This is a genomic window from Delftia sp. HK171, from assembly GCF_001886655.1.
GTDB lineage: Bacteria > Pseudomonadota > Gammaproteobacteria > Burkholderiales > Burkholderiaceae_C > Comamonas > Comamonas acidovorans.
In genome coordinates this window covers 1084970-1140247 of sequence record NZ_CP018101.1, presented here as the reverse complement: position 1 = coordinate 1140247, position 55278 = coordinate 1084970, and the positions used below count along the sequence as shown (strand labels likewise).

General features: G+C 68.6%; 52 protein-coding genes and 1 pseudogene (2 of these 53 only partly in view). 24 read left to right on the top strand and 29 right to left on the bottom strand.

Features of this window, described 5'->3' with window-relative positions; translation table 11 throughout:
- Positions 1 to 80, bottom strand: the beginning of a protein-coding gene (recG, locus tag BO996_RS05195) for an ATP-dependent DNA helicase RecG (RefSeq protein WP_071954194.1). It extends 2155 nt beyond the left edge of the window; only the first 80 of its 2235 coding nucleotides appear in the window; its start codon is at positions 78 to 80; its stop codon lies beyond the left edge, outside the window.
- A gap of 194 nt (positions 81 to 274) precedes the next feature.
- On the opposite strand from recG, the gene BO996_RS05190 reads away from it, so the two are divergent.
- Both BO996_RS05190 and queA read left to right on the top strand, forming a co-directional pair.
- Positions 275 to 1534, top strand: coding sequence for an HD-GYP domain-containing protein (locus tag BO996_RS05190; protein WP_013804466.1), 1260 nt, complete (start codon positions 275 to 277; stop codon positions 1532 to 1534).
- Between the two features lie 98 nt (positions 1535 to 1632).
- A complete protein-coding gene (gene queA / locus BO996_RS05185; protein WP_034389929.1) occupies positions 1633 to 2733 on the top strand; it encodes a tRNA preQ1(34) S-adenosylmethionine ribosyltransferase-isomerase QueA in 1101 nt (366 codons plus the stop codon).
- Positions 2734 to 2915: 182 nt separating this feature from the next.
- Here the strand turns inward: queA and BO996_RS05180 are convergent, their stop codons facing one another.
- The 9 genes from BO996_RS05180 to hpf all read right to left on the bottom strand — a co-directional run bounded on the left by BO996_RS05180 (position 2916) and on the right by hpf (position 12904).
- A complete protein-coding gene (locus tag BO996_RS05180) occupies positions 2916 to 3674 on the bottom strand; it encodes an iron ABC transporter ATP-binding protein (RefSeq protein ID WP_034389926.1) in 759 nt (252 codons plus the stop codon).
- Positions 3671 to 4669 (bottom strand): iron chelate uptake ABC transporter family permease subunit, encoded by a 999-nt coding sequence (locus tag BO996_RS05175; RefSeq protein ID WP_071954193.1) that lies wholly within the window; start codon positions 4667 to 4669, stop codon positions 3671 to 3673. Before BO996_RS05175 ends, BO996_RS05180 begins: the two co-directional genes overlap by 4 nt.
- The gene (locus BO996_RS05170) at positions 4666 to 5649 is read right to left on the bottom strand and encodes an ABC transporter permease (protein WP_071957029.1); all 984 of its coding nucleotides are present in this window, start codon (positions 5647 to 5649) and stop codon (positions 4666 to 4668) included. The genes BO996_RS05175 and BO996_RS05170 overlap by 4 nt, the downstream gene beginning before the upstream one ends.
- A 46-nt stretch (positions 5650 to 5695) precedes the next feature.
- Positions 5696 to 6706 carry a siderophore ABC transporter substrate-binding protein gene (locus BO996_RS05165; protein WP_071954192.1) on the bottom strand — a complete coding sequence of 337 codons (1011 nt, stop codon included), beginning with the start codon at positions 6704 to 6706 and terminating at the stop codon, positions 5696 to 5698.
- A gap of 14 nt (positions 6707 to 6720) precedes the next feature.
- Positions 6721 to 8496, bottom strand: a complete 1776-nt coding sequence (locus BO996_RS05160) for an enterochelin esterase domain-containing protein (protein ID WP_071954191.1) — start codon at positions 8494 to 8496, stop codon at positions 6721 to 6723.
- 4 nt (positions 8497 to 8500) lie between these two features.
- On the bottom strand, positions 8501 to 10678 hold the full coding sequence (locus tag BO996_RS05155; RefSeq protein ID WP_071954190.1) for a TonB-dependent receptor: 2178 nt from the start codon (positions 10676 to 10678) through the stop codon (positions 8501 to 8503).
- A 240-nt stretch (positions 10679 to 10918) separates the two neighbouring features.
- The gene (gene hprK, locus BO996_RS05150; RefSeq protein WP_012202934.1) at positions 10919 to 11875 is read right to left on the bottom strand and encodes an HPr(Ser) kinase/phosphatase; all 957 of its coding nucleotides are present in this window, start codon (positions 11873 to 11875) and stop codon (positions 10919 to 10921) included.
- Between the two features lie 40 nt (positions 11876 to 11915).
- The gene (locus tag BO996_RS05145; protein WP_013804474.1) at positions 11916 to 12389 is read right to left on the bottom strand and encodes a PTS sugar transporter subunit IIA; all 474 of its coding nucleotides are present in this window, start codon (positions 12387 to 12389) and stop codon (positions 11916 to 11918) included.
- A gap of 155 nt (positions 12390 to 12544) precedes the next feature.
- A complete protein-coding gene (hpf, locus tag BO996_RS05140; RefSeq protein WP_071954189.1) occupies positions 12545 to 12904 on the bottom strand; it encodes a ribosome hibernation-promoting factor, HPF/YfiA family in 360 nt (119 codons plus the stop codon).
- A 364-nt stretch (positions 12905 to 13268) separates the two neighbouring features.
- On the opposite strand from hpf, the gene BO996_RS05135 reads away from it, so the two are divergent.
- Entirely contained in the window at positions 13269 to 14192 is a 924-nt protein-coding gene (locus BO996_RS05135) for a phosphoribosylaminoimidazolesuccinocarboxamide synthase (RefSeq protein ID WP_012202931.1), read from the top strand.
- Between the two features lie 158 nt (positions 14193 to 14350).
- The gene (locus BO996_RS05130; RefSeq protein ID WP_012202930.1) at positions 14351 to 14935 is read left to right on the top strand and encodes a DJ-1/PfpI family protein; all 585 of its coding nucleotides are present in this window, start codon (positions 14351 to 14353) and stop codon (positions 14933 to 14935) included.
- Positions 14936 to 14964: 29 nt separating this feature from the next.
- Here BO996_RS05130 and BO996_RS05125 read toward each other — a convergent pair whose 3' ends face one another.
- Entirely contained in the window at positions 14965 to 15825 is an 861-nt protein-coding gene (locus tag BO996_RS05125; RefSeq protein ID WP_012202929.1) for a DMT family transporter, read from the bottom strand.
- Between the two features lie 94 nt (positions 15826 to 15919).
- Here BO996_RS05125 and BO996_RS05120 point away from each other — a divergent pair, with 94 nt between their 5' ends.
- From BO996_RS05120 to BO996_RS05110, 3 genes are all read left to right on the top strand, one after another.
- Positions 15920 to 16810: a LysR family transcriptional regulator gene (locus BO996_RS05120; protein WP_071954188.1), complete on the top strand. Its 891-nt coding sequence runs from the start codon at positions 15920 to 15922 to the stop codon at positions 16808 to 16810.
- An 86-nt stretch (positions 16811 to 16896) separates the two neighbouring features.
- The gene (locus BO996_RS05115; RefSeq protein WP_071954187.1) at positions 16897 to 18597 is read left to right on the top strand and encodes a molecular chaperone HscC; all 1701 of its coding nucleotides are present in this window, start codon (positions 16897 to 16899) and stop codon (positions 18595 to 18597) included.
- Positions 18540 to 20555 (top strand): J domain-containing protein, encoded by a 2016-nt coding sequence (locus tag BO996_RS05110; RefSeq protein ID WP_442856946.1) that lies wholly within the window; start codon positions 18540 to 18542, stop codon positions 20553 to 20555. The genes BO996_RS05115 and BO996_RS05110 overlap by 58 nt, the downstream gene beginning before the upstream one ends.
- A 9-nt stretch (positions 20556 to 20564) precedes the next feature.
- Here BO996_RS05110 and BO996_RS05105 read toward each other — a convergent pair whose 3' ends face one another.
- The gene (locus tag BO996_RS05105) at positions 20565 to 21500 is read right to left on the bottom strand and encodes a LysR substrate-binding domain-containing protein (RefSeq protein WP_071954185.1); all 936 of its coding nucleotides are present in this window, start codon (positions 21498 to 21500) and stop codon (positions 20565 to 20567) included.
- A gap of 96 nt (positions 21501 to 21596) precedes the next feature.
- Between BO996_RS05105 and BO996_RS05100 the strand changes: the two genes are divergently transcribed.
- Complete coding sequence (locus BO996_RS05100) at positions 21597 to 22403, top strand: aminotransferase class IV family protein (protein WP_071957028.1); 807 nt, start codon at positions 21597 to 21599, stop codon at positions 22401 to 22403.
- Positions 22404 to 22467: 64 nt separating this feature from the next.
- On the opposite strand, the gene trxA is transcribed toward BO996_RS05100, so the two are convergent.
- Positions 22468 to 23424, bottom strand: coding sequence for a thioredoxin (gene trxA, locus BO996_RS05095; protein WP_012202925.1), 957 nt, complete (start codon positions 23422 to 23424; stop codon positions 22468 to 22470).
- Positions 23425 to 23765: 341 nt separating this feature from the next.
- On the opposite strand from trxA, the pseudogene BO996_RS30025 reads away from it, so the two are divergent.
- The 6 genes and pseudogenes from BO996_RS30025 to BO996_RS05070 form a co-directional block, all read left to right on the top strand.
- A pseudogene (locus BO996_RS30025) lies at positions 23766 to 24119 on the top strand (ATP-binding cassette domain-containing protein); the annotation flags it as partial.
- Positions 24120 to 24686: an AAA family ATPase gene (locus tag BO996_RS30020; protein WP_442856964.1), complete on the top strand. Its 567-nt coding sequence runs from the start codon at positions 24120 to 24122 to the stop codon at positions 24684 to 24686.
- Positions 24683 to 26071 carry a hypothetical protein gene (locus tag BO996_RS05085; RefSeq protein ID WP_071954183.1) on the top strand — a complete coding sequence of 463 codons (1389 nt, stop codon included), beginning with the start codon at positions 24683 to 24685 and terminating at the stop codon, positions 26069 to 26071. Before BO996_RS30020 ends, BO996_RS05085 begins: the two co-directional genes overlap by 4 nt.
- A gap of 83 nt (positions 26072 to 26154) precedes the next feature.
- A complete protein-coding gene (gene purE, locus BO996_RS05080; RefSeq protein WP_012202922.1) occupies positions 26155 to 26652 on the top strand; it encodes a 5-(carboxyamino)imidazole ribonucleotide mutase in 498 nt (165 codons plus the stop codon).
- On the top strand, positions 26649 to 27812 hold the full coding sequence (locus BO996_RS05075) for a 5-(carboxyamino)imidazole ribonucleotide synthase (protein WP_071954182.1): 1164 nt from the start codon (positions 26649 to 26651) through the stop codon (positions 27810 to 27812). Before purE ends, BO996_RS05075 begins: the two co-directional genes overlap by 4 nt.
- Positions 27813 to 27823: 11 nt before the next feature.
- On the top strand, positions 27824 to 28822 hold the full coding sequence (locus tag BO996_RS05070) for an L-threonylcarbamoyladenylate synthase (RefSeq protein WP_071954181.1): 999 nt from the start codon (positions 27824 to 27826) through the stop codon (positions 28820 to 28822).
- A gap of 15 nt (positions 28823 to 28837) precedes the next feature.
- Here the strand turns inward: BO996_RS05070 and BO996_RS05065 are convergent, their stop codons facing one another.
- Positions 28838 to 29734: a MurR/RpiR family transcriptional regulator gene (locus BO996_RS05065; protein WP_071954180.1), complete on the bottom strand. Its 897-nt coding sequence runs from the start codon at positions 29732 to 29734 to the stop codon at positions 28838 to 28840.
- A gap of 100 nt (positions 29735 to 29834) precedes the next feature.
- Here BO996_RS05065 and BO996_RS05060 point away from each other — a divergent pair, with 100 nt between their 5' ends.
- From BO996_RS05060 to BO996_RS05045, 4 genes are read left to right on the top strand one after another with little or no spacing between them, the layout of a single operon-like run.
- Positions 29835 to 31808: a bifunctional 5-dehydro-2-deoxygluconokinase/5-dehydro-2-deoxyphosphogluconate aldolase gene (locus tag BO996_RS05060; RefSeq protein WP_071954179.1), complete on the top strand. Its 1974-nt coding sequence runs from the start codon at positions 29835 to 29837 to the stop codon at positions 31806 to 31808.
- Positions 31805 to 32608 carry a 5-deoxy-glucuronate isomerase gene (iolB, locus tag BO996_RS05055; protein ID WP_071954178.1) on the top strand — a complete coding sequence of 268 codons (804 nt, stop codon included), beginning with the start codon at positions 31805 to 31807 and terminating at the stop codon, positions 32606 to 32608. The genes BO996_RS05060 and iolB overlap by 4 nt, the downstream gene beginning before the upstream one ends.
- Positions 32609 to 32652: 44 nt before the next feature.
- Positions 32653 to 33672: a Bug family tripartite tricarboxylate transporter substrate binding protein gene (locus BO996_RS05050; RefSeq protein ID WP_012202915.1), complete on the top strand. Its 1020-nt coding sequence runs from the start codon at positions 32653 to 32655 to the stop codon at positions 33670 to 33672.
- 42 nt (positions 33673 to 33714) lie between these two features.
- Positions 33715 to 34695, top strand: coding sequence for a Bug family tripartite tricarboxylate transporter substrate binding protein (locus BO996_RS05045; protein WP_071954177.1), 981 nt, complete (start codon positions 33715 to 33717; stop codon positions 34693 to 34695).
- A 10-nt stretch (positions 34696 to 34705) separates the two neighbouring features.
- On the opposite strand, the gene BO996_RS05040 is transcribed toward BO996_RS05045, so the two are convergent.
- Positions 34706 to 35668: a LysR family transcriptional regulator gene (locus BO996_RS05040; protein WP_071957027.1), complete on the bottom strand. Its 963-nt coding sequence runs from the start codon at positions 35666 to 35668 to the stop codon at positions 34706 to 34708.
- An 82-nt stretch (positions 35669 to 35750) separates the two neighbouring features.
- Between BO996_RS05040 and BO996_RS05035 the strand changes: the two genes are divergently transcribed.
- Positions 35751 to 37289, top strand: a complete 1539-nt coding sequence (locus BO996_RS05035) for a CoA-acylating methylmalonate-semialdehyde dehydrogenase (protein WP_034389893.1) — start codon at positions 35751 to 35753, stop codon at positions 37287 to 37289.
- Positions 37290 to 37353: 64 nt separating this feature from the next.
- Here the strand turns inward: BO996_RS05035 and BO996_RS05030 are convergent, their stop codons facing one another.
- The 3 genes from BO996_RS05030 to dacB form a co-directional block, all read right to left on the bottom strand.
- Positions 37354 to 38025, bottom strand: coding sequence for an OmpW/AlkL family protein (locus BO996_RS05030; protein ID WP_013804492.1), 672 nt, complete (start codon positions 38023 to 38025; stop codon positions 37354 to 37356).
- Between the two features lie 31 nt (positions 38026 to 38056).
- The gene (locus tag BO996_RS05025) at positions 38057 to 39190 is read right to left on the bottom strand and encodes an SGNH/GDSL hydrolase family protein (protein ID WP_071954176.1); all 1134 of its coding nucleotides are present in this window, start codon (positions 39188 to 39190) and stop codon (positions 38057 to 38059) included.
- Positions 39191 to 39442: 252 nt separating this feature from the next.
- Entirely contained in the window at positions 39443 to 40978 is a 1536-nt protein-coding gene (gene dacB, locus BO996_RS05020; RefSeq protein ID WP_071954175.1) for a D-alanyl-D-alanine carboxypeptidase/D-alanyl-D-alanine endopeptidase, read from the bottom strand.
- 102 nt (positions 40979 to 41080) lie between these two features.
- On the opposite strand from dacB, the gene tsaB reads away from it, so the two are divergent.
- From tsaB to corA, 4 genes are all read left to right on the top strand, one after another.
- Positions 41081 to 41821, top strand: coding sequence for a tRNA (adenosine(37)-N6)-threonylcarbamoyltransferase complex dimerization subunit type 1 TsaB (gene tsaB, locus BO996_RS05015; RefSeq protein WP_013804495.1), 741 nt, complete (start codon positions 41081 to 41083; stop codon positions 41819 to 41821).
- Positions 41818 to 42342 (top strand): ribosomal protein S18-alanine N-acetyltransferase, encoded by a 525-nt coding sequence (gene rimI / locus BO996_RS05010; RefSeq protein ID WP_013804496.1) that lies wholly within the window; start codon positions 41818 to 41820, stop codon positions 42340 to 42342. The genes tsaB and rimI overlap by 4 nt, the downstream gene beginning before the upstream one ends.
- Positions 42333 to 43280 carry a uracil-DNA glycosylase family protein gene (locus BO996_RS05005; protein ID WP_071954174.1) on the top strand — a complete coding sequence of 316 codons (948 nt, stop codon included), beginning with the start codon at positions 42333 to 42335 and terminating at the stop codon, positions 43278 to 43280. Before rimI ends, BO996_RS05005 begins: the two co-directional genes overlap by 10 nt.
- Before the next feature lie 173 nt (positions 43281 to 43453).
- Entirely contained in the window at positions 43454 to 44440 is a 987-nt protein-coding gene (gene corA / locus BO996_RS05000; protein ID WP_013804498.1) for a magnesium/cobalt transporter CorA, read from the top strand.
- Between the two features lie 34 nt (positions 44441 to 44474).
- Here corA and BO996_RS04995 read toward each other — a convergent pair whose 3' ends face one another.
- The 3 genes from BO996_RS04995 to BO996_RS04985 are packed head-to-tail and all read right to left on the bottom strand — an operon-like array spanning position 44475 to position 46705.
- The gene (locus tag BO996_RS04995) at positions 44475 to 44870 is read right to left on the bottom strand and encodes a RidA family protein (RefSeq protein WP_012202904.1); all 396 of its coding nucleotides are present in this window, start codon (positions 44868 to 44870) and stop codon (positions 44475 to 44477) included.
- Positions 44860 to 46002, bottom strand: coding sequence for a DSD1 family PLP-dependent enzyme (locus BO996_RS04990; protein ID WP_071954173.1), 1143 nt, complete (start codon positions 46000 to 46002; stop codon positions 44860 to 44862). Before BO996_RS04990 ends, BO996_RS04995 begins: the two co-directional genes overlap by 11 nt.
- Before the next feature lie 28 nt (positions 46003 to 46030).
- Positions 46031 to 46705, bottom strand: coding sequence for an HAD family hydrolase (locus tag BO996_RS04985; RefSeq protein WP_071954172.1), 675 nt, complete (start codon positions 46703 to 46705; stop codon positions 46031 to 46033).
- 72 nt (positions 46706 to 46777) lie between these two features.
- On the opposite strand from BO996_RS04985, the gene BO996_RS04980 reads away from it, so the two are divergent.
- Positions 46778 to 47686 carry a LysR family transcriptional regulator gene (locus BO996_RS04980; RefSeq protein ID WP_071954171.1) on the top strand — a complete coding sequence of 303 codons (909 nt, stop codon included), beginning with the start codon at positions 46778 to 46780 and terminating at the stop codon, positions 47684 to 47686.
- A 6-nt stretch (positions 47687 to 47692) separates the two neighbouring features.
- Here the strand turns inward: BO996_RS04980 and BO996_RS04975 are convergent, their stop codons facing one another.
- From BO996_RS04975 to BO996_RS04940, 8 genes are all read right to left on the bottom strand, one after another.
- A complete protein-coding gene (locus BO996_RS04975; protein WP_071954170.1) occupies positions 47693 to 48988 on the bottom strand; it encodes an MFS transporter in 1296 nt (431 codons plus the stop codon).
- 29 nt (positions 48989 to 49017) lie between these two features.
- A complete protein-coding gene (locus tag BO996_RS04970) occupies positions 49018 to 50085 on the bottom strand; it encodes a porin (RefSeq protein ID WP_013804504.1) in 1068 nt (355 codons plus the stop codon).
- 77 nt (positions 50086 to 50162) lie between these two features.
- Complete coding sequence (locus BO996_RS04965; RefSeq protein ID WP_071954169.1) at positions 50163 to 51122, bottom strand: PDR/VanB family oxidoreductase; 960 nt, start codon at positions 51120 to 51122, stop codon at positions 50163 to 50165.
- Positions 51119 to 52144, bottom strand: coding sequence for an aromatic ring-hydroxylating oxygenase subunit alpha (locus BO996_RS04960; RefSeq protein WP_012202896.1), 1026 nt, complete (start codon positions 52142 to 52144; stop codon positions 51119 to 51121). Before BO996_RS04960 ends, BO996_RS04965 begins: the two co-directional genes overlap by 4 nt.
- A 24-nt stretch (positions 52145 to 52168) precedes the next feature.
- Positions 52169 to 52390 carry a recombinase-like helix-turn-helix domain-containing protein gene (locus tag BO996_RS04955; protein ID WP_012202895.1) on the bottom strand — a complete coding sequence of 74 codons (222 nt, stop codon included), beginning with the start codon at positions 52388 to 52390 and terminating at the stop codon, positions 52169 to 52171.
- A 183-nt stretch (positions 52391 to 52573) separates the two neighbouring features.
- Positions 52574 to 53551 carry a Bug family tripartite tricarboxylate transporter substrate binding protein gene (locus BO996_RS04950; protein WP_013804505.1) on the bottom strand — a complete coding sequence of 326 codons (978 nt, stop codon included), beginning with the start codon at positions 53549 to 53551 and terminating at the stop codon, positions 52574 to 52576.
- Between the two features lie 51 nt (positions 53552 to 53602).
- Entirely contained in the window at positions 53603 to 54565 is a 963-nt protein-coding gene (locus BO996_RS04945) for a VOC family protein (RefSeq protein ID WP_071954168.1), read from the bottom strand.
- Positions 54566 to 54576: 11 nt separating this feature from the next.
- Positions 54577 to 55278 carry the final stretch of an aldehyde dehydrogenase gene (locus tag BO996_RS04940; RefSeq protein ID WP_071954167.1) on the bottom strand. Its footprint extends 774 nt past the window's final position, so the window shows 702 of its 1476 coding nt (coding positions 775-1476); its start codon lies off the right edge, out of view; the stop codon is at positions 54577 to 54579.

Genomic DNA, 55278 nt, shown 5'->3' with positions numbered 1-55278 from the left:
CCCTTGCCGGCACGCGCGGCCTTGCCGCCGGGGGCGTCGCGCCCCAGATCTGGGAAGGCAGAGGAGACGTTCAAGGGCATGGGCTATCCTGTTTCAGAGCATGCGTATGGGCATGGGCGGGCATGCAGCATAGTGTATGAATATACAGGTGTAGGCAACACGCCACGTTCATGCCGGATGCCCTTGCCCAAAGCACCCTTGAGGCCCCGGGTCTCTGGGGAAGCCGCTACCATGCACGCTGACGTTACGTAGTGTTACCCCGCCACCGAATGCCATGTTGAAGCGTATCAATGTCCAGCATGTCACTCTGGGCATGTTCCTGCACGAGTTCTGCGGCTCCTGGATGGAGCATCCTTTTTGGCGAACCCGTTTCCTGCTCCGCTCCGAGGCCGACCTCCAGCGCCTGCGCTCCACCTCCATCCAGGAGGTCTGGATCGACGTGCGCAAGGGCCTGGACGTGGGTGTCCAGGTGCCTTGCCTGCGCTTTGACCCGCAGGACGAGCTTCGCCACCAGATCCCGGACAGCGCCCGCCCTGTCTCCGAGCAGAGCACGGCCCCCATTTCCACCGCCACCGAGCTGCGCCGCGCCGCGCAGACCTGCGTGCAGGCCAAGCAATTGCTCAGCCGCCTGTTCAGCGACGCACGGCTTGGCCGGCCCGTGGACGCCACGGCCGCCGGGCAGCTGGTGGACGATGTGACGGCCTCCGTGGCGCGCAATCCCCACGCCCTGATCGGCCTGGCACGGCTGAAGACGGCCGACGACTACACCTACATGCACAGCCTGGCCGTGTGCGCGCTGATGGTGGCGCTGGCCAAGCGCATGGGCCTGGACGACCACAGCCTGCGCAAGGCCGGCATGGCCGGTCTCATGCACGACCTGGGCAAGACCGCGATCCCGGTCGCCGTGCTCAACAAGCCCGGGCCGCTGGACGATGCGGAATGGGCGCTGATGCGTGCCCACCCACGCCATGGCGAGCAGCTGCTGCGCCCGCTGGGCCTGGACGACGAGGTCATCGATGCCTGCCTGCACCACCACGAAAAGGTGGACGGCAGCGGCTACCCCGACGGACTGCAGCAGGGCGACATCGGCCTGCTGGCGCGCATGACGGCGATCTGCGATGTCTACGACGCCATCACCTCGGACCGGCCCTACAAGAAGGGCTGGCCGCCCTCGGAGGCGCTGCGGCGCATGGCCGAGTGGAGCCCCCGCCATTTCGACAAGCGGCTGTTCGAGCAGTTCGTGCAGACCGTGGGCATCTATCCGCTGGGCTCGCTGGTGCGCCTGCATTCGCAGCGCCTGGCCGTCGTGGTCGATGCCTCGCCGGGCAGCCTGCTGGCGCCGCGCGTCAAGGTGTTCTATTCGCTGCGCCAGGCCTGCCGCATCACGCCCGAGATCGAGGACCTGTCCGAGAGCCAGGGCAACGACCGCATCATCGCGCGCGAGGACCCGGTGAACTGGGACTTCCCGGATCTGGAGACGCTGTGGCTGGAGTTCGAGCGCCAGCCCCAGACGCAGGCCCAGATGGCCAAGTGACCGCCGCGAAATTCCGGGGATGACCCCAGGGTTTGCGACAATGGCGGACTTCCGTTCAACGAACTTGGAACGGGCCATGTCCGGCCCTCAAGCACTGCATGTCCTCCCTGTCCCGTGTGTTTTCGCTCAGCGATTTCGACTTCGAGCTTCCTGAGAACCTGATCGCCCAGCATCCTGCCGCCCAGCGCAGCGCCTCGCGCCTGCTCGACGGCCGCGACGATGCCACCCCGCCCACCGACCGCATCTTCCACGAGCTGCCCGACCTGCTGCAGCCCGGCGACCTGCTGGTGTTCAACGACACGCGCGTGCTCAAGGCGCGCATCTTCGGCGAGAAGGCCAGCGGCGGCCGGCTGGAGCTGCTGGTCGAGCGCGTGCTCGAAGGCAACGATGTCGTGGCCCACATGCGCGTCAGCAAGAAGCCCCTGCCCGGCTCGCGCATCCACCTGTGCGGCGGCAAGAACCGCGGCGGCTTCGACGCCGTGCTGCGCGGCCGCTGGCCCGACGAGAACGGCCCGCTGTTCCACCTGAGCTTCGAAGGCCCGCGCGGCGAGACGCCGCACGAGCTGATGGAGCGCTTCGGCCACCTGCCGCTGCCGCCCTATATCGAGCGCCACCAGGACACCGGCAACGACCCCGACGCCGCCGAAGACAGCGAGCGCTACCAGACCGTCTTCGCGGCCCGCCCCGGCGCCGTGGCCGCGCCCACGGCCGCCCTGCACTTTGACGACGCCGTGCTGGCCCGCCTGGCCGAGCGCGGCATAGAGCGCGCCAGCGTCACGCTGCACGTGGGCGCCGGCACCTTCCAGCCCGTGAAGACCGAGAACCTGGCCGACCACCAGATGCACAGCGAGTGGTACGAGATCCCGCTGGCCACGCTGGCTGCGCTGGAACGCTGCCGCCAGCGCGGCGGCCGCGTCGTCGCCGTGGGCACGACCACGGTGCGCACGCTGGAGTCCTGGGCCCAGACAGGCCAGTTCTCAGGCGACACGCGCATCTTCATCACGCCCGGCTTCGAGTACCAGGTGGTCGATCTGCTGATCACCAACTTCCACCTGCCCAAGAGCACGCTGATGATGCTGGTCAGTGCCTTCGCGGGCTACGAGCAGGTGATGGCGCTGTACCGCCATGCGATTGCGCAGGAGTACCGCTTCTTCAGCTATGGCGATTCCATGCTGTTGAAGAAGAAAAGCACCCCCTGAGCGGCTTACGCCGCTTCCCCCCGTTGCACGGCGCCTCTCTACCCGCTTCGCGAGGGAGGGGGGCATACGGGCAGCCGGCGACACCCTCGCGGCGGGGCGGCGCGGCCGGCTTAGGCCCTTGCTTGGTGTCCCTCGCCTCAGGCCGCGCCAGGTTCAAGCGCCAAGCCCGAAACGCCGCATGTTCAACCAAAGTAATGGCAGAGCCTGCGGCCCTTGACCTCGTGCACGCTGACGGGGATGCCGTAGAGGGTGCTAAGGACCTCGTCCTGCACCACCTCGGCCGGCGTGCCCGCCACGGCCAGGCGGCCGTCCTTGAGCGCGATGATGTGGTCGGCGTAGCACGAGGCGAAGTTGATGTCGTGCAGCACCATGACCACGGTCTTGCCGCGTTCGGTGACGGCACGGCGCAGCAGGCCCATCATGCTGACGGCGTGGGCCATGTCCAGGTTGTTCAGCGGCTCGTCCAGCAGGATGAAGGGCGTGTCCTGGCACAGCACCATGGCGATGTAGGCGCGCTGGCGCTGGCCGCCTGACAGTTCGTCGAGAAATCGCTCGGCCAGCGGCGTGAGCTGCAGGTACTCCAGCGCCTCGTCCACATGGCGCAGGTCTTCGGGGCCCAGCCGGCCCTTGCTGTGCGGAAAGCGGCCAAAGCCCACCAGGTCGCGCACCGTCAGGCGCAGCGTGCTCTGGTTGTCCTGGCGCAGGATGGCCATGATGCGCGCCAGCGCCTCGGTGGGCGTGGTGGCCACGTCGAGGCCGGCCACCCGCACCTTGCCCGCCGTGATGGGCATGAGGCGGCTGACCAGGGACAGCAGCGTGGACTTGCCCGCCCCGTTGGGCCCGATGATGGCCGTCAGCGCCCGCTCGGGCACATCGAAATTGAGCTCCTGCAGCACTGCCGTGCCGCCATGGCGCTTGAGCAGATCACGCACCTCGATCATTGGGTCCCCTTGCGCATGAGCAGCACGATGAAGACGATTCCACCCAGGAACTCCACCACGATGCTCAGCACGGTATTGAATTGAAAAAGCTGCTCCAGCAGCACCTGCCCGCCCATGAGCAGCACGCAGCCCCAGAGCACGGCCGCAGGCAGCACCCAGGCATGGCGGCGCGTGCCCATGGCGTGATAGGCCATGTTGCTGACCAGCAGGCCGAAGAAGATCACCGGGCCGACCAGGGCCGTGGACACGGCCACCATGCAGGCCACCACGGCGAGCAGCCGCAGCACGCGGCCCTCGTAGTCCAGGCCCAGGCTGACGGCGGCATCGCGCCCCAGCGAGATCACGTCCAGCACGCGGCGCTGGCGCCAGATCCAGGCGCTGCCCAGGGCAATCAGCAGCAGCGACGGCAGCAGCAGCTGCAGGTTCACCGCGTTGAAGTTGGCGAACATGCGGTCCTGCAGCGCCGTGAACTCATTGGGATCGAGCACGCGCATGGCCAGCCCGGCCAGGCTGCGAAAGAAGATGCCGCCCACCATGCCCACCAGCAGCATCAGGTGCAGGCTGCTGGCATGGCCCACGAACAGCCAGCGCATCAGCAGCACGCTGAAGCCCATCATCAGCACGATGTTGAGCGCATAGCGCCCGACCTCGCCCATGGCGGACACACCCGCCGCGCCCAGCATCAGCACCATGGACGCCTGCACGAACAGGTACAGCGCATCCAGCCCCATGACGGAAGGCGTGAGGATGGTGTTGTGCGACACGGTCTGGAACACCACGGTGGACAGGCCGATGGCACAGGCCACCAGCGCCATGGTCAGCACCTTGGCGCCCCGGTGCTCCAGCACGAAGGCCCAGTCGGTCTTGACGCCCACGGTCATGAAGGCCAGCAGGCACAGCAGGGCCAGCGCGCCCAGCAGCGCCAGGCGCGCGCCATGGCCCCAGCTGCGCGCTGCAAGCTCATCGGAAGCAACGGATTGCGGCAGGCTGCTCATGCACGGTCCTTGCGGCGGCGCAGGATCAGCGCCAGGAACAGGGCACTGCCCAGCACGCCCAGCACGGTGCCCACGGGGATTTCGTAGGGAGCGATCAGCAGCCGCCCGACCAGGTCGCACAGCACGGTCAGGCCCGCGCCGATCAGCGCCACCCACAGCACGCTGCGGCGCACGTTGTCGCCCAGGACCAGGCGCACCAAATTGGGCACGATCAAGCCCACAAAGGGCAGGCTGCCGGCCGTGACCACCACGGCCGAAGTAGCCACGGCCACCACCACCAGCCCCTGCCACACCAGGCGCCGGTAGTTCAGGCCCAGGTTGGTGGCAAAGCTCTCGCCCAGGCCCGCCACGGTGAAGCGGTCGGCCGCCAGGCAGGCCAGGGCCGTGACGCCCAGCGACAGCCACAGCAACTCGTAGCGGCCTTGGACCACCAGCGAGAAATCGCCGTTGGACCAGGACTTGAGCGCCTGCATCATGTCGAACTGCAGCGCCAGAAAGCTGGCGGCTGCCTCCAGCACGCCGGCCAGCACCAGGCCGACCAGGGGCACCATCCACGACGAGCGCAGCCGGATGCGCGAGAGCACGGCCAGAAACAGCGCCGTGCCCAGCAGTGCCGCCACGGCCGAAATCCCCATCTTGGCCATCACCGGCCAATGCGGCACCCAGAGGAACGCGGCCAGCATGCCCAGGCTGGCCGACTCCACCGTGCCCACGGTGGAAGGCTCCACGAAATGGTTGCGCGCCAGCATCTGCATGAGCAGGCCACAGACCGCCATCGATGCGCCGGCCAGCACCAGGGCCAGCGTGCGCGGCACGCGGCTGTAGACCAGCACCTGGCTGGCCAGGTCGTCCTCGCTGCGCGACCACAGCACGCTCCAGTGCATGTCGCCCGCGCCCACCATCAGGCTGGCCAGCGACAGCGTCAGCAACAGGCCCAGCGCGAAAAGCCAGGCAAGGGCCTGGCGAGAGGGGCGTGACATGGGCGCGGCGTGCGCGGTGGCGACAGGCGGGCTCAACGCTTTGAGGTCATGTGCGGGCAAAGGCATCCGACAGTTGCTGGATATTGGCCTTCAGCGCGCCCGGCCCGGCGTTGGACAGGGTGTACCAGTTGGCTGCGTTCAGATAAACCACCTGCTTGCCGCGCCAGGCCTTGGTGGCACGCACCAGCGGGTTGTCCAGCAGTTGCTGGGCGGTCTTGCCATCCTGGCCGATGGCCACGTCGCGGTCGATGACGAACAGCCAGTCGGGATTGGTCTTGAGCAGGAACTCGAAGGAGACCACCTGCCCATGGCGCGCCACCGTGAGGTTGTCGATGGCCGGCTTCACGCCGAACACATCGTGCAGCATGCCGAAGCGCGAGCCCGGACCGTAGGCACTGAGCTTGCCGCCCGAGGTCAGCAGCACCAGCCCCTTGCCGGCGTCCTGCGCCTTCCCATGCAGTGCGGTGATGGCCTGCTCCACGGACCGGACCTCGGCCTCGGCCTTGTCCTGCAGGCCGTAGACGGCGCCCAGCGTGCGGATGTTGCGGTAGATGTCGGCCATCTGGTGCTGGTCGCTGACACTGAGGTCCAGCACGGGGGCGAAGCGCGACAGCTCCTTGTACTTGGCCTCGGAGCGGCCGCCCACGATGATGAGGTCGGGCGACAGCGCCTTGATGGATTCGTAGTCGGGCTCGAACAGGCTGCCGATGCGTGCGTATTTCGCGTCGGCATAGCGGGCCAGCAGCGGCGGCATCTTGAACTCGGGCACACCCCGCACCTCGCCGCCCAGCGCCTGCAGCGTGTCCAGCGCCGCCAGCTCGAACACCAGCACGCGCACGGGCTTGAAGGGCACCTGGACCTCGCCCTTGGCATGCGGCACGGTCACGGTCTTGCCAGCCGCTGCCGTCTGGGCATGGGACATCTGCGCCGCCAGCGGCAGCGTGACCAACACGCCCAGGCCCTGGCCCATCTTCGCCAGGATCTGGCGACGGGAATGATTTGCATTCATGGTGTTCATCTTTACAGTGATTGCTGTATTGCCAGGAAGTTCAAACATTGGCCTTTGCGGCATCAGGGAAGTGCAGGCGTGTCGTCCGGCATGCGCTCGCAGGCCGGCAGGCCCTGGGCAAAGCGCCCGGGGTTGAGCAGGGCCACCAGGCCGCAGGCCAGCGAGCCCTGCCACTGCAGGTAGTCATGGCTGGTCTCGTGCTCGGCCTGGGTGACTTCGTAGCCCTTGGCGCGCAGCACATCGGCCAGGTGGCGGTTGGTTTCCAGGATGCCGTCCTGCCCGCCGCGTGCGCGCTCGTAGCGGCCTGCATCCAGATAAAAGCGCACGGGCTGGCGCGGCTCCTGGGCATAGCGGCGCTGCACCCAGCCCGGCACCTCGCCGGACGGCGACCACCAGAACGATCCCGACATGCTCAGCACGTTGCCGAACCAGCGCGCATTGACCAGACCCGCATAGGCCGAGGCCAGGCCGCCAAAGCTGGAGCCACCGATCACCGTGCGCGCCGCCGGCTGGCCCAGGCCCTGTTCACCCACCCAGGGCATCAGTTCCTCATCCAGAAAGCGCGCGAAGGCGGTGTTGGGCGGCAACTCCCTGCCGCGCGCCTGTGGGCTGGCGTTGTCCACCAGCACCACGGCCGTGGGCGGGATCAGGCCGTCGGCCATGAGGTTGTCGATGAGGGTGGGCGTGGACACCTGCTTCGCATAGGCGTTGCCGTCGAACAGCACCAGAAGCGCCTCGGGCGCCTGGCCGCCCGCCGGGCGGTAGGTCCAGACATCGCGGCTGTTGCCCAGCACGCGGCTGGACAGGCGGTGCTGCACCAGCGCCCCCTGGGCCACGCCCGCGCGCGGCGCCACCCAGGGCTGGGGCGGCGCCTTGGGCAGCTCCAGCACGGAGGCGCCCTGGAAGGCGTCGATGAAGCCGCCCTGAGGCGACTTTGGCGGCTGCGGAAACACCTTGGGATTGAGCGGATCGCGCTGCGCCGTGGCCAGCAGGGCGCGGCGCTGCTCCATGGCCGAGCCTGCGATCAACGGCACATCGGGCGCCAGGCGGTAACTGAGCCGCGCGTTGTCGGCCATGCGGAAGCTGGCCCACCAGACATCGCTGCCGGCCAAATGCTGCAGCGGATCATGGTTGCCGGCCGGGCTGCCGAACAGGCGAACCCCCTGCATGCCGGCGCGCGGCTGGCCACGCCACAGGAAGGTGACCAGGGACTGGCCGCCGGGCAGCGGCTCCACCATTGGCGCGCCCTCCTCCTGCACGCGCCGCCAGAAGGCGTCTGCCGCCACGCCCGAACCCGCGCCGCGCTGGATGGCCTGCGCCAGGGCCTGCAGGCGTGGGCTTTCCAGTGCAGGCAGCTCCAGGGCCTGCACAGCCTTGGCGCCCAACGGCGCAAGACTGGAGGTCAACCGCAGCGCAAAGCGGCCGGCTGCGGATTTCACCTCGCCGGCCATCAGCGCGTCCGTTGCGATGTGGCGCGCCACCAGCCTTTGCCTGCCAGCCCCCTCCGTGACCCACATCAGCGACTGCGCACCGCCATCGGGCCGCGCCAGGCGGCGCAGGTGCCGGCCCTGGGCATCCTCCAGGTCCAGGGCCACGCCCTGCCCTTCGAATTCACCCTGGACCACGTGGCCGGCGGGCAGATCGACGCGCCAGGACTCGCGCCCACCGGCAGCCAGGACCCCTGTGGCCGCCTGGCCCGGCGCCAGCGTGCCCGGCCGTGCGGCCAGGGCCTGCCGCGATGCGGCTGCCGTCATGTCTTCACCGGCATGGACGGCTGCGCCCAGCAGGCACAGCAGCGAGGTGGCCAGGCACAGGCCTTGTCGTGCAGCTTGCGCCATGGCGTCAGAAGTCCACCGTGGCCGAGACACGCACCGTGCGCGGGCCGCCCGTGGTGGCGAAGTTGTCATTGAAGCTGCCGGCCCAGTAGGACTTGTCGAACAGGTTCTCCACCGTGGCGCGGAAGGTGACGGGTTTGGCCGCGATGCGGGTGGCATAGCGCGCGCCCACGTCCACGCGGGTCCAGCTGGGCATCTTCAGCGTGTTGGCCGAATTCACCCATTGCGCACCCGTGTAGATCAGGCGACCGGTGAGCGTGGCGCCCGGCAGCGCGGGCACGTCCCATTCGCCGCCCAGGTTGGCCGTCCAGCGCGGCACGCCGTAGACGCCGAAGCCATCGCGCGCGCCGCCCTGGGTCTTGCTCTGGATGGCCTGGGTGTAGGCCAGGCCGCCCAGCACGCGCGTGCCGCGCAGCGGCTCGCCGAAGACATTCCACTCCAGGCCCCGGTTGCGCTGCTCGCCATCCATCAGCAGGCGGTTGGTCGCGGTCTCCACCACGGACGAGGGCCGCTCGATCTGGAACAGCGAGACCGTCTGCGTGAAATCACCCGTGCGCCACTTGGCGCCGATCTCGAACTGCTTGGTCTTGTAGGGCGCGAACACTTCGCCGGCATTGGCATAGGTGGCGCCGACGATGGAGCCCGCGCTCAGGCCCTGCACATGGTTGGCATACAGCGAGACCGCATCGCCCCAGGGCTTGACCACCAGGCCCAGCGCGGGCGAGACGGCCTGCTCGTTGTAGCCCGCCATCTTCTGGTTCACGCGCTGCAGGCGTGCGCCCACGGTCAGTTGCACGGCATCGCCGCCCCAGCTCAGCGTGTCGGCCAGGGCCAGGCTGCTGAGCACATCGTCGCGCTCCTGCTTGATGGCGCCGTAGGGGCCGGCCAGCGTGATGGGCGCGGGGTTGTAGATGTTGGTGATGTAGCTGGCGCTGGTGGCCACGGCCGCGCGCCCGCCCTTCTGGTTCATCCAGTTCAGGGAGGCCACCAGCAGGTGGTTCACGCCGCCCGTGCGCAGGCGCCCGCGCACGCCGAACTCGGCCGCCGTGCTGTCGGTATAGCCGTACTGGTTGTAGGTCTGGCCCACGGCCGAGCCGTCGCCCTGGGCGCGCAGCACCACGCGCGTGCCGTTGAGCATGCCGTCGTAGGCATGCTGCGCCGTGCCTGCAGAGCCGAACAGCGTCCAGTCCGCGCCCAGGTCCACCGAGCCGCGCAGCATCAGCGCATCGCTTTGCTGCTTGGCGTGTATGCCGGGGAACAGGTTGGTCGTGGCGTCGGGCGCCGCGATGACCTGCTTGAGGTTCTGCATGCTGACCATCATCGGGCTGCCGTCGCGGATGGTGGAGCGGTAGCTGTAGGCATCCAGCCCCAGCGTGAAACCGTCGCCCTGGTAGTCCAGCGCCAGCGCGCCCAGGCCGTGGCGGCGGTTCTGGCCGTCGATCTCGGTGTCGCCGCTCGAGGTGCTGCCGTTGACGCGTATGCCCAGGCGGCGCTCGGGGCCGAAGCGGCGCGAGACATCGGCCTGCAGGCCCAGCTGCGAGCCGCTGCTGAACATGGTGGTCACGCGCGTGAGATCCCGGGCCAGCGGGCGCTTGGTCACCAGGTTGATGGTGCCGCCCACGGCGCCGCCGGGCGTCATGCCGCTCATCAGCGCACCGGGGCCCTTGAGCACCTCCACGCGCTCGATCATCTCGACGGGCACGTGGCCGTCGGGCGCCAGTCCATACAGGCCGTTGAAGCCCAGCTCCGAGGCATTCACCCCCAGGCCACGGATGGTGAAGTTCTCGTAGGCATGGCCGGTGTTGGTGGTGAATCGCACCGAAGGATCGTTTTCCAGCACCGACATCAGCGTGGCCGCGTTCTGGTTGGCAATGCCTTCGGCCGTGTAGGAGGTGATGTTGAACGGCGTGTCCATCACATCGCGCTGGCCCAGCACGCCCAGGCCCGCACCCTTGGCCACTTGGCCGCCCGGGGCCACCGCGGGAAGGGTCTGGGGATCGGTGGTGCCCCGCACCGTGACCTCGCCCAGCTCGGCGTCAGCGGCCCAGGCGCCCGCGGGCAGCGCCGCGGCAGCCACCATGGCGCAGACACGGGCGATGGCGCCCAGGCGGTGGAGGGTGCAAACAGGGGTGAAGGGGCTGACGGCGCCTGCGCGCGGCAGGCCGATGCGGGTACGGGAAGACATCCGGGAGGGCTTTCGAGACGGAAGGAAATGCGCCGCATCCAGCCCGGAGCCACTCGGACACACTCGGACACAGGCCGGGTACGGCATCTGCCCGAATTATAGAAAATGAGAATTATTCTTATTAAGAAAGCAGCAACAACGCACCGCGCGCAAACATGGGCGCACGGCCAGCAAACAATCGCGTTGAAAACAGTGGGGGCCAGGCAACAGGCGGCCCGGCCTCGGCGACGCCAGAGGTCGCTAGAAGGTGTCGCCGCGCTCCATGGCGCGGCGGTGGCGCTGCACGAATTCCTGGTAGGTGTCGATGCCGCGCAGCTGCAAGATGGCATTGCGCACGGCGGCCTCGACCAGCACGGCGATGTTGCGGCCCGCCACCACCTGGATCACCACCTTGCGCACGGGCACGCCGAGCACATCCTGCGTCAGCGGCTCGGCCGGCAGGCGCTCGTACTCGCGCTCCATGGTTTCCTTGCGCACCAGGTGCACGATGAGCTTGAGGCGCATCTTGCGGCGCACGGCCGTCTCGCCAAAGATGGCGCGGATGTCCAGCAGCCCGATGCCGCGCACCTCCAGCAGGTTCTGCAGCAGCTCGGGGCACTTGCCCTCGATCGTGGTCTGGTTGATGCGGTACAGGTCCACCGCGTCATCGGCCACCAGGCCGTTGCCGCGCGTCACCAGTTCCAGCCCCAGCTCGCTCTTGCCCAGGCCCGACTCGCCCGTGATCAGCACACCCATGCCCAGGATGTCCATGAACACGCCGTGCATGGTGGTGCGGTCGGCGAAATGCTTGGCCAGGTAGGCGCGCAGCACATCGATCACGAAGGCCGACTGCTCGCGCGTGGAGAACATGGGAATGTGGGCGCGCTCGCACATGGACAGCAGCGCCTCGGGCGCCGTCTGCCCGTCGGCCAGCACCAGCACGGGCGGCTCCAGCGTGACGATGCGTGCCACGCGGCGCTGGCAGTCCTGCGGCGTGGCATTGCTCAGATAGGCGATCTCGCGCTCGCCCAGCACCTGCAGCCGGTAGGGATGGATGTAGTTCAGGTAGCCGACGAGGTCCGCGCCGGAGCGCGCCGAGCGCACGGCCATCTCGTCGAAACGGCGCTCCGAGGCTCCCAGGCCCGCCACCCACTCCCAGCGCAGGCTGGAGCGGAACTCCTCGAACAGGACATCGGCGCTGATGGCACTGGGTCTCATGGCAAGGCCCGTGAAAAGGGGAAGGAAAAAGTCTGGAAGACTAGACCAGGGGCGCAGCGGAGGACTGCCAGCCGGCAATCATTCCATGCAGCCGGGCCGCATCGGCGCAGGACTTCAGGCGCTCGCGCAGCTGGCTGTCGCTGAGAAGCTCGGCGATTTCGGACAGGATTTCCAGATGCTTCTGGGTGGCCGCTTCGGGCACCAGCAGAAAGATCAGCAGGCCCACGGGCTGCTCATCGGGAGCATCGAAACCAATGGGATTGTCCAGTTGGAACACGGCCGCCATGGGAGCGGTCAGGCCCTTGATGCGCCCATGGGGAATGGCCACGCCGTGGCCGAGCCCCGTCGAGCCCAGGCGTTCGCGTGCAAACAGGCTGTCGGTGATGAGTGCGCGGGACAGGCCATGCAGGCTCTCGAAGAGCAGACCTGCTTCTTCGAAAGCGCGCTTTTTGCTGGTGACGTCGACGCTCACGAGCACTTGAGCGGCGGGCAGGATGGAGGCAAGACGGTTCATGGTTCGGGAAACAATTATGCACCGCAGTGCCGGAAACCGTGGGGAAACCCTGACCCCCATCAAAAACCGCCCCGAAGGGCGGTGGTCGTGCGTGGCTCATCAGCCACATAAGCGCAGGTATTGTAAGCGCCCGCACAGGGCAGGCGCCTTACCTGTCACCCGACTGACGCCAAGGTCAGCCCAGCATCATCGAGTCGCTTGGCCGAACCATAGCGGCTGCCCTGCTGGCGGGTCTTGTAGCGCACCACCACGCGGTCCAGCTTGTCAGCCAGCGCATCGACGGCGGCGTAGAGATCGAAGTGAGAGGTCTCGACAAAAAGATCCTGGCCCTTGACGCGCAGCGTGCAACCGGCACGTTGGCGCTTTTCCTTCTCCTTTTGGTTATAAACGGTCAGCAAGACCTTTACATCCACCACCTGGTCAAAGTGTCGAAGAATGCGTTCGAGCTTGGCCATGACGTAACTGCGCAGCGAGGGAGTGACCTCCAGGTGATGCCCACTAATCGTCAGATTCATATCTAAACACTCCTTGCTCTGGATGAAAACAGCCCGGTCCACAGGGAGACGATCCGCAGGGACAGGTGCTTGCAGGCCGGAATGCGCATTCGTTTGCTTGCGAATCCACTATGCGCCGGGGTCTGCCCAAAAGCAACGCCGCAAGCCGATAGCGCAGGACGGTGCAGGGCCTTGGAGGCGGGTTTTGCGCGCCATGCAATTGGGCGCACAATCGGCGGGTTTGCCAGGCTGCGCCCCTGGGGTGGGGCTTGCCACGGGCCGCCCGTCACCGTGAGGCGCCGTTGGTTAGAATCGCGCTCCTGCGCGTGCCGCTTGCAGCCATCCGGCCGCTGCAGCCTCTTTGCCAGATTGCCCCTTGCCTCACATGACCACCCAGTCCCGCCCCTCCGCCCTGCACACTTCCAACATTGCCTCGCTGCCGCTGCTCGCGCGCGGCAAGGTGCGCGACAACTATGCCGTGGGTGATGACCGCATCCTGATGGTGGCCTCGGACCGCCTGTCGGCCTTCGACGTGATCATGGGCGAGCCCATCCCCGGCAAGGGCGAGCTGCTGACGCAAATGGCGCTGTTCTGGTTCGACAAGCTCGGCCACATCTGCCCCAACCACCTGACCGGCGAAGCGCCCGAGTCCGTGGTCACGCCCGCCGAAGTGCCCCAGGTCACGGGCCGCTCCATGCTGGTCAAGCGCCTCAAGCCCGTGCTGATCGAGGCCGTGGTGCGCGGCTACCTGGCCGGCAGCGGCTGGAAGGAATACCAGGAATCGCGCTCGGTCTGCGGCGTGCCCCTGCCCGAAGGCCTGACCAACGCCGCCAAGCTGCCCGAGCCCATCTACACCCCGGCCGCCAAGGCCGAGATGGGCGACCATGACGAGAACATCACCTACGAGCGCACGGTGGAGATGGTCGGCGAGAAGCTGGCCTCCCAGATCCGCGATACGGCCATCCGCATCTACAAGGAAGCTGCGGCCATCGCCCTCGAAAAGGGCATGATCATTGCCGACACCAAGTTCGAATTCGGCCTGGACGAGAACGGCGAACTGGTGCTGATGGACGAAGTCCTCACGCCCGACAGCTCGCGCTACTGGCCCGTGGAGGGCTATGCCCAGGCCCTGGCCAATGGCGAGAACCCGCCCAGCTACGACAAGCAGTTCGTGCGCGACTGGCTGGAGCAGGCCCAGGTCAACGGCAAGCCCTGGGACAAGAAGGCTCCGGCCCCGCGCCTGCCCCAGGAAGTGACCGAGAAGACGGCCGCCAAGTACCGCGAAGCCCTGCAGCGCCTGACGGCCTGACGGCCCGCCATATCCCGGCCCCGCGCGCCTTCCCCCGCAAAAGAGAGCTTCGGCTCTCTTTTTGGTTGCGGGCCTGCTTTTTTGCAGCCGGTCATGCCTGCGTCACCGACACTGCCACAATGTTCGCTTCCTCTGACTTTTTCTGAAGGAGCAAGCACATGGCTGGCAAGAAGATTCTGATGATCTGTGGCGACTACTGCGAGGACTACGAAACCATGGTCCCCTTCCAGGCCCTGCAGGCCGTGGGACACACGGTGCATGCGGTCTGCCCCGACAAGAAGGCCGGGGAACACATCAAGACGGCCATCCATGATTTCGAGGGCGCGCAGACCTACAGCGAAAAGCCCGGCCACAACTTCACGCTCAACGCCAGCTTCGCCGACATCAAGCCCGAGCAGTACGACGCCCTGGTGATCCCCGGCGGACGCGGCCCCGAATACCTGCGCAACTACGACGCCGTGCGCGCCGCCGTGCGCCACTTCTTCGACAACAACAAGCCCGTGGCCGCCGTCTGCCATGGCGCCCAGCTGCTGGCCGGAGCCGGCGTGCTCAAGGGCCGCACCTGCTCGGCCTACCCGGCCTGCCGTGCCGAGGTCGAACTGGCCGGCGGCACCTATGCCGACATCGGCGTGGACCAGGCGCATACCGAAGGCAACCTGGTCAGCGCCCCCGCCTGGCCCGCACACCCGGCCTGGATCGCCCAGTTCCTGACGCTCCTGGGCACGCGCATCAGCCACGGCTGAGCACGCAGCAGCCGTTGGCGCCGGGCGGCTCAACCGCCCCAGCGCACCAGCACGATGCCGCCGAACACCAGGGCCGAGGCCAGCATGCGCACGCGGCCCAGGCGCTCGCGCATCAGCCAGGCGGCAATCCAGCCCGCAAACAGCACGCTGCTTTCACGCAGCGCAGACACCAGCCCCATGGGCGCCTGCGACAGCGCCCAGGTCGCCATCCAGCTGGCACTCAGCTGCATGGCGGCGGCCAGGGCGCACAGGCGCCAGGTGCGTGCATCGGCACGCAGCACGGCGGGGCCGCGCCGCCAGGCGACGATCAGCACCGTGGCCAGGCCATCGCCCAGCGTGAGCAAGGCCGCATAGAGCAGCGCGGAACCGGATGCGCGCGCACCCAGCCCGTCGATGACCGTGTAGCAGGCAATCATGGCGCCAGTGGCCAGCGCATAGCCGCTGCCGCCATAACCGCTGGCCGCACCGCTGCGCACCGACAGCGCCAGCACGCCCAGCGACAGGCACAGCACGCCGGCCAGCCCGGTCGCGCCCGGCCACTCACCGGCCAGCAGCGCCGCGCCCAGCGTCACGAACAGCGGCGCACTGCCGCGTGCCACCGGATAGACCACGCCGAACTCGCCATGCTGGTAGGCGCGCGGCAGCACGAAGTGATAGACGGTGTGCACGGCCACCGAAGCCGCCAGCCACCACCACACCGATGCGTCCCACAATCCCGCCGCGCGCCAGTCCAGCCAGGGCAGCACCAGCAGCGACCACAGGCTGGCCAGCCCCGTGGTCAGCGCCATGGCGACCATCTTGTCGCCGCCCAGCTTGATGGCGCTGTTCCATCCCGCATTCATCAGCGCGGCCCCCAGGGCCGCGGCCAGCACCGCATTGCTCAATTCCATTCCATGGCCTCGCTCTTGATACGGGACGGGATGATGGATTCGCACCCAGATTAGATAAAGTCGAATCTTCAGAACATCATCTTCAGGAAACCTGATGCGACGCCTGAACCTTGACCAGCTCCAGACCCTGGTGGCCGTGGCCGACCTGGGCACGCTGGCTGCCGCCGCCCAGGCCCTTCACCTGTCGCCGCCAGCCGTCAGCCTGCACATCCAGGAGCTGGAAGCGCGCCTGGACACCCCCCTGCTGGTGCGCGGCAAGCGACAGGCGCAGCTGACGCCCGCAGGCGCTCTGCTGGCCGAAGGCGGACGCCGCCTGCTGGCCGATAGCGAATCCCTGCTGCGCCAGGTGCGCAAGCGTGCCGAGGGCTTTGGCGCCAGCGTGCGCATAGGCGCCTCGGCCGGCGTCAGCCCCTTGCTTTTGCCCGAACTGCTGCAATGGCTGGCCGAGCACGCGCCCGGCGTGGAACTGCGCCTGGAAGTCGTGAGTTCCGCCCAGGCCATGCAGCGCCTGGCGACTGGCCACCTGGACCTGGCCCTGGTCGGACTGCCCCAGCCCTTGCCTTCAGGCCTTGAAATGCGCGCCTGGCGCAACGACCCCATGGAGCTGTTCGCCCCGCCGCAGATGCCGCTGCCCGACCAGATCACGCCCGAATGGCTCAACGCCCAGCCCTGGATAGGCTTTGCCGCCGGCACCCAGATGCACCGCCTGCTGTCCCAATGGTTCGCCCAGGCGGGCCTGCTGCCCCAGCCGCGCATGGAAATGAGCTTTCCCGAAGGCATACGCGCCCTGGTCGCAGCAGGCCACGGCCCCACGGTCCTGCCGCGCGAGGAGCCAATGGACGCCGTCAGCCGCACGCTGCAGCAGCGCGGACTCAGCCCCGCCCTGACACGCCCGCTGGGCCTGGCCTGCCGCAGCGCCGCGCAACAAGACCCGGCCGTGCAGGCCGTGGTGCGCGGGTTGATGCGATTTGCCGACACTCTTTGATCGCGGCAGCCCAGCCCTCGAAATCCCATAGTCGGGGCCTATGACATCGGACAAAATGCCTCCCCACATCATTGAGAGGGAGCGCAATGCTAGTTGGAATCGATCTGGGCACCACCAATAGCCTGATCAGCATTTATCGCGATGGCAAGACCGAACTCATACCCAATTCGCTGGGCCATTTCCTGACTCCGTCGGCCATCAGCATTTCGGACGATGGTGCCATTCTGGTGGGCCTGGCAGCCCGGGAACGTGTTGCCACGCATCCCCAACAATCGGCCATGGCGTTTAAACGCTGGATGGGCACGGACCACACGGTTGTGCTGGGCCCCAAGCGTCTGCGCGCCGAGGAATTGAGCGCGCTGGTCATTGGCGCACTGGTGGCGGATGCGCAAGCCTATCTGGGCGAACCCGTGACCGAGGCAGTCATTACCGTGCCGGCCTATTTCAACGATGTGCAGCGCAAAGCCACGCAGGCGGCTGGCCAATTGGCAGGTATCAAGGTGGAACGGCTGCTCAACGAGCCCACGGCAGCCGGCCTCGCCTATGGCCTGCAGGAAAGGCCGGATCACTCGACCTTTCTGGTGTTCGATCTGGGCGGCGGCACCTTTGACGTTTCCGTGCTCGAGTACTTCGAAGGCGTGGTGGAAGTGCGCGCCAGCGCCGGGGACACGCGCCTGGGCGGCGAGGACTTCGCGCAGGTATTGGTCGATTGGTTCATTGAGCAGACGCCTGCCCTGCGCAGCGTTCCGCGGGAGACCCTGTCTTCGGACGGGGGGCTCTGGCATGCCGCCGAACAGGCCAAACGCGACCTCAGCGAGAGCGAGTCCACTGAAATGCGGTTTACCTACCAGGAGACGCCGCATGCATTGACGCTCAGCCGTGTCGACTATGAAAACCGCTGCGCAGACCTGCTGCAGCGACTGCGCAGGCCGCTGGAACGCGCCATGCTCGATGCGCAATTGGACATTGCCAATCTGGACGAAGTGGTACTGGTCGGGGGCGCCAGCCGCATGCCCATGGTCCGCCAGTTGGTCACGCGCCTGTTCGGCCGACTGCCGCTGCGCACCATCCATCCCGATGAAACGATTGCGCACGGCGCAGCCATTCAGGCCGGCCTCAAATCACGCAATGCCGCACTCAGCGAAATCGTGTTGACCGATGTGATGCCTTATTCGCTGGGAGTCGTGAGTTCGGAAAATATCGATGGACGGCATTACAGCGACCGCTTTTCACCCATCATCGAACGCAATACGCCGGTGCCGGTATCGCGTGTCCAGACCTACAGCACCGTTCAGGATGGACAGACGCGCATCGTCATCGACGTGCGCCAGGGCGAGTCACCCATGGGCAGCGAGAACCTGAAACTCGGCGACCTGGAAGTCGAGATACCGGCGAAGGGACGCGGCGAGATCAGCATCAATATCCGCTTCACCTATGACGTCAATGGTCTGCTCGAAGTGGAAGGGCATATTCCGGCAACCGGCCAGACCACCAGCACGCTGATCAAGCGCAGCGATCATGTCCTGAGCGACGAGCAGATCCAGGAGGCCCTGCTCAAGCTGCGCGCACTCAAGATCCATCCGCGCGACAAACAGGAAAACGCTTATCTGGTCGCCCGGGCCAAGCGGCTGTACGAAGACAGGCTGGGCCCTGCGCGACAGGACATAGGTCACGCGCTGGCGCGTTTCGAAGCCATTCTCGACAGCCAGGACGAGCAGCAGATCCGCCAGTGGCGCGGCGAGTTCAGGAAGTACCTGGACAGCATCGACAAGGGCTTCGTGCTATGAGCTTCTGGCAAGTACTGGGCATTGAAGCCACGACCGACCTGCCGGCCATCAAGAAGGCCTACGCAGCCAGGCTCAAGCACACGCGGCCCGATGACGATGCGGCCGCCTATCAATCACTGCGCGAGGCCTATGACCTGGCCCTGCAGCACGCCAGGCGACCGGCCACGGGCGATCCGCAGATGCCGAGCACGGCTGCGGTCGAGCAGGTATCCAGTGCCAAGCCTGCGCAGCAGGAACAGGAGCCTGCACCGCTGTCGGAGCCGGTGCCGGGCCCCGGGACTCAGCCTCTGCCCGGCAACACGGACGCAGCAGAACCCCAGGCACAGGAAGCCGCCTTCATCCCGCCCAGGGATCTGGCGCACGAAACGCTCAACTACCTCAAACAGGCAGGGCCTGATGCACTGCTGAACGGCTGGCCCAATCTGCGGCGGGAACTGGACAAGCTGCCCCTGTCACAGCGTCCTGACGCCTGCAACTGGTTTGCGCAGTTGGTGATCGAGGTGCCCGAGCTTCCGCCGGCATTTGCGCGCGCCCTGTCCGAGTATTTCGCCTGGGAGACGGATTTCCGCGCCTGGCAATGGATGGGGCATGCCCGCGCCACCGCCTTGCGAGAGCAACTGGACCAACTGGAATCCCGTTTCTACCCCGATCCTGCCTTCAGGCAGTACTACGGCCAAATCGCGCTGTTCGGGCAACTGGTGCAGCAGCTTGCAAAGTGGCGCATCTACCTGCTGGCGATGCTCGCCCCCAGCCGGCTTGCCCGCCTGTGGAACGAACTCAGCCCGGGGCAGCGCTATGCGCTCGGCGTCCCGAAGCCGCCGCTGCATTCACTTGCCGACCACGCCATGGAAATAGGCTGCGCCTTCCGGACTGCCCTGGTGGTCTTTCTCTCGTCCGTGCTGATGTCCTGGGGCGAATATGCCCATGAGCCCTGGTGGGTCCGACTCATGGCGGTGCTCCTTATCGGGTATGGCACGTTCGTGATGGCCGGCTACGCCTATCGCGGGGTGCTGCACGTCAAGCACGCCCAGCACGCGGCACTGTGGAAGGGGGGGCTCAGCCGCAACAGGATGCTGGCGATGGTCTGGACTGCCGTGGCGCTCATGGTGACGGCGACGGCCATTTTCGGCATCTGGGAGGCCCGCATGTGGCCCGTGCTCTTCACCTCGGTGGACAGCACGTCGCTGCTCTTCGTGGCCGTGATGCTGGTGCTGGTTGCCTACTGGCTGGCGCTGCTGCCCGCCAGCCCGGCTGGCAGGGCCTTGCCGCCTCTGCTGCTGTGGTGCGCCCTGGCCGTGCAGGCCCTGCCATGGTTCAAGGGCATGCCCTGGACCGGAGCCCTGGCCGGCGCGACCTGGTTTCTGGTCTGTGCCATCGCGTACACGCTGCACGGTGACCGCATGGAGCAGGCATGGCATGGATTCAGGCAGTCGGTCGTTCTGCGCAAGCAGCAGCGGCGCAGTTCGAGCCTGCAGGAAATACTCGTACTCTCGCTGGCATTGCTGCGCCGCACAATCGCACTGCCCTACCGGCTGATGGTGCTGGGCTCGGAACAATCCCCCCATTTCTTGGCTGCTGTACTTTGCATGTCGATGGTGGCCATCGTCCCCGAATATCGTGCGTGGCAGATCCCTCTGACGGCCTGTGCCATGGCCGCTGTATCCCTGTTCAGCAGTCTCTGCTTCGACAACGCAGCGTCCGCCCTGATACCCGACCAGCCGAAGTCCGCCTGGCGCGGCTGGCTCGGCTTGGCGATGCTGGGCCTGTGGCTGATCTGGGCCGGGATGTACTGGCGCGATCCCGCTGCGATCCACGCACTCCTTGGCGGTGCGACGCAGAAGGAGGCCGCGGGGTCACCATTCCTGGACGCCATCGTCTTTTATCTGGTGCCGCTGCTGCCCGTGTTTCTCAACCAGGGCTGGTTCCAGTTCCAGAGGATCAAGCCTGCGAACACCTGAATCGCAGGCTCAGGCGGGCAGCAGCCCGTCTCCTGCCAGCCCGGCCTCCTGCAGCACCCACACACGCAGCGCCTCGATGGCCGGCTGGCCCTGGCTGCGCCGGGGGTAGAGCAGGTGGTAGGCGTAGGCCGGGCCCAGGCCCACGGTGATGTCGAACAGGCGCACCAGGCGGCCACGGGCCAGGTCTTCGGCCACCAGGTCCTGCTCGACCAGGCCCACGGCGCCGCCGTCCAGCACGGCCTGCACGACGTGGCTGGAGTCGGTGAAGGCGATGCAGCGGCCTGCGTCCAGGCCCTCCACGCCGGCCGCCGCCATCCACATCGGCCAGTTCGGCCAGACCTGGCCGTCCACCCGGCAATCGACATGGCACAGCGTGTGCGCCAGCAGATCAACGGGCCGGGCCAGCGGCGGGCCGGACTGCAGCAGGGCCGGGCTGCAGACGGGGATCACCCTGGCATCGAACAGGCGCACCGCCAGGGTGTGCGGATCACGGCCGGTGCCGAAGCGGATGGCGGCGTCGATGTCATCGGCGTCGAAGTCGCGCACCTCGTCGCAGATGTCGAAGCTCAGTTCGATCTGCGGATGCGCGGCGCGAAAACGCGGCAGCCGGGGCAGCAGCCACTGCGTGGCAAAGCGCGCGCCCAGCGACAGGCGCAGCCGCGTCTCGCCCCGGGCCAGCTGGCGCGCCCGGCCGGTGGCGCGCCGCAGCAGGCCCAGCGCCTCGGCCGTGGCCTCCAGCAGCACGCTGCCTGCGGGCGTGAGCTGCATGCTGCGGCTGTTGCGCGTGAAGAGGACGAGGCCCAGCTGTTCCTCCATCTCCTTGATCTGGTGGCTGACCGCCGCCGGGGTCAGCCCCAGTTCGTCGGCCGCGCGCGTGAAGTTCAGGTGGCGCCCTGCAGCCTCGAAGCTGCGCAGGGCGCGCGTGCCGGGTGGAAGCTGGCGCATGGATCTTCAAATTTTTCTTGATGAATCCCCGAATACTACTTGCTTCCTCTTTTGGGACCGCCATTGAAAAATCAAGAAAACTTGATGGATGAATCCATGGAAACCGCCTCTTTCTTCACCAGCCTTATCGATGGGCAGCCCGCTACGGCGGCCGAACTCGCCGCCCTGGCCTTTGCCGGCCATGCCCATTTCACGGCCATGCAGGTGCGCGGCGGCAGGCTGCGCGGGCTGGACCTGCATCTGCAGCGCATGCGCCAGGCCTCGCTGGAGCTGTACGGCCAGGCCTTGTCCGATGACCATGTCCAGGCGCAGCTGCGGGCGGCGCTTGCCGGTGGTCCGCAGGATGTGTCGCTGACCGCCACGGTGTACTCGCCTGCCGGGGAATTCACGGCCGCCGATGCGCGGCCGCGCATGCTGGTGCGCACCTCGGCACCCGCCTCGGGCCCCGCCGGGCCCTTGAGCCTGGCGCTGTTCGAGCATGAGCGCATGCTGCCCCACCTCAAGCATGTGGGCGAGGTGGCCAAGACCCATCTGCTGCGCCGCGCCGTGGCCCAGGGCTTTGACGACGCCGCCTTTGCCGACCGCCACGGCCGCATTGGCGAGGCCACCATCTGGAACCTGGCCTTCTGGGATGGAGATGCCGTGGTCTGGCCGCGCGCCCAGGTGCTGCCGGGCACGACCGAGTCCATGCTGCGGCGCCAGTTGCAGCGCCTGGGCGTGGCGCAGCGCCAGGCCGTGCTGACCCGGGCCGACCTGCCATCCCTGGCCGGCGCCGTGGTGATGAATTCGTGGTCCCCGGGCATTCCGGTCAGGCGCCTGGCCGATGTGCATCTGCCCGATGCGCCCGGCTTCGTGCAGTTGCTGCACCGCGCGCATGCGGCCGAGGAACCGGTTGCGCCCTGAGCCCTCGCCATGAAAAAAGGGAGCCGCAAGGCTCCCCCGTCTCTTCACCCGTGCAGCGCCGGTCTCAGTTCAGCGCCATGCTGAGCTTGCGGCGGTAGCTGTTGACCAGTTGCGTGGCTTCGTCCTGCTCGGCGCCAGCCTTGCCCAGCAGCTCGATGCCGCCGCTGCTCTTGCCGGGGATGGCGTCCTGCTTCTTGGGCTTCGGGGGCGTGAGCAGCTCCAGGATGCCCACGTAGAGCTTGCGCGCGGCCTGGCCGTTCCAATCCTTGTCGCGCATGATGATTTCCAGCAGTTCGTCCATGCTGGCTGCCCATTGGCCTTCGGCGGCCAGGGCCCGGGCCTTGCCGAAGCGGGTGTCGAAGTCGCGCTTGTTCTGCGCGATGACGGCGTCGAACTGCGCAAACTCCCAGTTGCCACGCTCGTCGTTGTGCACGAACAGCATGCATTGCAGCCACTGGTTGAGCGCCTCGAAGCGCGTGGCCTGGGGAATGCGCTTGAGCGGCTCGGCCAGCAGGGCGCCGGCCTCTTCGTAGCCGCCCGTGGCGATCAGCAGGCGCACGTAGTCGAAGCGCGCATCGTCGTTGGCCGGGTCGGCGGCCAGGGCGTCGGCCAGCTTTTGCAGGGCGGCCTGGGTGTCGCCGGCTTCCAGCAACTGGTGGGCCTCGTCGGCTTCGGCCTCGGCGGCCAGCTCGCCTTCGGAGGGCAGGTGCTTGTCGAGGAACTCGCGCAGCTTGCCTTCGGGCTGCGCGCCCATGAAGCCGTCCACGGGGCGGCCGCCCATCATCAGAATGCAGGTCGGGATGGAGCGGATGCCGAACATGCCGGCCAGTTGCTGCTCCTGGTCGGAGTCGATCTTGACCAGCTTGAAGCGGCCCTCGTAGGCCACTTCGAGCTTTTCCAGGATGGGGCCCAGCGTCTTGCACGGGCCGCACCAGGGCGCCCAGAAGTCGACGAGCACCGGCACCTGCATGGAGGCGGCGACGACTTCGGCTTCGAAATTCTCAATGGTGACATCAATCATGTGATCAGACCCTGTGGCAAGGCGCGCGGCCAGGGCGCGCGGACTGTGGCGGTTCGGAGTTCGGCGGCCGAATGCCTCCGATGCGGACCGTGTGATTCTCCAGCAATTCCAAGGCCCAGGGCGTGAACGCCATGGGCGGCAGCCACCCCAGATGGGAGCAGGCTGCGCGCATTTCAAGCCGCCCGGCCGAGGGCGCGGCGCGGCAGCGCTGGGCTATATTGGCGCGCTGTGCCGCCATTGCGGCCTGCCATCAACGCAATGAGGGAGGGCTCGCCTTGATCAAGGTTTCGCAGCTGGTGTTCGAGTACCCCGGCCACCGCGCGCTCGATGGCGTCAGCGTCCATATCGCCGCAGGCACCGTCACGGCCCTGGTGGGGCCCAACGGCGCCGGCAAATCCACGCTGATGCGCTGCATCGCTGGGCTGGACCAGCCGCTGTCGGGCCAGGTCGAGGTGCATGGCATTGCCGTGCAGGAGCAGCCCCGCGAAGTGCACCGGCACCTGGGCTATCTGTCGGATTTCTTCGGCCTCTATGACCGCCTGAGCGTGCGGCGCTGCCTGCAGTACGCGGCCCTGTCCATGGGCGTGCCCCCGTCCGAGGCGCCGCAGCGCGTGGCGCACGTGGCTGGGCAGCTGGGCCTGGCCGATCTGCTGGAGCGCCTGCCCACCGAGCTGTCTCGCGGCCAGCGCCAGCGCGTGGCCATCGGCCAGGCCATCGTCCACCAGCCGCGCGTGCTGCTGCTGGACGAGCCGGCCAGCGGCCTGGACCCCGAGGCCCGCGCCAGCCTGTCCCAGTTGATGCGGGCGCTGCAGGCCCAGGGCATGACCCTGATCGTCTCCAGCCACATCCTCAGCGAACTCGACGAGTACTGCACCCACATCCTGAGCCTGCGCGGCGGCCGCGTGGAAAGCCACGAGGCCCTGCATGGCGGCATTCAGGCGCCGGCCGCCGGCGGCGATGTGCCGCTGGCGCTGTACGCGCTGGAGCTGGCACCGCCCCCGGGTGCCTCGGCCGGGTCGCTGGCACGGCAACTGCATCTAGTCCTTCCCGACACCCCTGTGCCGCCGCCCGATGACCAGGGCCTGGTGCATCTGCAGCTGTGGCTGCCCGCCCTGCCGCGCGAACGCGCCGACCTGCTGGCACGCCTGGTTGGCGCCGGCCTGCCCGTGGCCAGCCTGGCGCCTGTGCGCGAGCGCCTGCAGGACCGCTACGCACGCGGCCTGCAGGCCGCAGCCCCCCTCAGCCCTGCGGAGCAGCCATGACGCACAACCCCGAATTCCAGCGCCAGCTCTGGCTCAACTGGCGGCCCGCCCAACTGGGCTGGAGCCTGCTGCTCACCGCCTTGCTGCTGGCCACGCCAATGGTCCTGGTCCAGCCCGAAGACCGCCTGCATGCCCTGCTGGTCGCCGCCCTGATCGGCATGTGGATCGCCGCGGCCGGCCTGGGCAGCGTGCTGGCCGGCCGCGGCCTCAACGAAGAGGCGCACCAGCACACCTGGGACTGGCAGCGCCTGTCGGCCCTGACGCCCTGGCAGATGGCCTGGGGCAAGCTGCTGGGCGCCCCGCTGGCGGCCTGGCTGTACATGCTGTGGTGCGCGCTGGCCGTGCTGGCCACCTCGGCGGGCCAGCCGGGCGGGCTGGCCTGGGGCGTGCACGCCGTGCTGCAGGCCGTGCTGTGGGGCCTGGCCCTGCAGGCCTGGAGCATGCACTCCGTGCTCATGGGCTGGGGACCGAAGGAGCAACCCGCGCGCCGCATCCGCTTCGTGCTCGTGCCGCTGCTGTTCGTGATGGTGCTGCCCGGCCCCATCCTGGGCCGGCTGACCGAGCAGCTGGGCCGCGAAGAAGGCCGCCCTGTGCTGTGGTGGTCCGTGCCGCTGCACGGGCGCGGCGCCATCTACCTGTTCGGAGCCATCGCGCTGGGGCTGGGCCTGCTGGCCCTGTGGCGGCTGCTGTGCACGCGGCTGGATGTGCGCACCCTGCCCTGGGCCTGGCCGCTGGGCCTGTGCGTGGCGGGCCTGGCCTTTGGAGGCATGCACCTCGATGCAATGCAGTTGCAGGGCCCCGGTCCGGCCTCTTTCTTCGCTTGGACCACCGGGCTGGCGCTGGCGGGCACGGCCTATGTCTGCCTGCACGGCATGGACGAGGGCCTGCGCAGCTGGCGCCAGGTGCAGTGGTGCGTGCTGCAGGGGCGCTGGCGTGGCGCGCTCGAAGCGCTGCCGCTGTGGCCCGTGAGCTGGCTGCTGGCCGTGCTGGCCTGCGCGCTGTGGCTGCTGTGGCCCGCGGGCGGCCAGCCCCTCGTGCCGGGCGCGGCCCAACTGGCGGCGCTGGCCACGGCGCAGTTGCTGCGCGATGCCGCGCTGGCCACGGGCTTTTCCCTGCTGGCCGGGCGCATCAAGTCGCCGCTGGCCGCGTTTGCCGTCACCTGGCTGCTGGTCAACATCGTGCTGCCGCTGCTGGCCTTTGGCCTGGCCGGGGCCGATGCCGCCGTGCTGGCCCAGCCGCTGGCAGCCGGCCTGACAAAGCCCGTCACCAGTGGAATGTGGCTGTCGCTGGCCTTGCAGGTGGGGCTGGCCCTGGCCTGGCTGGCCCATGTGTTTCGCCAGCGCGTGCTGGGTTTTGCGCGCGAGCAGCACACGGCTGTGCGGTGATTTGGCGCATGGATTACGCGAATTAGGACTAAAAAAGTAAAATCGCGGGTTCCACTAGGCCGGGCCGCAGGCGCCCTCACGACATGAACTCCATCCAGATCGGTGTGGTCATGGGCTCCAGCAGCGACTGGGAGACCATGCAGCACGCAGTTGCCATTCTTCAGCAATTTGGCATCGCCCATGAAGCCCAGGTCGTCTCGGCCCACCGCATGCCCGACGACATGTTCGCCTACGCCGAGGCCGCTGCCGGCCGTGGCCTGAAGGCCATCATCGCGGGTGCGGGGGGCGCTGCCCACCTGCCCGGCATGATTGCCGCCAAGACCGTGGTGCCCGTGCTCGGCGTGCCCGTGGCCAGCCGCCACCTGCAGGGCGTGGACTCGCTGCACTCCATCGTGCAGATGCCCAAGGGCGTGCCCGTGGCCACCTTTGCCATCGGCGCGGCCGGTGCGGCCAATGCGGCCCTGTTCGCCGTGGCCCTGCTGGCCAATGAGGACCCGGCCCTGCGCACCAGGCTCGAAGCCTTCCGCGCCGAGCAGACCGCCGCAGCGCGCGCGATGACGCTTCCTCCGGTGGCCGTATGAGCGCAGATGTGATCCTGCCGGGCGCCACGCTGGGCGTGCTGGGTGGCGGCCAACTGGGCCGCATGTTCGTGCAATCGGCCCAGGCCATGGGCTATTTCACGGCCGTGCTCGACGCCGACCCGACCAGCCCCGCGGGCCTGGTCAGCCACCACCACATACGCACCGGCTACGAAGACCCGCAGGGCCTGGCCGAACTGGCGCGCCTGTCGGCCGCCGTCACCACCGAATTCGAGAACGTGCCCGCCGCGGCGCTGAACCTGCTGGCCGCCCAGCGGCCGGTCTCGCCGGCCGGCTCGTCCGTGGCCATCGCCCAGGACCGCGCCCAGGAGAAGGCCCACTTCGTGCGCTGCGGCGTGCCCTGCGCGCCCTACGCGGTGATCGAGACGCCGGCCCAGCTGGCGGCCGTGCACGCCAGCCTGCTGCCCGGCATCCTCAAGACCGCCCGCATGGGCTACGACGGCAAGGGCCAGGTGCGCGTGAAGAACGCCGCCGAGCTGGCCATCGCCTGGGAGCAACTGGGCCGCGTGGCCTGCGTGCTGGAAAAAATGCTGCCGCTGGCCCATGAATGCTCGGTCATCGTGGCGCGCGGCCGTGACGGCTCCATGGTCAACCTGCCCGTGCAGCGCAACCTGCATCGCGAAGGCATCCTCTCCGTCACCGAAGTCTACGAAGGCAACCTGCCGCAGGCCCAGGTCGAGCAGGCGCTGGCCGCCGCACGTTCCGTGGCCGATGGCCTGGACTACGTGGGCGTTCTCTGCGTCGAATTCTTCGTGCTGCAGGACGGCATGCTCGTGGTCAACGAGATCGCGCCGCGCCCGCACAACAGCGGCCACTACAGCCAGAACGCCTGCGATGTCTCGCAGTTCGAGCTGCAGGTGCGCTGCATGACCGGCCTGCCGCTGACGCAGCCGCGCCAGCACAGCCCGTCCATCATGCTGAACCTGCTGGGGGACCTGTGGTTCAAGGACGGCGAACAGGCCAAGGCGCCGGCCTGGGACCAGGTCCTGGCCCTGCCCGGCTGCCACCTGCACCTGTACGGCAAGCACGACGCCAAGCGCGGCCGCAAGATGGGCCACCTGAACGTCACCGGACCCACGCCCGAGGCTGTGCGCTCCACCGCCCTGCAGGCCGCTGCCATCCTGGGTATAGAGCCGTTCTGAAGGCCCGCGCGATGATTCTCGATGGAACGTTGGCGGCCTCTGTCCAGGCCGCCGCACAGGCGCTGCAGCGCGGCGAACTGCTGGGCCTGCCCACGGAAACCGTCTACGGCCTCGCGGCCGATGCCGACAACGACGCGGCCGTCGCGCAGATCTTCACCGCCAAGGGCAGGCCGCCCAATCACCCGCTCATCGTGCATGTGGCCGACAGCGGCGCCATCACGCGCTATGCGCGTGAAGTGCCGCTGTTCGCGCAGCAGCTGATCGACGCCTTCTGGCCCGGCCCGCTGACCCTGATCCTGCCGCGCCTGCCCCAGGCCGCCCGGGCCTCGACCGGCGGCCAGGACAGCGTGGGCCTGCGCTGCCCCTCCCACCCCGTCGCCCATGCCGTGCTGGCCGCCTGCCAGCGACTGCAGCCGCCCGTCTGGGGCGTGTCGGCGCCCAGCGCCAACAAGTTCGGCCGCGTCAGCCCCACCACGGCGGCCCATGTGGCCGGCGAGTTCGGCGACACGCTGCTGGTGCTGGACGGCGGCGCCTGCGAAGTGGGGATTGAATCGACCATCGTGGACTGCACGCGCGGCGTGCCCGTGCTGCTGCGCCCCGGCGCCATCACGCGCGACGATATCGAGCGCGCCTGCGGCCAGCGCCCCCTGTCCAAGGAAGAGCTGCAGGAAAACACGCCACGCGCCTCCGGCACCCTGCTGGCCCACTACGCGCCCAACGCCCAGGTGCGCCTCATGGACGCAAAGCAGCTGCAGGCCGGGCTGGACGTGCTGGGCGCCGACGCCAGGAACCTGGCCGTCTACCACCGCACACCGCTGCGCACCGCCTCGCGCGCCGTCACGCTGCGCGCCATGCCCGCCGACGCCGCCGCCACCGCGCGCGAGCTGTTCGGCGCCCTGCGCGACTTCGATGAAGTCGGCGCCAGGCTGATCTGGATCGAGACCCCGCCCGACACGCCGGACTGGGAAGGCGTGCGCGACCGGCTGCTGCGCGCGGCGGCGGCCGGATAACACCAGCACCCTCTTCTAGGGCTTGCGGGACGGCTCGTACGCCAGCTCCATCCGGTAGGCCAGCGCCAGGAACAGCGACTGCGCCAGGGTCAGCGTGCTGGTCAGGGAGCGAAAGCCGAAGGTGGCTGCGTCCTGGGCGAGCAGGGTGACGGTGGCGCGGGATGCCAGGGGGCTGAGCTGGCTGTCGGTCAGCGCCAGCAGGCGCGCGCCGCGTGCCAGGGCCGCGTCCACCATTTCCAGCGTTTCGGGCGCATAGGGCTCGAAGGAGACGGCCAGCATCACGTCGCCGGGCGCCAGCGCGCGCAGCTCGCCCTTTTGCATGGCGCCCAGGCCGTGCAGCCAGTGCACGGGCTTTTCGGTGTGCTGCAGCGCATAGGCCAGGTAGGCGCCCACGGGGAAGGCGCGGCGCGAGGCGGCCAGCCACAGCGAGGGGGCATCCAGCATGAGGTTCACTGCCGCCTCGAACTGCTCGGGCGGCAGGCCGCGCTGCAGGGCCTGCAGGCTTTCGATGCTGCCTTCGATGACCTCGTGCGCCAGGCGCGCGCTGCTGCGTGGCTCGTTGCCCGAGGCGATCAGGCCCCGGATGCGGTCCTGGTAGTCATGCTGGGCCGAGAGCTGGCGCGCCGCATCGGCGCGGAACAGCGCCTGCAGTTCCGAGTACCCCGAGAACCCGAAATGCTTGGCAAAGCGCACCACGGCCGAAGGCTGCACGCCACATTGCTCGGCCGTGGCCTGGATGCCGTCGAAGGCCAGGCGATCGCCCTGCATTTCCACATGGCGGCCGATGGCCTTGAGCTGGCGGCTCAGGGCCTCGAAGCCTTCGCGCAGCACGGTGAGGAAGGCGGCGCGGTCGGCGTAGGGGCCGGCCAGCGAAGGGGCGCCTGCATCGCCAAGGGTTTTTCTATTTTTCATATATATGGAAAACTTTTTCTATTTCGATCTATGATCGCATGCACGCAACGATTATGGACAGGCCCGCACGCGGGTGTCCGCAACGCACAGGCCTATGACGATGAGCATGCTGAACTTTCCCTCCGACCGGCCGCTGGACGTGGCCTGCCTGGGCCGACTGGCCGTGGACCTTTACGCGCAGCAGATCGGCTGCAGCCTGGAGGAGGCCAGCAGCTTTGCCAAGTACCTGGGCGGCTCCTCGGGCAACATGGCTTTCGGCACGGCGCGCCTGGGGCTGCGCTCGGCCATGATTTCGCGCGTGGGCGATGAACAAAATGGCCGCTTCCTGGTCGAGACGCTGCGCCGCGAGGGCTGCGACACCAGCCAGGTGCAGGTCGATGCCCAGCGCCTGACCGGCATGGTGCTGCTGGGCATCAAGGACCAGGAGACCTTCCCCCTGCTCTTCGCCCGCGAAAACTGCGCCGACATGGCCCTGGACGCCGAGGCCATCAGCGAGACGTTCCTGGCCCGCTGCCGCTGCCTGGCCATCACCGGCACCCACCTGAGCGCACCCGGCGTGCTGGCCGCCAGCCGCAAGGCACTGGAGATGGCAGGCCGCCACGGCCTGGTGCGCGTGCTGGACATCGACTACCGGCCCGTGCTGTGGGGCCTGGCCGGACGGGGCGACGGCGAGACGCGCTATGTGGCCAGCGCCGAGGTCAGCCGCAGGCTGCAGGCCGAGCTGGGCCAGTTCGAACTCATCATCGGCACCGAAGAGGAATGGCTGATCGCCGGCGGCGTGGAGGGCGACCTGATCGCCAGCCTGCGCCGCGTGCGCGAATGCAGCCGCGCCGTTTTCGTGGTCAAGCGCGGGCCGCTGGGCTGCTCGCTGATCGAGGGCGAGGTGCCCGATGCGATCGCCGATGCGCCCACGGTGCTGGGCGAGCGCGTGGAGGTGCTCAATGTGCTGGGCGCGGGCGATGCCTTTGCCTCGGGCCTGCTGTCCGGGCTGCTGCGCGGCAAGAGCCTGGAGGAATCTGCGGCGATTGCCAACGCCTGCGGCGCCATCGTGGTCTCGCGCCATGGCTGCGCGCCGGCCATGCCCACGCAGGCCGAGCTGGCGCACTGGTTCTCGGGCCACCGCCATCCGCGTCCCGACCAGGACCCCGAGCTGTCCCACCTGCACCGCGTCAGCCGCGCGCGGCCGCAGTGGCCCGCGCTGTGCGTGCTGGCCTATGACCACCGCAGCCAGTTCGACGATCTGGCGCGCGAGGCCGGCGCAGCGCCCGCGCGGCTGCGCCCGCTCAAGCGGCTGATCAACGAGGTGGTCGCCCAGGTCGAGCGCGATCCGGGCAATGCGGGCCGCATGGGCGTGCTGATCGACGGCCGCCATCACCTGGGCGAGGCCGCGCTGCACGACGCCACGGGACGCGGCTGGTGGATCGGCCGGCCCATCGAGCTGCCGGGCTCGCGCCCACTGCGCTTTGACGGCACGGACTCGCTGGCTTCCGAGCTGCTGCACTGGCCGCAAAGCCATACCGTCAAATGCCTGGTCTTCTACCACCCCGACGACACGCCCGCACTGCGCGCCGAGCAGGATGCCTGGCTGCAGCAGGTCTGGACCGCCACGCGCGCCAGCGGCCATGAATTGCTGCTGGAAGTGATCCCGCCAAAGGACACGCTGGCGCCCGACGACCGGGGCGAGGCCGTGCTGCGCGCCATACGCCATTTCTACGACCTGGGCCTCAAGCCCGAATGGTGGAAGGTCGGCACCATGGCGCGCGAGAACTGGGAGGCGCTGGACGCCCTGGTGAACGAACGCGATCCCTGGTGCCGGGGCGCCGTGATCCTGGGCCTGTCCCAGCCCGTGGAGCAACTGGTGCAGGGCTTTGCCCAGGCGCGGGCGCCCGTGGTCAAGGGTTTCATGATCGGCCGCAGCGTCTGGGCCGGGCCCGCGCTGCAGTGGCTGCGCAACGAGCTGGACGACGCCGCGCTGCGCGATGCCGTCGCCGCCAACTTCCGCGCGCTGATCGCGGGCTGGGATGCCAGCCGCGTGGCCGCGCGCCAGGACATCACCGAAGGAGCCGCAGCATGAGTCTTCTCGTCAAGGCCGCGCCCGGCCGCATCGTCACCGACATCACGCCCGCCAGTGCGGGCTGGAAGCACATCCACTTCAAGGCCCTGAGGCTGCAGGCGGGCGAGGTGGAGGCACTGTCCACCGGCCCGCTCGAATACTGCATCTCCGTGCTCACCGGCCAGGTGGATGTGCAGGTCGGCAGCCAGGCGTTCAGCGCCCTGGGCAGCCGCGCCAGCGTGTTCGAGGAGGGTGCGCCCACGGCCGTCTACGTGCCGCCCGGCCAAAGCCTGCGCATCACGGCGCGCGGCCCGGCCGACGTTGCCTTGAGCGCCGCACCCGCCACGGGCCGCCACGCCACGCGCGTGATCGCGCCCGAAAGCATGCGCCGCAGCGTGCGCGGCCAGGGCAGCAACACGCGCCATGTCTGCGACATCCTGCCCGAGACCGAGGCGGCCGAGTCCCTGCTGGTGGTCGAGGTCATCACGCCCGCAGGCAACTCGTCCAGCTATCCGCCGCACAAGCACGACAGCGCCGACCCCGCCGCGCCGGACGCCGAGACCGTGCTGGAGGAGACCTACTTCCACCTGCTCAACCCCAGCCAGGGCTTTGCCTTCCAGCGCGTCTACACCGATGACCGCAGCATCGACGAAGCCATGGCGGTGGAGCACCGCGACACCGTGATGGTGCCGCGCGGCTACCACCCCTGCGTGGCCCCGCACGGCTACGACCTCTACTACCTCAACACCATGGCCGGGCCCGAGCGGCGCTGGGCCTTCCGCAACGACCCCGCGCACGAATGGATGCTGCGGCCGCGCTGACGCACGGCGCAACAGACACCCATAAAAACCACCGGAGACAAAAAATGCTGTTCAACCCAATGGCCCTGCACCGCCAGGCCTGGCTTTCCTGCGCCCTGCTGACGCTGGGCATGGGCACCGCCCAGGCGCAATCCGCCCCAGCCCCATCCTCCCAGAGTGCGCCAGCCTGGCCCACCCAGCCCGTCAAATGGGTGGTGCCCTACGCACCGGGCGGCACCACCGACGTGATCGCGCGCCAGCTGGCCGTGCAGATGGGCAAGGACCTGGGCCAGCCCGTGGTGGTGGACAACCGTCCCGGCGCGGCCAGCATCATCGGCGCCACGCTGATCGCACGCGCCCCGGCCGATGGCTACACGCTGGGAACGGCCGACTCGGGCACGCTGGCCTTCAACCCCGCCATGTATGCGCGCCTGAGCTATGACGCGGGCAAGGACTTCAGCTACATCGGCGGACTGGGCCGCATGCCGCTGGTGCTGGCCGTGCATCCGTCCTTCCCTGCGAAGAACGTGCAGGAATTCCTGGCGATGGCGCGCAAGGAGCCGGGCGGCATCTCCTCGGCCTCGTCGGGGCCGGGCTCGCCGCTGCACGTGGCGCTGGAACTGTTCAAGCAGCGCACGGGCACCCAGATCCTGCACGTGGCCTACAAGGGCTCGGCCCCGGCGCTGCAGGACCTCATGGCGGGACAGATCCAGTCCATGTTCGTGGACCTGCCGCCCAGCATCTCGGCCATCCGCGCGGGCAAGCTGCGCGTGCTGGCCGTGGCCACGCCCCAGCGCCTGCCCATCCTGCCCGACGTGCCCACCATGGCCGAAGCCGGCGTGCCCGGCTTCGAAGCCTATGCCTGGCAGGGTTTCGTCGGCCCTGCCCACCTGAGCCCCGCGCTCACCGAGCGCCTGAACAAAAGCCTGGCCACCGCCCTGCGCCACCCCGAAACGCGTGCCAAGCTCGAAGAGATCGGCATACAGCCCATGGAGATGACGCCGCAGCAGTTCGCAGGCTTCGTGCGCTCGGAACAGGCGCTGTGGAGCGGCGTGATCAAGGCCGCCAACATCAAAATGGATTGAAGCGCAGACATCGCCACATAAAAAAGATCCCGGAGACAAGCCATGACCCTCGCATCCCGCCGCCAATTCATCCACTCGCTGGCCGCCCTGGCCGCAACGCCGGTCCTGCCCGCCATGGCGCAGGCACCGGCCGGCGCCTGGCCCCAGCGCCCCATTGAACTCATCGTGCCCTTTGCCGCTGGCGGCGGCACCGACGTGCTGGCACGCGCGCTGGCCGAGGTGGCGCGCAAGCACCTGCCGCAGGACCTGATCGTGCTCAACCGCGCAGGCGCCAGCGGCGCCGTGGGCTGGACCGAGCTGGCCAATGCCCGGCCGGACGGCTACAAGATCGGCATCATCACCGTCGAGCTGACCATGATCCCGCACATGGGGCTGACCAAGATCAGCTCCGACGCCCTGCTGCCCGTGGCCCGCCTGAACGCCGACCCCGCCACCATCGCCGTGCGTGCCGACTCGCCCTATCGCAGCATCGAGGAACTGATTGCCGCCGCGCGCAAGGACGAGGCCGCCGTGCGCATCGGCAATGCCGGCCCGGGCTCGCTGGGCCACCTGGCCGCCGCCGCGCTGCAGGACAAGGCGGGCGTGAAGTTCAACCACGCGCCCTACCGTGGCGCCAACCCTGCCGTGCTCGACCTGCTGGGCGGCCACATCGAGGCCGTGGCCGTCACACCCGTGGAGGTGGCCACCTATGTGGCGGCCGGCAAGATCCGCCCGCTGGCCATCATGGCCGAGCAGCGCATACAGGCCGGCTGGGAAGCCGTGCCCACGCTCAAGGAGCGCGGCATCGATCTGCTCATCGGCGGCTGGCGCGGCCTGGCCGTGCCCCGCAACACGCCCGACGCCGTGGTCCAGACCCTGCGCAAGGCCATGGCCCTGACCCTCAAGGACCCCGTCCTGCGCGAAACCATGGCCAAGCAGAACATGGGCGAGGGCTACCTGGACCAGCCCGAATTCAAGGCCGTGATCGACCGCGACAACGCGGTGTTCAAGCAATTGGTGGACAAGCTGGGGATCAAGGCCTGAGGGCTCGCCCTCACCGAATGAACCCCGCCGCAAACGACGCCCGCAGGAACTCCACGAACACCGCCACCGCGCGCGGCACGTGGCTGGCGTAGGGGCGTATCGCGAACAGGTGTTCGCCGAAGGCATCGACGGGCCGCCAGCCGGGCAGGACCTCGCGCAGGTGGCCGGAGGCCAGGCCCGACTGGGCGCTGAAGTCGGGCACCAGGGCGATGCCCAGGCCTGCCATGGCGGCGTCGCGCAGCATTTCGCTGTTGTTGGCGGCAAAGCCGCCGGCCACGGGCACGACGGTGCGTGCTGCGTCTGCACCGGCGTCCGCACCGGCATCGGCGGGCACGAAGCTCCAGGCCATGGCGCCCTGGGTGCGCGGGTAGTGCAGGCACTGGTGCGCGGCCAGGTCCTGCGGGGTGGTCGGGGTGCCGTGCGCGGCCAGGTAGTCCGTGCTGGCCACCAGCAGCGAGCGCGTGGGCGCCAGCGCCCAGGCCACATGGGTTTCGGGCGGGGTGGAGGCATGGCGCACGGCGATGTCGAAGCCCTCCATCGCCAGCGAGCGCAGGTGGTCAGACAGGTCCAGCTCCAGCCGGATCTGCGGATGGGCACGCAGGAAGGCCGGCAGCCGGGGCATGAGCTGCTGACGCGAGAAGGCCACGGGCGCGGTCACGCGCAGCAGGCCGCGCGGCTCGGCCGCCAGGTCGCGCACGCCCGCAAAGCTGTCGGCGATGTGCTCGAAGGCGCCGCGCGTCTCGTCCACCAGGCGCTGCCCCGCTTCGGTCAGGCGCACGCTGCGCGTGGTGCGTGTGACCAGGGCCACGCCGGCCGCGCGCTCCAGCTCGGCCACGCGCTGGCTCATGGCCGCCTTGCTCACGCCCAGGCGCGCGGCGGCCGAGGTGAAGCTGCCTTGCTGCTCCAGCACGACCAGCCAGTGCAGGTGGCTCCACAAGGCCTCGGCCTTGGTATCGGGTTTTTCATTTGCCATGCAGGGATTGTTCAGCAAAATGAACAATCAATTCAAGCGCAGCGCCTAGGCAGGCCGAAGGCGCACTCCTAGACTGGCCGGCATGAACACCGCAAACACCTCCTTCGCTTCCATCGTCCACTACGTCAACGGCCAGCGCACGGCAGGTGCCAGCGGCCGCGAGCAGGACGTGACCAACCCGGCCACTGGCCAGGTCACGGGCCGCGTGGCCCTGGCCTCGCGCGCCGATGTCGATGCCGCCGTGGCGGCCGCCCAGGCGGCCTTCCCCAAGTGGGCCGACACGCCGCCGCTGCGCCGGGCGCGCGTGATGTTCCGCTTCCTCGAACTGCTCAACCAGCACAAGGACGAACTGGCCCACGCCATCACGGCCGAGCACGGCAAGGTCTTCACCGATGCGCAGGGCGAGGTCAGCCGCGGCATCGACATCGTGGAGTTCGCCTGCGGCATTCCGCAACTGCTCAAGGGCGATTTCACCGACCAGGTCTCCACCGGCATCGACAACTGGACGCTGCGCCAGCCGCTGGGCGTGGTGGCGGGCGTGACGCCGTTCAACTTCCCCGTGATGGTGCCGATGTGGATGTTCCCGGTAGCCATTGCGGCGGGCAACACCTTCGTGCTCAAGCCCAGCCCCATCGATCCCACGCCCTCGCTGCTGATCGCCGACCTGCTCAAGCAGGCCGGCCTGCCCGACGGCGTGTTCAACGTGGTCCAGGGCGACAAGGAAGCCGTGGATGCGCTGATCGAGCATCCCCAGGTGAAGGCCGTGAGCTTTGTCGGCTCCACGCCGATTGCCAACTACATCTATGAGACGGGGGCCCGCCACGGCAAGCGCGTGCAGGCCCTGGGCGGCGCCAAGAACCACATGGTGGTCATGCCCGACGCCGATATCGAGCAGGCCGTGGACGCACTGATCGGCGCCGGCTACGGCTCGGCCGGCGAGCGCTGCATGGCCATCAGCGTGGCCGTGCTCGTGGGCGATGTGGCCGACCAGCTGCTGCCGCGCCTGATCGAGCGCACCAAGGCCCTGAAGGTGCTGGACGGCGAGGACCTGGCTGCGGAAATGGGCCCCATCGTGACGCGCGCCGCACACGAGCGCATCAGCGGCTACATCGACCTGGGCGTCAAGGAAGGCGCGCAGCTGCTGGTCGATGGCCGGGGCTTCGACGGCAAGGCGGCTGGCGCCGCCACGGGCACCGACACCTCGGGCGGCTTCTGGCTGGGCGGCACGCTGTTCGACCATGTCACGCCCGACATGCGCATCTACAAGGAAGAGATCTTCGGCCCCGTGCTGGCCGTGGTGCGCGCCAAGGACTTCGCCGAGGCCGTGCAGCTGGTCAACGACCATGAGTTCGGCAACGGCGTGGCCTGCTTCACACGCGACGGCAATGTGGCGCGCGAGTTCGGCCGCCGCATCGAGGTCGGCATGGTCGGCATCAACGTGCCGATTCCCGTTCCCATGGCCTGGCACGGCTTTGGCGGCTGGAAGCGCAGCCTGTTCGGCGACATGCATGCCTACGGCGAGGAAGGCGTGCGCTTTTATACCCGCCAAAAGAGCATCATGCAGCGCTGGCCCGAGAGCACGCCCAAGGGCGCGGAATTCGTCATGCCCACGGCCAAGTAGGCGCAGGCCTGCTCCATGAAAAAACCAGCCCGCGGGCTGGTTTTTCTTTGGGGACTGCGACCTGTCAGAAGCGGTATCCGATGCCGATGGCGTAGACGTTGGGGTTGAGCTTGAGCGACACGCTCTGGCCCGAGGACAGGTGTGCCGTGGTCTTCAGGAAGCTCTTGTAGTAGGCCACGTCCAGGAACCAGCGCTCGTTGAAGTTGTAGACGAAGCCGATCTGGGGCGTCAGGCCCCACTTGCTGTCCACCGAGGCCGTGGTGGGGTTGGCCAGCGTGCCGCCGGTCAGGCCGTTGAGGGAGGCCGTGGTGCGCTCGCCGAAGAACTTGGCATAGGTCACGCCCAGGCCCAGGTAGGGGCGGAAGGCGGAGTTGGCCTCGCCGAAGCGGTACTGCGCGAACACGGTGGCGGGCAGCACCTTGGTGCGGCCGAGCTTGCCCGTGCCGGAGATGGCGCCATCGCCCACGAAGTCATGCTTGAACGGCAGGCCCATGGGCACATCGATGGCCCAGTTGTTGGTGACCATGTAGGTCACGCCGCCCGTGAGCTGGCTGTTGGCCTTCACGTCCACGCGGGTGTCGGGGAAGCTGGGCGTGCTCAGCCAGCCGCTGCTGGTCTGGGGATCGATGCGCGTGGCGCCCAGGCGCACGCTCCAGGTGCCGGCGGACTGGGCGGTGGCGGCCATGCAGGCCGTGGCCATGGCCACGGCGGCGGTGATACGCAGGAATGTCTTCATGGATGTGTCTCCTCGTGCTGCGTGTCTGCTATCACAGCCAGCCTGCGCGGGCCAGGGTGCGGGAGGCCAGCTGGCTCATTTGCTGGTGGCCATAGGGCGTGGGGTGGAAGCTGTCGGCAAAGGCATAGCTCTTCCACCAGTTGGCGCTGGTCTCGCCCACGGGAATGGAGGCGGACAGCGCGGCCTCGGTGCAGGTCGGGAAGCTGTAGGTGGGCAGGCCGTCGGCGCCCACGCCGGTGGCAGGACAGGCCGCCTTTTTCACGTTGGTGTAGGCGTACTGGGCGGGGTCAGCCATCTGCTGGCGGAACTCGCTGTAGAAATCGATGATGGCCACGCGGCTCTCGCCGGCGAAGCCGGTGGCAACCTGCTGGTTGAAGGCCTTGACCCAGCCGTCGAACACGGTCTCCAGCTGGGCGGCGGCGGCCGAGCCCTGCTGCTGGGCCACCGATTGCAGCACCAGCTGGAAGCGCGGCGTCAGCGTGATGGCCGGCACGTTGAGGATGGCCACGCGCGTGGCGCCCTTGCCCAGCACATTGGTCTGGATGCTGGAGACAAAGCCCTTGGCCAGGTTCTGCATGTACAGGCCACCGGCCTGGGCCATGCCGGCCTGGCCCTGCTGCAGCAGCGCGCCCAGCGTGGCCGCGTCGATCTTGGTGGACAGCAGCGCCTTGAAGTTGGCGCCCTGGTCCCTGGAAGCGGCCAGGAAGGCGCCGATCACATCGGCCGCGTCATTGGCGCCACCGTCGATCACCGCCAGGTCATCGGCCGTGAAGCCCGCCGCACCCGCCAGCAGGATCTGCTGCGTGATGGAGATAGGCGCCGTGGGCGCGCTGGTGTAGTTGATGCGGCCGCCGCCCACGGCGTAGTTGTTGCACGAGGTGTTGGGCGTGAAGGCCGTGCCGTTGAAGCGCGGGCACAGGGAGATGTTGTACAGGCCCGCCACGCGCTCGGCCCAGACCTGGTTGGAGCCGGCGCCCGTCAGCGTGGCGTTCTGGACGGTGAACTTGTAGCCGAAGGTGCCGCTGTCGGAGAGGCTGTCGCCCATCACCTTGACGGAAGTGATCTTGGCGCGGGGGGTGGTGTCAGCGCCGCTGCCGCCGCCGCAAGCGACCAGCAGGCCGGCCGTGGCCAGAGCGGCCGCGAGGATTCGATAACGATTTGCCAAGATGGAATCTCCGTGAAGTGTTATGAATAGCACGACCGTGCTTTTTTACTAAAGCCATCGTAACGACACTTGCGCATTGGCGACACCGGGCAACTACGGATAGAAATCGCACGCCGACAAGGCAATTCGCACGCGGGCGAACAGACGATAAGGACCGCCGCATGGCCCGTGGGTAGGACAACGTCCTTGCTGGAAAAACAATGAAAAAGGGCCTGCGAAAGCAGGCCCTGCACAAGACGCGAAAGCGCCCGATCAGCGGTCGCGCGCCGTCCAGTCCACCAGCGCATCCCAGGCCGCGCGCGCGGCCGGGGCGTTGGTGTGGTTGGCCATGGCCACCAGCACGTAGCGGCGGCCGCTGGCCCCGTCCACATAGCCGGCCAGGGCCGAGGCGTCGCGCAGCGTGCCGGTCTTCAGATGCGCCATGCCCTGGGCCCGGCTGAGGCTGCGGCGCAGCGTGCCATCCACGCCGACGATGGGCATGGAGGCCACGAACTCCGGCATCACCGGCGAGGCCCAGGCCTGCTGCAGCATGCGGCCCAGACCGGAGGCGGTGATGCGCGCCTCGCGGCTCAGGCCGGCGCCGTTGTCGGCCACGGGCTGCTCGGCCGCGCCCCAGCGCGCCTGCCACCACTGGCCCAGGGCCTGGCGCGAGGACTCGAAGCTGGCCACGCCCGTGCGCTGCATGCCCATGGTCAGGAACACCTGCTGGGCCATGACGTTGTTGCTGTACTTGTTGATGTCGCGCACCACCTCGGCCAGCGAAGGCGATTCGCTCTGGAACGCTGGCTGCAGCCCGGCCGGCACGCGGCCGTCGTGCACGGTGCCGGTGAGCTTGCCGCCCAGCTCGCGCCACATGCCCTCGATGGCGCGGGCCGCGAAGGCCTCGGGCTGGGCCGGCGCCAGCGACCAGCTCTTGTCGCCGCAACTGGCCGGGAACGGGCCGGCAAAGGCGATGCGCAGCGGGTCGGCCATGTCCAGCTGCAGCCGGGCGCGCCAGTCGCCGCATTCGCTGCCGACCGGCGCCAGCGGCACGGTTTCCTGCTGCTGGATGCCGGCCAGCGGCGGATCGTATTGCAGCCGCGCCACGCCCGCCGCCGCGTCGGGCGTGAAGCCCACGGTCACGGCCTTGTAGTTGACCAGCAGCGCGTCGGGCGCCACGTTGTAGGGGCGCCAGGGCTCGTTGTCGAAGGTGGCCGCGTCGTGGCCGCTCACGGAAAACGCGCTGCGGTCCAGCACGATGTCGCCCACGATGACCTTGATGCCCATGCCCTGCAGGCGGCGCAGCATCAGCCACAGCCGCTCCATCACCAGCTTGGGATCGCCCTGGCCCTGGATGTACAGCGGCCCGCGCAGCACGCCGTCCTGCACCGGACCGCCCAGGAAGACGGGCGTGCGCCAGACATGGGCCGGCCCCAGCTGGTCCAGCGCCGCATAGGTGGTCACCAGCTTCATGACCGAGGCGGGGTTCATGGCCACATGGCTTTGCCAGTCCAGGCGCGGGGCGGCCCGGCCATCGACCTCGACCACCAGGGCCGAGACCGCGTCGCGCGGTAGCTTGGCGCGCGCAAGCGCCGCCTCCACGGCCGGGGGCAGCCGGCTTTCGCGTGCAGTCTTGGTGGACAGCGAGGCCGGCGAGGTGGGTGCATCTGCCTGGGCATTTGCCACGCCGGGCAGGACAGACGCCACCAGCAGCGCGGCCGCCAGGCCCCGGCGTGAACGCGGCGTTCCGAGCGAGAAGGCGGAGGAAATCGAGGAAATAAGGGAAGAAGACGGCGAAAGATGCAACATGGCCGGCAAGTCTACGCCGGTAATTGCAGCCCTGCCGGGCGCGGGACGGGCGGGGCACCGATAATCCTGCACTTGCTGCGGCACCGCCGCCTGCCCCAAGCCATGAATCTTCTTGCCCTAGACACCAGTACCGACACCCTCTCCATCGCCGTGCAGCGCGGCGATGCCGTCTGGGAGCACAGCGGCCCCGGCGGCCCGCAGACCTCGACCGAGCTGATCCCCGCCATCCTGGCGCTGATGGCCCAGGCCGGCCTGGAATTCGCCGAGCTGCAGGCCATCGTCTTCGGCCGGGGTCCGGGCTCGTTCACAGGCCTGCGCACGGCCTGCTCCGTGGCCCAGGGGCTGGCCTTTGCCGCCCGCGTGCCCGTGCTGCCCATGGACAGCCTGCTGGCCGTGGCCGAGCAGGCGCGCGTGCAATACGGCTGCACCGACCTCATCGCCGTGATCGATGCGCGCATGAACGAGGTCTACCACGCCGCCTACCACTGGAGCGACGGCCGCTGGAACGACATTGGCGAGCAAAGCGGCGACTTCGGCCTGTGCGCGCCCGAGGCCCTGCAACTGCCGCCCGGCACCGTGGTGGCCGGCAACGCCCTGGCCGCCTACGGCGAGCGCCTGGCGCCCCAGGCCAGTCACCTGGCCGCCCTGCCCACCGCCGCCGCCATGCTGCGCCTGGCCCCGGCCCTGCTGGCGGCCGACCGAGCCTTGCCGGCCGACCAGGCCCTGCCGCGCTACATCCGCGATAAAGTCGCGCAGACCACGGCCGAGCGGGAGGCTGCCAAGGCGGCCGCCGCGCTGGCCCTGGCCACGCCCACTCCAGAGGCCAACCCACCCGCACCATGAGCACGCACACGCCACAGCCCTCGCGGCCGCAGCCGCCCCTGACCGACGCTCCGGCGCCGGAGCGGGACAGCGTGCGCTTCGAGCCGCTGAACGTGCTGTCGCTCGACATGCTGCTGCCCGTGGAGCAGCAGGCCTACTCGCATCCCTGGTCCCGTGGCAACTTCATCGATGCCATGGCGGCCGGCAATGAAGCTCAGCTGCTGGTCGATGCCCGGGGCGAACTGGTGGGCTACTTCGTCGCCATGATCGTGCTCGACGAGGTCCACCTGCTCAACATCACCGTGGCCCCGTCGCGCCAGCGCCAGGGCTGGGCCCGCATCCTGCTGGACGCGCTGGCCCTGTGGGCGCGCCAGCGCAAGGCCCAATGGATCTGGCTGGAAGTGCGCGAGAGCAATGTCCGCGCACGCAGCATCTACGCCGCGCATGGCTACCAGGAGGTGGGCCTGCGCAAGAACTACTACCCCATGCACGACGGCCCGCGCGAGCATGCCGTGCTCATGAGCCTCAAGCTATGGCCCTGAATCTAGACACCCGCCAGCGGGCCATGCTGCACGCCATGGGCATCACCGTCTGGCTGCCCGAGCCCGAGACCGCACCCGCCGTGCTGTCCGAGGCCCTCGCTGCGCCCACCGATGCGCCTGCAGCGGCGCCCCTGGCATATCCGCCGGTGGCCCGCCCCGTGCCGCCGCCCGTGCAGGAGGCGCCCCCCCCGGCGCCTGCTGCACCGTCGCCCGTCGCCGCGCCAACGCCCGCACGCGTTCAGGCGCCTGTCCAGGCGCCACCGCCTCCCGCACCCGTGCACGCCTCTCCCGCACCCGTCATTCCCGAACGCGAACGCCCGCCGCGCCGCTACGTGCAGCAGCCCGTGGCCGGCGCCCCGGGCCTGGGCTGGCGGCTGGGCCCCGTGCGGCCCGTGTATGCGGCAACGCCGCCTGCCGGTGATGGCGGCGAAGGCGGCTGGCTGATCCTGCTGGAGCCGCCCGCCAACTCCCTGCCCCTGCCCCCCGCCCAGCGCCCCGGCCCCGACTGCGCGCGCACCGCGCTGGAAGGCGACGCGGCCCGGCTGCTGGACAACATGCTGCGCGCGCTGAACCTGCAGGACCATCCGCGCCTGTACAGCGCCGCCCTGCACCGCGTGCAGCCTGCGGCCGAAGGACAGGAGGCGCCCGAGGTCCCGGCGCTGCAGCCATCGCTGGAGGCGCTGCTGCGCGATCTGCGCCCGGCCTGCGTGCTGGTGCTGGGCCTGGCCACGGCGCGCGCCGTGCTGCAGCGCCAGGAGGCGCTGGGCCGCCTGCGTGCCGAGCCGCACCGCATTGCGGGCGTGCCGGCCGTGGTCAGCTACGACCCCAACTACCTGCTGCGCGCGCCCCAGGCCAAGGCGGGCGCCTGGGCCGACCTGTGCCATGCCCAGGCTTTTGTGACAGGCCGCCAGATGCCCCCTGGAGCCGCTTCCGAATAGCGCAGCCGGCCCGCATGCTGCAGCGCAACGCTGCATAATCCAACGCTTTGCATCTTGGAGAAAGCTCCGTGGAAACCTACCCCAGTTGGTAGCTTTCAACTCCCGGTTGGCCTGTGGGGTTGAAAGCACCTCCGATACCCCGCACGCCTGAGAAGAACACCTGGAGTGAGCCTATGCTCAACATCTTTACGCTGGCCAATGGCCGCCTGGTTCAAGAAGAGATCGAGTCGCTGGAGGAGCTGTCCCGCTTCAAGCCGATCTGGGTGGACCTGGAGTCGCCCACGGTCGAGGAAAAGCGCTGGATCAAGCAGCACTACGAGCTGTCCATCCCCGAGGATGCGATGGACGACGACATCGAGGAATCCGCCCGCTTCTACGAGGAAGACAACGGCGAGCTGCACATCCGCAGCGACTTCCTGATCGACGATGACGAGGACCCGCGTTCGGTGCGCGTGGCCTTCATCGTCAACGAGCACAACAAGAACCTGCGCAGCTGCGGCGTGCTTTTCTCCATCCACGACGAGGACGTGCCCGTCTTTCGCCTGCTGCGCATGCGCGCACGCCGCGCGCCGGGCCTGATCGACGAGGCCAAGGACGTGCTGCTCAAGCTCTTCGACGCCGACGCCGAATACTCGGCCGACACGCTGGAGCGCATCTACGACGACCTCGAAAAAGCCAGCCAGATGGTGCTGTCCGGCGACGTGACCGACGACGTGGCCCGCGAGGTGCTGGGCGCCATTGCGCGCCAGGAAGACTTGAACGGCCGCATCCGCCGCAACGTCATGGACACGCGCCGCGCCGTCAGCTTCATGATGCGCTCCAAGATGCTCAATGCCGAGCAGTTCGAGGAAGCGCGCCAGATCCTGCGCGACATCGAATCGCTGGACAGCCACACGGCCTTCCTCTTCGACAAGATCAACTTCCTGATGGATGCCACGGTCGGCTTCATCAACATCAACCAGAACAAGATCATCAAGATCTTCTCGGTGGCCAGCGTGGCCCTGCTGCCGCCCACGCTGATCGCCAGCGTCTACGGCATGAACTTCAAGTTCATGCCCGAGCTGGAATGGGAGTTCGGCTACGTCTACGTCATCGGGCTCATGGTGCTCAGCGCCGTGGGGCCCATGCTCTACTTCCGCAAGCGCGGCTGGCTGAAGTAGCGGCAGCCGGCCCCCCTCGGGCCGGAACGCCTTCTCAGGCCAGCGCCACGGCCTCGATCTCCACCTTCAACCCGAAATGCAGCGCCCCCGTGGGCACCACGGCGCGCGCGGGCCGGTGCGTGCCGGCCCAGTCCGCGTAGATGCGGTCGAAGGCCGGCCAGTGCGCCATGTCGTCCAGGTACACGCGCACCTGCAGCAGCCGCGGCACACCGCTGCCGGCCAGCTCCAGCGCCGCTGCCAGGTTGGCCAGCGCCTGCCGGGCCTGGTCCTCGAAACCGGCATCCACCAGGCGCGTGCCGTCGGGCCGTATGGGCAGCTGCCCTGACACGAAGACCAGCCCCTGGCCCGTGGCCGTGTGGCTGTAGTGGCCGCCCGGCGCAGGCAGGTTCGGCGATGCATGGCGCAGATCGATCCCGTTTTCACCAGCCATGGAGCCGCTCCCAGGCTTGCACCGAGCCATCTGCCGCCAGCGCCTGGTAGGCCGGGAACTGCGCGCCCGTGGCGCAGGCATGGTTGGGCAGGATGCGCAGCCGCGTGCCCAGGGGAAAGCGCGTGGCGATGTCGGCCTCCGCCGCGCCATCGGCCCGGGCCAGAATGCCGTGCTCCTGGTTGGCGCCCGTGAGCACGAAGCCCGGCATCACCCGCCCCTGCAGGTCGCAGACCTGGCCGTAGCCGAAATCCTGTTTCTGCCGGGCCGTTCCGCGGTCGCGGCTCATGGCCATCCAGCCCGCATCCACGATGGCCCAGCCCTTGTCGGCCTGGTGGCCGATCACGGTGGCCAGTACCGACAGCGCCACGTCCTCGGCCGTGCACACGCCGATGTTGCGCATCACCAGGTCGAAGAACACGTAGACGCCTGCGCGCCCCTCGGTCACACCGTCCAGCCGGCTGGCCGCCAGCGCCGTGGGCGTGGAGCCCACGCTGACCACGGGGCACGGCAGGCCGGCCGCGCGCAGGGCCTCGGCAGCCTGCACGCAGCCGGCGCGCTCGCGCTCGGCCAGGGCCTGCAGCGCCTCGGGCGTGTCCAGCTCGTAGCTGGAGCCCGCATGCGTGAGCACGCCGCCCAGGCGCATGCCGCCGTCGTGCAGCGTGCGGCCAATGGCCAGCAGCAGCGGCGTATCGTCTGCGCCCACGCCAGAGCGGTGGCCGTCGGTATCGATCTCTATCCACACCTCGAAGGTCTCGCCCTGCTCGCGGCCAAAGACGGCAATGGCCTGGGCCGCCGCCACGCTGTCCACGATGAGCTTGAGGTCGCAGCCGCGCCGGCGCAGTTGCAGGGCCTGCGGCAGGCGGTGCGGCGCCATGCTGACTGCATAGAGGATGTCGGTGGTGCCTGCCGCAAAGAACTGCTCGGCCTCCTTCAGGGTGGAGACCGTGATGCCCGAGGCCCCGGCCGCACGCTGCGCGGCGGCCACGGGCACGCTCTTGCTGGTCTTCACATGGGGGCGCAGGCGCACGCCCTGCGCGTCCATGCGCTGCTGCATGCGGGCGATGTTGCGCTGCATGCGGTCGAGGTCGATCACGGCAGCGGGCGTGTCCAGCGTCAAAAGGGTGTCTTGCATGGGGGCTCCTGAAAAAGACTTGGCACAGTCAGCGGCCTGCGGCAAAGCCGCGCAGCCAGGGCAAGGCGGGGGCCAGCGTGGAAGCTTCAGCTTCGGCGGCAGGCGCTCCATCGGGCCGCGACAGACCCACGCGGTTGTGCCAGAAGGTGCGCAGGCCCACGGCCGAGGTGCCGAACAGGTCATAGCCCGATCCGGCCACGAAGGCGGCCTGGTCCGCAGGCAGCCCCAGCCGGTCCAGCGCCAGCTGGTAGGGCCGGGGGTCGGGCTTGTAGAAGCCCGCTGCTTCCGAGGTCACCACCACGTCCCAATCCACGCCCAGCAGCGCGGCGGCGCGCAGGCCCAGGCGCTCGGAGCAATTGGTCACCACAGCCAGGCGGCAGTGCGGGCGCAGGGCGGCCAGCAGCTCGCGCGCGCCATCCCAGGGCTGCAGCTGGTCCCATTGCGCCTCCAGCCGGTCGGCGACCGAGGCAGGCAGGCCCCGGTTGCGGGCCGCCTCGCGCACCAGGTCCTCATAGGGCTGGTAGGCGCCGCAGCCATAGGTCAGGCGCAGGTACTCGGCACGCCAGTCGCGCCCGGCAGCCTCGCTGCCGGCAGCGCTGTTCCAAACCGTCCAGGAGTCGAGCAAGGCGGTCAGCAGGTCGAAAAGCACGGCACGGGGCCAGGCGGCGGCGGTCGTTTCCGTCAGTGGGGCTGGGGTGTTCATGGCCTGGAACTGTACGGATGGAACCTGTGCCCGTGGTTAAATCCGCCGTCATCAATCGTTAAGGCAAATTGAATGATTGCCATCGAAGACCTGCAGCTTGCCGCCGCCCTGCTGCGCGAAAGCTCGCTGAGCGCCGCAGCCCGTGCGCTCGATGTGACGCCACCCGCCCTGTCCATGCGGCTGCGCCGGCTGGAGGCCGAACTGGGCCTGTCCCTGGCCAACCGCAGCGCGCGGCGCCTGGCGCTGACGCCCGAGGGCGAGCGCTTCGCCCGCGAGGCCGTGCGGCTGCTGGGCCAGATCGAGGAGCTGCGCGACTCGCTGCACGGCGATGCCCGCCAGCTGGGCGGCACGCTGCGCATTGCCGCGCCCTTTGGCTACGGGCGCAGCCGGCTGGCCCCGGCCCTGGTGCCCTTCACGCGCCAGCACCCGCAACTGAAACTGCAGCTGGACCTGCGCGAAACGCCCTTCCCCGACCGCCACGATGCCGACGCCGTGGTCCACATCGGCGCGGTGCGCGACTCCTCCTGGGTGGCGCGCGAGCTGGCCGCCAATGACCGCTGGCTGTGCGCCAGCCCCGACTACCTGCGCCGCCACGGCACGCCCGCCACGCCGCGCGAGCTGCTGCAGCACGCCTGCATCTGCATCCGCGAGAACGAGGAAGACGTGACGCTGTGGCACCTGCGCCCCGCCGCCAGCCGGCGTGCCGCGGACGGCCAGACCCTGCGCGTGACGCCGTCCTACGTCACCAATGATGGAGGCGTGGCCCGCCACTGGGCCGAGCAGGGCCTGGGCCTGGTGCTGCGTTCGCAATGGGACATGGAGCAGGCCGTTGCCGAGGGCCGGCTGGTGCGCGTGCTGCCCGACTGGCATTTCGGCAGCGCGCCCGTCACCCTGCTGGTGCCCACGCGCAAGGGACGCACGGCGCGCGTGCAGGCCCTGGTGAAGTTTCTGGAGCAGTGCGCCGCAGCGGGCGCGCTGTAGTGCAGGTCAGGCCGTGCGCGCGGACCTGTCCCGGGCATCGCTGGCACCGTCGGCGCCCTGGCCGCGCTCGCGCAGCCACAGCACCAGGCCGCAGACCATGACCACCAGCTGCGTGCCCACCAGCAGGCTGAAGCCTGCGACGAAACCGCCACCGGCCGAATGCGAGGTCCAGCCGATGACGGCGCCCATGAGCGCAGGCATGAAGCCCGCCACCAGGGTCGCCGTGCCGTTGACGACGCCGTAGGCGCTGGCCACATGCTCGGGCCGCGCGCAGTACTGCACGGTGCTGGGAATGGCCGGGCTCATCAGGCCCCAGCAGAAGTTGGCGGCGATCAGGCAGTAGGCCGCCGCGTAGCGGTCTTCCATGTGGATGGCCAGCCAGATGGCCAGCGCCAGGCCCAGGCTGCCGCCGACGAAGATCAGCGGCACCTGGCGGCGCGGCAGGCGGTCGATGACGATGCCGCCGACCAGCACGGCCAGCACCGTGGCGTATTGGGGCAGCGAGGCCAGCCAGCCCATCTCGCGCAGCGAAAAGCCGCGCGACTCCAGATAGGCCGGCAGCCAGTTGCTGCTGCCCCAGAGGTAGGAGAAGAAGGCCGCCGACAGCACGGCCACCAGCACCAGATAGCGCGTGTGCATGGCGCCGCGCACGATCTGCCCGACCTGGCCCACGGCCTCGCCCAGCGAGCGCGGGCGCGGCATGCCGGTGTCCACGCGGGGCATGCGGATGAAGGCCAGCACCAGCGGGATGCCGATGGCCACATTGATCAGGCCCAGCACGTGGAACGAGGTCTGCCAGTCATGGCCGGCCACCAGGTAGCCGATCAGCGGGTAGCCCACCGCCAGCCCCAGGCCCGTGCCCATGTTCACGAAGGAGTTGGGCAGGCCGTTCTCGTGGCTCTGGAAATGCGCCTTGATGTAGCTGCCCGCCAGCGAGTACAGCGGCCCTTCGGAGATGCCCAGCAGGATGCGCGAGGCCAGCAGCAGGCCATAGCTGTTCATGGCCGGGGACAGAAAGGACACGGCGCCCCACAGCAGCAGGCCGACCACCAGGCTTCGGCGCACGCCGAAGAGCGCCGCGCAAAACGGCGTCAACACGAAGGAAGAAACGCCGTAGCCCACCATGAAGGCCGTGGCCAGCAGGCCCTGGCGCGTGCGGTCGTCGTGCGTCAGCCCGATGTGGTCCAGAAATCCCTGGTCGAGGATGAGGATCGAAAGGTTGATCCGGTCCACATAGGAGATGGCGACGATGATGAAGAGGCTGATCACCCCCCACCAGCGGGCCGCACGCATATCTTTCATGGCAAGTCTCTATCGCCCGATGGGCTGTATCAGAAGAAGTGGCGCACGCCCACCTCGAAGCCGGAGGAGCGGCCGCCCAGCGTGGTGCCCGGGGCCGACAGGCCCTGCACGCCGATGGATTTGGCCGCGCCGTCCTTGTTCTTGAGGAAGGCCACCGTGCCGTAGACCTGGGTGCGCTTGGACAGGTTGTGCCCGTAGCCCACGCTGATCTTGTTCCAGTCGGCATTGCTGCCGTCGGTGTTGTAGTGGCCGTAGGAGGCCTTGAACTCGCCCATGCCCACGGGCGCGGTCACGCCCAGCTGCAGGGCGGTGACCTTGAGCGCGCCGCGCTTTTCGCTGGCCCACAGCAGCATGGGCTTGGCCACGCCGAAGTCCCAGCTCAGGCCCACGTTGCTGGCCGTGAGGTTGGTCGCATCGCTGTCGCCATAGAACTTGCCCGTGGCCAGCGCGCCGTTGAAAGGGCCCTGGCGGTAGCCGAAGCGCAGGCCGCGGTAGTCGCCCTGGTTCTTGTTGGGTGCGCTGCGCGCCTGCTCGCCCATGGCCACCTGCACCTGGCCGTAGAAGCCGCCCAGGTTCTGCGGCAGGAAGTAGCTGACCGCGTTGCTGATCTGGATGGGCGCGCCGCCCGTGGCCGTGCCCGTGCCGGGAATGCCCAGCATGGTGAAGCCCATGGTGCCGCCCACGCCGTTGGTGAGGAAGGGGTCGAAGATCAGCGTGCTCAGGAAGGTGGCCGAGTCATCGCGGCCCAGGCGCACTTCGCCGAAGTCGCCCGACAGGCTCACGGTGGAGCGGCGGTTGAAGCTCAGGCCGCCACCGCTGGCCTTGCCCGAGCCGCTGTCCACGTCCATGCCCGCCTCCAGCCAGAAGCCCGCACGCAGGCCGCCGCCCAGCTCTTCCGTGCCGCGAAAGCCGAGGCGGCTGATGTTGGCGCCGCCCGTGGACAGGCCGGTCTTGGAGGGGCCGGAGCCGTTCAGGTGCGTGACGCCGACATCGACGACGCCGAAGATCTCGACCTTGGACTGCGCCGAAGCGGCACCGGGCAAGGACGCCAGGCAGGCTAGCGCCACGCCCAGCATGGGCGTATGGATGGTTTTCATGGGGTTGTCTCCTCTGGGGTGGTGGCTTGGGGGGCTTGGGGGTGGTGGGTTGTTGCCGTGCAGGTCTGATTGCCTGCTCAGATATCGAGCACTAAACGTTCGCTCTTGCAGCCGGAAACGCAGACCATCATCACTTTGTTGCTGGCCTTTTCCTTGGGGCTGAGCACCGAGTCGCGGTGGTCCGGAATGCCTTCGAGCACGCGCGTCTCGCAGGAGCCGCAGACGCCTTCGCAGCAGCTGTGGTCCATCTGGATGCCGGCATCCAGCAGGGTGTCGAGCAGCGACTTCTCGGGCGTGATCTCGATGAAGCGGCCGCTGCGCTTGAGCTCCACCGTGTAGTTGCTGCGCGCGTCGTCGGCGGCCTTGACCTCCACGGGCGTGAAGCGCTCGACGTGGGCGTTGGCGTGGCCCAGCTCGGCGCAGAACTTCTCGAAGGCGTCCAGCATGGGCGTGGGGCCGCAGGCGTAGTGGTGCGTGCCCGCGTCGGGCTGGCGCCGGGCCAGCAGCGCGCGCAGGTCGGGCGGGCCGCCGGCCTCGCTGTCGAAGTGCAGGTGCAGCGGCATGCCCAGCGCCTGCAGCTCTTCCAGGAAGGCCGCACCCTTGCGCTCGCGGGCGAAGTACAGCATCTCGAACGAGCGGCCCTGGCCCTTGAGCCGGCGCGCCATGCACAGCAGCGGCGTGATGCCGATGCCGCCGGCCACCAGCACGGTGTGCGCGGCGCTTTCGTCCAGCGCGAAATGGTTGCGCGGCTCGGAGATGGTGATGGGCATGCCCACGCGCAGCGACTCGTGCACGCAGCGCGAGCCGCCTCGGCTGGCGCGGTCGCGCAGCACGCCGACCACGTAGCGGTGGCGCTCTTCGCTGGGGTTGCTCAGCGAGTAGCTGCGCACCAGGCCGTTGGGCAGGTGCAGATCGATGTGCGAGCCCGGCGTGAAGGCGGGAAGCTCCCCGCCCGCCACGGGCCGCAGGTCCACGCTGATGGTGTCCTGGGCCTCGAAGCGCAGCGTGTGCACGAAGGCCTGGAGGTTGGTGCTCATGATGCGGCGCCTTCGTCGATCTGCTCCTGGGCCAGGCGGCGCAGGTGGCGGCGCAGGCGCACCAGGCCGATGTCGTGCTGGTAGAGGTTCTCGCGCTCGTTGGCGTCCAGCTCCATCTGCTCCATCATGATCCGGTCCTGCTCCAGCACGGCCCAGTGGCGCGCCTCCAGGCGGTTGCGGTACAGGAAGCGCCAGGTGTCGCGCATCCAGCCCTGCACCTTGCGGCAGCGCCAGAAGAACACGGCGCACAGGTCGGCGCTGATGGGCGTGACGCAGGCCACGATGGCGAAGTTGCCGCCGGGGCCGCCGGTCTTGGGATAGGGGATCTCCAGGCGCATCCAGTGCACGCCCGTGCTGCCCCACTCGGTCCAGTCGAAGTTCACGCCGCGCTGGCCCACCTTCTCGAAGACGAAGCCGTCATCGGTCTCGCGCACCTGGAACGTGGCCTTGCTGTCGCCCTCGGCCATGGAGTGCGACTGCTTGTGCAGGAAGGTGCCGTGCATGGGGTCCATGACGTTGTCCAGCGCATAGCGGTAGTCGCTGCGCCACTCGGCATAGCACAGGAAGTTGGAATACTCGGGCGAGGTCAGCTCCTCGGGCAGCGTGAACTCGGGCGCCTCGTCAACAGCCTTGTCGCTGTTGTAGAGAAAGATGGCGCCATGGGCCTCGCGCGCATGGAAGGCCAGCGCCGCGCGCGAGCCTTCGAGCTTGCAGCCGGGGCTGCCGGGGACCTTGGTCACCGTGCCGTCGCCGCGCACTTCCACGCCGTGGTAGGGGCAGGCCAGGCGGTCGCCCAGGATCACGCCCTGCGACAGCGGCGCGCCGCGGTGCGGGCAATGGTCTTCCAGCGCGTGGACCTGGCCGGCGGCATCGCGCCACAGCGCGATCTTGCGGCCGAAGCGGCGCACCGACACGGGCTGGGTCTTCACGAAGTCCGAGGGGCAGACCGCGTACCAGAGGTTCTTCAGGCCTTTGTTGAGCAGGCCGTCCACCGGATCGATGGTGATGGTTTGTACGTTCATGGGGCTCTCCAGTCCTGCTCGGTATCAATAGCCCAGCCGCGCCATCAGCGCCTGGAAGCTGTCTTCGGTCCAGGCCTGGCCGTTCTCGCCGGCGGGGCCGCTGCGGTTGAGATAGGCCACCAGTTCGGGCAGGGTCTGCACGCCTTCGCCGAAGGCGCGTTCGATGGAATCGCCCAGCAGGTCTTCCATCAGGGTGGGGGCACGTTCGCGCGCCTGGTGCGGCTCGAGATAGCGATCAGCGGCCATGGTTCTCTCCTTCGAAAACTGTCTTGAATCGTGGTTCGGCTTCATTGCCCGGAGCGTCGCCCGCCACCCATATCGTGTGAAACCGGCGCAGCCCGACCTCAGGGACACCGAGGAAGGGCCGCCCCGCACCGAGGGTGTCGTCCCCCTTGGGGAAGGCGCGAAGCGACTCAGGGGGTAGGTCATTTAGTCAGCGCGGATATCCAGGTCTTTGATGAGCTTGCCGAAGCGGTTGAAGTCCGCTGCATTGGTCTTCTCAAGCCTCGCGGGCTCGCCGCCTGCGGGCAGCGCGCCGAAGGTGGCCATCTTGGAGACCACGTCGGGCATCTTCAGGATCTCGTTGAGGTGCGTGTTCAGCAGCTTCACGGTCTCGGGCGACATGCCCTTGGGGCCGAACAGGCCCTGCCATGCGGACACTTCCACGTCCTTGACGCCCAGCTCGGCCAGGGTGGGCACATTGGGGGCCAGCGCGCTGCGCTGGCTGTCTGCCACGGCCAGGGCGGTGACCTTGCCGCCAATGTAGGGCGCAATCGGGCCCCAGGTCATGAAGGTCGTGGGCACATGGCCGCCGATCAGGTCGTTGACGGCAGGCGCCACGCCCTTGTAGGGAATGTGGGCGATGCGCGTGCCGGCGGCGCGGTTGAACATCTCGCCCAGGATGTGCATGGGCGAGCCGCTGCCGGGGCTGGCGTAGGTCAGGCCGTCGCGCTTGCCCTGGGCGATCAGGGTCTTCATGTCCTTGATGCCCGAGGCCTGATTGGTGGCCACGAACATGGGCTGCACGCTGGTCTGCACGATGGGCGTGAAGCCGTGCAGCACGTCGTAGCTGGAGCCCGAGGCCGTCTTGAGCACGAACTGCGCAATGGCGAAGGTATTGGGCGCCAGCAGCAGGGTGTAGCCGTCCGGCGCGGCCTTGGCCACATGCACGCTGCCGATGGTGCCGCTGGCACCGGGGCGGTTGTCCACCAGCACGGGCTGGCCCAGGCGCGTGGACAGCTTCTCGGCATACAGGCGCGCCATGGCATCGGTGTCGCCACCGGCCGGATAGGCCACGATGATGGTGATGGGCTTGGCCGGATAGGCCTGGGCCATCGCGGTGCCGGACAGCGTGGCTGCAGCCAGGAATGCAGCGGCAAGAGAAACCTGGCGACGTGTCTTGTTCATGGTGGGGGCCGTGGGGTGGTTGGGTTGTGGGGTGAGCCGTCAGGCGCGGTCTCAATGCCGCTTGTCGGTGATGAATTTCCCGTCGCTGGTACCCACGCCCTTTTGGCGCCGGGTGTTGCCGTCGATGCCGCCATCGATGGCCCATTCGGCAAACACCGTGGGGCCGGGCTCGAACTCGCGCGGCTGCCAGTCGGCGGTGAGCTGGTCCTCGTCGGCGTAGTACTCGACCAGGGCGCCGGCCGGATTGCGGAAGTACCAGAAATAGGCCGAGGACACGGGATGGCGGCCCGGGCCCAGCTGGGTATCCCAGCCGCAGCGCGAGATGTGCATGCCGCCGCCGAAGACCTCGTGGATGTCGCGCACCGTGAAGGCCACGTGGTTCAGGCCCGCGTCCTTGGCCGGGCGCTGCAGCAGGAAGATGTCGTGGTGGCCGCCGTCAGGCGCGCAGCGCAGGAAGGCGCCGCGCTCGGGGTAGCGGTCCGAGGCCGCGAAGCCGAAGTTGTCCACGTAGAAGCGCTCGCAGGCCTGCACATCCTTGACGAAGAACACCACATGGCCGACCTCGATGGGCTGGGCGCGTTCGTAGGCCGGGCTGGCCTGGTTGACGCGGTCCTTGCGGTTCCAGGTGTTGTAGGCGGCGCCTTGCACATCCACATCACGCTTTTGCGTGACCTGCAGGCGCATGGACAGGCCGTTGGGGTCGGTGCAGCCTATGCGCCCCTGGCCCTGTGTGAAGCCCGGCAGCGCGGCGATGCGGCTGGCGTACAGCGCCAGATCGGCCTCGCTTTCCACACCCCAGACCACTTCGCGCAGCGTGGGGCCGGCCTCGATGGCGGGCGGCAGATCGGGATGGTCCACGGCGGCCACGATCACGCGGCAGCCGTTGAGGGTCTCGAACACCAGCCGGTCGTCCGCTTCCTGCACCAGCGCCAGGCCCCAGTCCAGGAAGAAGCGGCGGCAGGTGGCCAGGTCGTCCGCGCCGTAGGTGATTTCGTCTATGCCCAGTACGCTCATGTCGTGCTCCTTCAATTTGCCCAAGCGATGGGGCTCTCGTTCAAGCCCCAGTACATGCTCTTTTGCTCCATGTACTGCTGTATGCCCAGCCGTCCCTTCTCGCGGCCCAGGCCGCTGTCGCGCCAGCCGCCGAAGGGCGTGGAGATGGAGAACTGCTTGTAGGTGTTGATCCAGACCGTGCCGGCCTGCACGGCGCGGCCAATGCGCCAGGCGCTCTTGTAGTTGCGCGTCCAGATGCCGGCGGCCAGCGCGTAGACGCTGTCGTTGGCCTGGGCAAGCAGGTCGTCCTCGTTGTCGAAGGGCATGGCCACGAGCACGGGGCCGAAGATTTCCTGCTGGCAGATCTGCCAGTCGTTCTTCACGCCGTCGATGATGGTGGGGCGGTAGTAGTAGCCGCGCTCGAACTGAGCGCCCTCAGGCCGCTGGCCGCCCGTGAGCAGCCGGCCGCCTTCGGACAGGCCCAGGGCCACATAGCTCTCTATGGATTCGCGGTGCTTGGCGGTGATCAGCGGCCCCATCTGCGTGCGCTCGTCGGCCGGGTCGCCCACCTGCAGCGCGGCGGCCTTGGCCGTGAGGCGCTGCATGAATTCGGCATGCAGGCTGCGCGCCACGAACAGGCGCGAGCCCGCAATGCACGACTCGCCCGAGGAGCTGAAGATGCCGTAGAGCACGCCGTTGACGGCATGGTCGATGTCGGCATCGGCCAGCACCAT

What these genes read in the sequence shown, in the direction of transcription:
- BO996_RS05030 (WP_013804492.1), bottom strand. Translation starts at nt 38,025, where the DNA reads ATGAAGACATTCCTGCGTATCACCGCCGCCGTGGCCATGGCCACGGCC.
- hprK (WP_012202934.1), bottom strand. Translation starts at nt 11,875, where the DNA reads ATGAGACCCAGTGCCATCAGCGCCGATGTCCTGTTCGAGGAGTTCCGC.
- BO996_RS04945 (WP_071954168.1), bottom strand. Translation starts at nt 54,565, where the DNA reads ATGAGCGTACTGGGCATAGACGAAATCACCTACGGCGCGGACGACCTG.
- BO996_RS04975 (WP_071954170.1), bottom strand. Translation starts at nt 48,988, where the DNA reads ATGAAAGATATGCGTGCGGCCCGCTGGTGGGGGGTGATCAGCCTCTTC.
- purE (WP_012202922.1), top strand. Translation starts at nt 26,155, where the DNA reads ATGAACTCCATCCAGATCGGTGTGGTCATGGGCTCCAGCAGCGACTGG.
- BO996_RS05085 (WP_071954183.1), top strand. Translation starts at nt 24,683, where the DNA reads ATGACGCACAACCCCGAATTCCAGCGCCAGCTCTGGCTCAACTGGCGG.
- BO996_RS05035 (WP_034389893.1), top strand. Translation starts at nt 35,751, where the DNA reads ATGAACACCGCAAACACCTCCTTCGCTTCCATCGTCCACTACGTCAAC.
- BO996_RS05190 (WP_013804466.1), top strand. Translation starts at nt 275, where the DNA reads ATGTTGAAGCGTATCAATGTCCAGCATGTCACTCTGGGCATGTTCCTG.
- BO996_RS05170 (WP_071957029.1), bottom strand. Translation starts at nt 5,649, where the DNA reads ATGTCACGCCCCTCTCGCCAGGCCCTTGCCTGGCTTTTCGCGCTGGGC.
- BO996_RS04965 (WP_071954169.1), bottom strand. Translation starts at nt 51,122, where the DNA reads ATGAGCACCAACCTCCAGGCCTTCGTGCACACGCTGCGCTTCGAGGCC.
- BO996_RS05075 (WP_071954182.1), top strand. Translation starts at nt 26,649, where the DNA reads ATGAGCGCAGATGTGATCCTGCCGGGCGCCACGCTGGGCGTGCTGGGT.
- BO996_RS05155 (WP_071954190.1), bottom strand. Translation starts at nt 10,678, where the DNA reads ATGTCTTCCCGTACCCGCATCGGCCTGCCGCGCGCAGGCGCCGTCAGC.
- BO996_RS05165 (WP_071954192.1), bottom strand. Translation starts at nt 6,706, where the DNA reads ATGTTTGAACTTCCTGGCAATACAGCAATCACTGTAAAGATGAACACC.
- BO996_RS05105 (WP_071954185.1), bottom strand. Translation starts at nt 21,500, where the DNA reads ATGCGCCAGCTTCCACCCGGCACGCGCGCCCTGCGCAGCTTCGAGGCT.
- BO996_RS05100 (WP_071957028.1), top strand. Translation starts at nt 21,597, where the DNA reads ATGGAAACCGCCTCTTTCTTCACCAGCCTTATCGATGGGCAGCCCGCT.
- BO996_RS05160 (WP_071954191.1), bottom strand. Translation starts at nt 8,496, where the DNA reads ATGGCGCAAGCTGCACGACAAGGCCTGTGCCTGGCCACCTCGCTGCTG.
- BO996_RS05115 (WP_071954187.1), top strand. Translation starts at nt 16,897, where the DNA reads ATGCTAGTTGGAATCGATCTGGGCACCACCAATAGCCTGATCAGCATT.
- BO996_RS05005 (WP_071954174.1), top strand. Translation starts at nt 42,333, where the DNA reads ATGGCCCTGAATCTAGACACCCGCCAGCGGGCCATGCTGCACGCCATG.
- BO996_RS05065 (WP_071954180.1), bottom strand. Translation starts at nt 29,734, where the DNA reads ATGAAAAATAGAAAAACCCTTGGCGATGCAGGCGCCCCTTCGCTGGCC.
- BO996_RS05180 (WP_034389926.1), bottom strand. Translation starts at nt 3,674, where the DNA reads ATGATCGAGGTGCGTGATCTGCTCAAGCGCCATGGCGGCACGGCAGTG.
- BO996_RS05070 (WP_071954181.1), top strand. Translation starts at nt 27,824, where the DNA reads ATGATTCTCGATGGAACGTTGGCGGCCTCTGTCCAGGCCGCCGCACAG.
- iolB (WP_071954178.1), top strand. Translation starts at nt 31,805, where the DNA reads ATGAGTCTTCTCGTCAAGGCCGCGCCCGGCCGCATCGTCACCGACATC.
- BO996_RS04980 (WP_071954171.1), top strand. Translation starts at nt 46,778, where the DNA reads ATGATTGCCATCGAAGACCTGCAGCTTGCCGCCGCCCTGCTGCGCGAA.
- BO996_RS05175 (WP_071954193.1), bottom strand. Translation starts at nt 4,669, where the DNA reads ATGAGCAGCCTGCCGCAATCCGTTGCTTCCGATGAGCTTGCAGCGCGC.
- BO996_RS05060 (WP_071954179.1), top strand. Translation starts at nt 29,835, where the DNA reads ATGAGCATGCTGAACTTTCCCTCCGACCGGCCGCTGGACGTGGCCTGC.
- BO996_RS05145 (WP_013804474.1), bottom strand. Translation starts at nt 12,389, where the DNA reads ATGAACCGTCTTGCCTCCATCCTGCCCGCCGCTCAAGTGCTCGTGAGC.
- BO996_RS05130 (WP_012202930.1), top strand. Translation starts at nt 14,351, where the DNA reads ATGGCTGGCAAGAAGATTCTGATGATCTGTGGCGACTACTGCGAGGAC.
- BO996_RS04995 (WP_012202904.1), bottom strand. Translation starts at nt 44,870, where the DNA reads ATGGCTGGTGAAAACGGGATCGATCTGCGCCATGCATCGCCGAACCTG.
- BO996_RS04955 (WP_012202895.1), bottom strand. Translation starts at nt 52,390, where the DNA reads ATGGCCGCTGATCGCTATCTCGAGCCGCACCAGGCGCGCGAACGTGCC.
- BO996_RS04950 (WP_013804505.1), bottom strand. Translation starts at nt 53,551, where the DNA reads ATGAACAAGACACGTCGCCAGGTTTCTCTTGCCGCTGCATTCCTGGCT.
- hpf (WP_071954189.1), bottom strand. Translation starts at nt 12,904, where the DNA reads ATGAATCTGACGATTAGTGGGCATCACCTGGAGGTCACTCCCTCGCTG.
- dacB (WP_071954175.1), bottom strand. Translation starts at nt 40,978, where the DNA reads ATGTTGCATCTTTCGCCGTCTTCTTCCCTTATTTCCTCGATTTCCTCC.
- queA (WP_034389929.1), top strand. Translation starts at nt 1,633, where the DNA reads ATGTCCTCCCTGTCCCGTGTGTTTTCGCTCAGCGATTTCGACTTCGAG.
- BO996_RS04970 (WP_013804504.1), bottom strand. Translation starts at nt 50,085, where the DNA reads ATGAAAACCATCCATACGCCCATGCTGGGCGTGGCGCTAGCCTGCCTG.
- trxA (WP_012202925.1), bottom strand. Translation starts at nt 23,424, where the DNA reads ATGATTGATGTCACCATTGAGAATTTCGAAGCCGAAGTCGTCGCCGCC.
- BO996_RS05120 (WP_071954188.1), top strand. Translation starts at nt 15,920, where the DNA reads ATGCGACGCCTGAACCTTGACCAGCTCCAGACCCTGGTGGCCGTGGCC.
- tsaB (WP_013804495.1), top strand. Translation starts at nt 41,081, where the DNA reads ATGAATCTTCTTGCCCTAGACACCAGTACCGACACCCTCTCCATCGCC.
- BO996_RS05050 (WP_012202915.1), top strand. Translation starts at nt 32,653, where the DNA reads ATGCTGTTCAACCCAATGGCCCTGCACCGCCAGGCCTGGCTTTCCTGC.
- rimI (WP_013804496.1), top strand. Translation starts at nt 41,818, where the DNA reads ATGAGCACGCACACGCCACAGCCCTCGCGGCCGCAGCCGCCCCTGACC.
- BO996_RS04990 (WP_071954173.1), bottom strand. Translation starts at nt 46,002, where the DNA reads ATGCAAGACACCCTTTTGACGCTGGACACGCCCGCTGCCGTGATCGAC.
- BO996_RS04985 (WP_071954172.1), bottom strand. Translation starts at nt 46,705, where the DNA reads ATGAACACCCCAGCCCCACTGACGGAAACGACCGCCGCCGCCTGGCCC.
- BO996_RS05045 (WP_071954177.1), top strand. Translation starts at nt 33,715, where the DNA reads ATGACCCTCGCATCCCGCCGCCAATTCATCCACTCGCTGGCCGCCCTG.
- corA (WP_013804498.1), top strand. Translation starts at nt 43,454, where the DNA reads ATGCTCAACATCTTTACGCTGGCCAATGGCCGCCTGGTTCAAGAAGAG.
- BO996_RS05040 (WP_071957027.1), bottom strand. Translation starts at nt 35,668, where the DNA reads ATGGCAAATGAAAAACCCGATACCAAGGCCGAGGCCTTGTGGAGCCAC.
- BO996_RS05135 (WP_012202931.1), top strand. Translation starts at nt 13,269, where the DNA reads ATGACCACCCAGTCCCGCCCCTCCGCCCTGCACACTTCCAACATTGCC.
- BO996_RS04960 (WP_012202896.1), bottom strand. Translation starts at nt 52,144, where the DNA reads ATGAACGTACAAACCATCACCATCGATCCGGTGGACGGCCTGCTCAAC.
- BO996_RS05125 (WP_012202929.1), bottom strand. Translation starts at nt 15,825, where the DNA reads ATGGAATTGAGCAATGCGGTGCTGGCCGCGGCCCTGGGGGCCGCGCTG.